Here is a 57,671-nt window from a genome sequence, read left to right as displayed (position 1 = left end):
TTCGGTCAAGTGCCCGGTGAAGTCGAGCTGGTCAATGCCAAGAGCCGCGATACCATCAAGAGCATGGCCGACATCAAGGGCAAGACCCTGGGTGTGACCGGCCTGGGTGCGTCGACCAACTTCCTCACGCAGTACCTCGCGGCCAAGCACGGCATCACGTCGTCGCAATTCTCGGTGCTGCCCGTCGGCGCCGACAACACGTTCATCGCCGCCATCAAGCAGAACCGGATCGACGCCGGCATGACGACCGAGCCGACCGCCTCGCGCCTGATCAACACGGGCGATGCGGCGGTGCTCGTCGACATGCGCACCCTCAAGGGCACGGTGGACGCGCTGGGCGGCGCTTACCCGGCGTCGAGCCTGTACGTGCAGCGCGCGTGGGCCGACACGCACAAGGAAGAGGCGACCAAGCTGGCGCGTGCGTTCGTGAAGACGCTCAAGTACATCAACACGCACACGGCCGCCGAGATCACCGAGAAGATGCCGAAGGACTACTACGCCAACAACAAGGCGCTGTACCTGCAGGCGCTGCAGAACTCGCTGCCGATGTACTCGCCGGACGGCCGCATGCCGAAGGATGGTCCGGAGACGGTGCTCAAGGTGCTCGCCGCGTTCAATCCGAACGTCAAGGGCAAGCACATCGACCTCTCGAAGACCTACACCAACGCGTTTGTCGACGCGGCGAACGTGCCTAAGTAAGCGTTCGATTCGCGTATCACCCTTTGACCCTTTTGACCCTGTAGTTCAGGCGCGCGCGTCGCTCGACGCGCCGCCACCCGAGCCGCCCGCACCCGACGACCGTCCGGTGTGTGGGCAGACTCACCCCTGAAAAACCGCAACGACACCGTTTGCCCTTCGACGTTACTGAGGAACCGGGCATGACCCAGACCATCACCCCCACTGCGCCGGCGCGCGCTGCGAGCCCTGTCTCGCGCGATACCCCGGCCATCGAATTCGACAACGTGTCGTGCCGCTTCATCTCGGCGGACGGCCACGCCACCATCGCGCTGCGCAACTTCAGCATGTCGGTCGCCCGCGGCGAGTTCGTCGCCATTGTCGGGCCGACCGGCTGCGGCAAGTCGACCACGCTGTCGATGATCACCGGCCTGCTGCGCCCGACCGCCGGCAGCGTGCGCGTGATGGGGCAGCCGGTCAGCGGCATCGACCCGCGCATTGGCTTCGTGTTCCAGAACGACGCGGTGTTCCCGTGGCGCAGCGTGCGAGAGAACGTGGCCGCCGGCCCGCTCTTTCGCGGTCAGTCCAAAGACGCCGCTTACGCACTGGCCGACCAATGGATCAAACGCGTGGGCCTGGACAAGTTCGGTGATCACTACCCGCACCAGCTCTCGGGCGGCATGCGCAAACGCGTGGCGCTGGCACAGACCTTCATCAACAACCCCGAAATCCTGTTGATGGACGAGCCGTTCTCTGCGCTGGACATGCAAACGCGCACGCTCATGCAGGACGAGTTGCTGCAACTGTGGTCGTCGACGTCCGGCTCGGTGGTGTTCGTCACCCACGATCTGGAAGAGGCCATCGCACTGGCCGATCGCGTGTTCGTGCTCACGGCGCGTCCGGCCACGTTGAAGAATGTGTACACGATCGACCTGCCGCGTCCGCGCGTGATGTCCGAAGTGCGCTACGAGCAGCGCTTCATCGACATTTCGCGCGAGATCTGGGCGGATCTGCGTGAAGAAGTGAAGATCGGTTGAAGGCGACGCCCCCCCGAGGGGCATCGACAATGATATTGCGGGCCGCGCATCGACGCGCGTGCCCACGCCGTCTGGAGGAGGGCATGAACATGAGTGAACAGGCCATGGTGGCAGGATTCAGTGACGCCGATCTCGCGCGCGAGGAAGCCAGCGCGCAGCGTCGCATCAAACAACGTCGCGCGCTGGTGATTTTCCTGCGCGTGGCCATTCTGGTGATCGGGTTGGGTGGCTGGGAAGTGGGCGCGCGCGTGGGGTGGATCGACCCGTTCTTCTTCTCGCAACCGACTCAGATCGTTGCGCAGATCTATGAATGGTGTGTGGAAGGCACCTCGCAGGGCCCGCTCTGGACGCAGGTGTTCGTCACGCTCGAAGAGACCGTGCTGGGCTTTCTGATCGGCGGCGTGGCGGGTGTGATCTGCGGCATCGTGCTCGGCCGCAACAAGCTGCTCTCGGATGTCTTCAGTCTCTACATCCAGATCGCCAACTCGATTCCGCGCGTGGTGCTCGGGTCGATCTTCGTGATCTCGCTGGGTCTGGGCATGGCCTCGAAGGTGGCGCTTGCCGTGGTGATGGTGTTCTTCGTCGTGTTCGCCAACGCCTTCCAGGGCGTGCGTGAGGCGGATCGCTACATGATCGCGAATGCGCAGATCCTGGGGGCGTCGCGCCGTCAGGTGACGATGTCGGTGGTGATTCCGTCGGCGTTGTCGTGGATTCTCGCCAGCCTGCACGTCAGCTTCGGCTTTGCCCTGGTGGGTGCGGTGGTCGGTGAGTTCCTCGGCTCGAAGCAGGGCATTGGCCTGCTGATCTCGACCGCGCAGGGCGCGTTCAATGCGAGTGGCGTGTTTGCCGCGATGATCGTGCTTGCCGTGGTGGCGCTGGCGGCGGACTATCTGCTGACGTCGCTCGAGAAACGTTTGCTGAAGTGGCGTCCGGCGGCGTTCAGCACCGAGTAATGCCGACGGTCATCGGCTGCGCATAAAACAACGGCGCCATCCACTGCGGATGGCGCCGTTGTCGTTTGGCGTGGGACGCGAGAGGTCGCCAGATTCCTGAACGCCTCGCCGTGTCCGGGCCTCGTCAGATGTTGAGCTTGCTGACCTTCGTGCCTTCGACGTTCAGGTTGGCCATGAGACCGGCGTTGGTCATCACGATCACTTCGACCGGCGAAGTCGCGGTGTTCAGATCGACCGCGCCGTTCGCGCCGATCTTGACCAGGGCCACGGAGGCGTCGGCCCCCGCCGTCCAGCCATCGGTGCGCTGGAATTTGTCCAGGGCGTCCTGCGTCATGAACAGGAAGATAATGGCCTTCGACTGCGCACCGATCTGCAGACCGAACGACGCCGTCACCGTGTTGTAGTAGCCCTTCGTGGCGCCGCCCACGCGCAGCGCGCCTTCGCCGTATTGGCCGCCCACAACGAAACCGGCTTGCAGCACCGACGGGAACACGAGCATGCCGCGCGACTTGTTCACCAGTTCGCGCGAGCCCGGTACGGACGCATACATCCTGTCGAGCGCGCCATTCACGGACGCATCGATCTCACGGCGCTTGTTCGCGTTGGCGCCGGGTGAGTTGTCGCTCTTGCTGGCCTGCGACGGGGTGGTCGTGGTGCAGCCCGACAGCGCGAATGCAGCGGCGGCAACGGCGACGGAAGTCTTCATCAGGAATTCGCGTTTTTGCATTTTCTCCCTCCAGGTAGCGTGTGCCGCGTGCTGAGCACGGCGGCATGGATCCGGATAAAACGTCGGGCCGATGACGCATTCCACGCGGCACGCGTCGTGTCGGCCATGAAGCGGATGATGAGAACGATAATTCGGCATCCGACGGATGTGTCTGCATGAAATCGTGGCAGACAACCCGTCGGCGTGACGACGATTATGCGGCCTCTGACGTTATTGTCAAGAAAATAGGGCAACAAGTTCCGTTAACTTGCAGACATCTCTCGTCAACGTGTAGGTGTCCACCTACGTGCACTTGCGCTTGTATTCCTCGATGAGGGCTTTGCGCGGGCGGGTGCGTGTAGGAATGTCGACGCGATCGCCGGCGGGTGACTCCACGCGTCGTCCGCGCTGGTAGACCGGCTTGTCCGGCGTGTTGGCGATCTTGTCGGCGAGCGCGCGACACTCGTCGCGCAGTGAGGGTGATCGCGCGCCGGAAGCGCTGGCCTGCGACGCGGCCTGATCGCGCGCGGCTTGCGAGCATTGCTCTGGCGGCAGGGCGCGGCCGACGCTATCGAAACACACGGGCGTCTGCGCCAACGCGCCGCCGCTCACACCGAGCAGCGCGACGACAGTGGAAGCTTGCAGAAAGCGTTTGATCGGCGAGTAAGACCGCGCAAGCCCGGCAATGCCGAGCATCGACGCTGCGACGCCGTTTGGCGTGAATGAAGCGGATGAGGCGGATGAGGCGGATGAGGCGGATGAGGCGAAGGCTGTGCGGGCAGTGGACATCGGGGACAGCGTAGCGGCGCGGCGTGGCATCGTCGATCTCCTCAAGGGAACCGCGCTGCGGCGCGGGTGCGCCTATTCTGGCATCGCCCCGGCGGGATTGTCGATACCCGCGACGCCATGCCGCGCCGCGCCCAAGCCGGGGCGGTCCGTGCGCAATTCGAGCCGATAGCCGACGCCATAAATCGAGCGCACGATTTCCTCGTCGGGCCGGATCGCCTGCAACTTGCGACGCAGGTTCTTGATATGGCTATCGACCGTGCGATCGGCCACCACGCGGTGATCGTCGTACATGCGATCGAGCAGGTGGGCACGAGGAAAGGTCTTGTCGGGATGGCTTGCGAGCGTCGCCAGCAACCGCAACTCCACCGGCGTGAGCGGCAGTTCGTGTCCGTCGAGCCGTGCGTGATGACGCATCGCGTCGATGACGAGCGCGCGCGGCGGTGCCGCATTCGCAAGACTGGCGGTTCCTTGGGGGCCGGAGGGGGTACCGGCGCCTCTCACCCGGCGCAGAATTGCCTTGACGCGCGCCACGACTTCGCGCGGACTGAAGGGCTTGCAGATGTAGTCGTCGGCGCCGAGTTCGAGGCCCAGCAGCCGGTCGGTTTCTGCCGCGCGCGCCGTCAGCATGACGACCGGCACCTCGGAGAATTCGCGCACGGCGCGGCAGACTTCGAGGCCGTCCATGCCCGGGAGCATGAGATCGAGCAGCACCAGGCGCGGTTGTGTCGCGCGTACGGCCGCAACCACGTCGCGGCCGTCCGAGAGAATGCGGCAAGGCATGCCCGCCACCCGCAGGTATTCCGCGAGCAAGGCGGCGAGCTTGGGCTCGTCTTCGACGATCAGAATCGGGGCAGTGTCGGAGAGGGGCATCGCGTCGGTCGGTGAACTTGGGGTGGGAAGCGGCGTCGGGGTCAATGCGTGCGACGCGCCCGGCGACGGGTTCGGCGAGGTCGAAGCCATGGGCGAAGGGTTCACCACGAGCTCGCAAGGGCGGGGTCGTCGAGCCGCGCGGTCCCGGGTCGGCTCGGCCCGCCGGGTGAGCTGCCACATCCGCCGCCGCACGCCCGGCCTGCGGCCGCCGGCGCAGGGCGATGACACGGCAGAGTGATCGTGAGTGCGAGACCGCCCAGCGGGGAGTGTCGCGCGGTGATCTGGCCGCCATGGGCTTCGACGATATGTTTGCACAGCGTCAGCCCCAGTCCGGCGCCACCGCTTCGCCGGCTGCGCGACGCTTCCACGCGGAACAGGCGCTCGAACAGACGCGGCAGCGCGTCGTCCGGCACGCCCGGCGCAGAATCTTCGATCTCCAGACGCAACTGCGTGGCCGTGGCCGACAGGTACACGCGCACGGCGCCGCCGCCGTCGGTGTACCGCAGCGAGTTTTCGAGCAGATTGCCCAGCAGTTGCGTCACGCGGTGGAGATCGCCGTCGATGATGAGCGTGTCATCGGGCAGGTGAACGTTCAGCGCGATGCCCTTGGCGTCGAACCAGTCGCCGAACGCGGCCACGGACGTGGCGACGCGCTCGGTCATGTCGACGGGGGCGAACGTGTAGGTCAGCGCGCCGACGTCCGAGAGCGAGAGTTCGTACAGATCGTCGATCAGTTTGGAGAGCTGCGAGATTTCAACGCGCAGCGAGGCGAGGGCGTCTTGCGTGAGCGGGCGTACGCCGTCTTCCATCGCTTCGATTTCCCCGCGCAGGATTGACAGCGGCGTGCGCAGCTCGTGGGAAATGTCCGCAAGCAGGTCGCGGCGCGAGCGGTCGTTGCGGGCGAGCGTGTCGGCCAGGCGATTCAGATCGACGGCGAGACGGGCGAGCTCGTCGGCACCGGCCGTCGGTGCGCGTACGCTGTAGTCGCCCATCGCCATGCGGTGGGTGGCCTCGAGCAGCGGGGTGACGGGCACGAGCAGACGCCGGGCGAGGTGCAGCGCCACGACACCGAGCAGCGCGACGCCGAGGACCGTCAGATACATCAGGTTGTCGCCGCACAGCCAGCGATGCCCGCCGAGCGCGGCGCGCACGGCGAGTGCCGTGGCCGTCATGGTGATCAGGCCCGTCGCGAAGAGTGCGAGGAAAAGCTTGCGGGTGATGCCGGAGTTCATGCGCTGCGTGGTTGGGCGAACGGTGATGGCGGGAAAGAGCGCCTGACGGGGCGAACCAAGGGGGCTCTGCCGGCGTTGGCGCGCCATTTTCTCAGCATCGGTGTGGCGCGCGGCGGGCCTCCACAAATTTTCCTCTATTTGTGCTTAGTACCTGCACCTGCACTCCTTACTATCCCTCTCGACGCTGGCCGCCGGGTCGGCTGCATCATCGATCAACCGTTAACACTATTCCAAGACGACCGGATCCGGCATCCGGGGTCGGCGCGGGGGCGCCTCACCATGTCGAAGCTGTCGATGCGACCGCGCGCTGCGGCGCGCGGTGTTCTCCGGACGCTTGCGCTGCTGGCCGCCACGGGCGCCATGTTGGGGGCCTGTTCCAGCTCGGCGCCGGCGCCCACGCCGATGGGCATGATGCCCATGCCGCGCGTGGCGAACGTGCAGACGGGCGGATCCATCTACCAGTCGACCACCGCCACGAACTGGTTCGAGACACCGGTCGCGCATCGCATCGGTGATCTGCTGACGATCGCGGTGTCCGAAAACTCGTCGGGTGGAAACAAGTCGCAGAGCGACATCTCGCGCAACGCGAGCGTGACGGCCAAGACCGCCAAGGCCAATGGGGCGGATTCTGTGCTGGAGCGCTGGTTCAACATCGGTCAATCGGCCAGTGCCTTCAAGGGCAACGGCAACAACAGTTCGAGCACCGCGCTGGCCGGCACGATTGCGGTGGCGATCGTGGACGTATTGCCGAACGGCGCTTATGTCGTGGGTGGGGAAAAGCAGGTCCTGCAAGGGCGCAATATGGAGACGTTCCGCTTCACCGGCGTGGTCAACAAGTTCGACATCTCGCCGGGCAATGTGGTCGCGTCGAGCAAGGTGGGGCAGGCGAAGGTGGCGCGGGTGGAGGAGGGGCAGGTTGCCGACGGGAGCAGCGGAGGCTGGCTGCAGGGCATTCTGCTCGGCGTGTCGCCGTTCTGATGAAACGACTGGCGAAAGTGCTGATGCTGGCGGCGGCCGCCAGTGCCACCCTGGGCGGGTGCCTCTTCACGACGCCGGTGCCGGTGCTCGCCGCGCAAGTGGCCTCCAGCATGGTGTCGACGGGCGTGATGTTGTCGGATCAACTGCCGTCCATCGTGCCGCCGACGACGCCCGCCGCGCCGGAGTTGCTCTCGCACAATGTGTGTATCGAGCTGGCGCCGGATGGCATTTCCGATCTGCTGCCGGCGATACAGGGTCGCCTGCGCGCCTATGGCATCGTGAGCACGATCTACAGCCCGGGCACTTGGCCGACGGGCTGCGTGGTGCTCAATTACTCGGTGCGCCGCGCCTGGCGCGATGCTCTGTGGGGCAACACGCCGAGCGAATACCTGGCCTATGCAACGCTGACGCTCAGTCGCAACGGGACAGTGATCAATACGGTGTACTTCGACGGTCGATCGCGCACGGTCGAATCGTGGTCGGCGTCAAACTCGCGCATCGCGCAACTGGTTGACCGGCTGGTGGTGTTTTGAGCGAACAAGGGGCGGCGACAAGCGCCACCCGCGAAAGGGCGTTCAGAACCGGTAACTCACCTTCAGACGCCCGGCCTGCGACGATGCGCGTGCCGTATTGACGAGCGCATCGTAAGCGAGCGAAATATCCAGGTGCTTGGCCAGTGTCACGCCGACGCTGGCGCCGAGCGTCAGGAAGCCGCGCGGCAAATCCGCACCCGGTGCGACGAAGGCCGTCCCGTCCTGCGAGGCCACGGTGATCACGCGGGCGACATCGAGCAGTTCGTGTGCGTACGCCACGCGGAACTGGACGTTCACGGGGCGCGTTGCGTCGCCGAACGCCTTGTCGAGCGTCACACCGACAAACGGTTGCAGGCTGCGCGTGTTATCCGTGCCAATGCGCAGATTCTGCCCGCCCGCACCGCTCTCTTCGAAGCCGTTCGCGTGGAAGTAGGCGTAACGCAGGCCGGCACGAGGCGTGACGACAATGCCCGCGATCGCCATCGGTGCACTCACCTGTGCCGCCGCCGTCAATTCCTGCCCGATATGATCGCCCTCGGCCGTGCCGATGCCCGCGAACGGGCGTTTCTGCGACAGGAAGTGAAGGCCGTAACCGAGAGTGGCGGCAACATCGACCGCGCCCATCTCACGGCTTGCATACGCGGCAAGGCGCAGCGTGTCCCGTGTGCCCGAGCTCGCCGTGCCCTGTTCCGAAAGATCGGCATGGGAATAGCCGCCCGCAAGCCCAAACATGACGCGTTCTTCGTGCCGTTCCGCGCCGGCAAGGAAGCCGTATTGATTCTCCTGGAAGCCAGACTGAGCGCCCGAGCCGTTCACACGGGCATGCAATCCGGTGGCCGTGGCCCAGACGGGCGAGGTGCGCGGCACTGCGTCGCCCGTGGCAAGCCCTGTATCCACGGCGCGTCGCGTGGCTTGATCGAGAAGCGCCGCGGCCGTTGACTGCGCATTCGCCAGCGCCGCCGTGCCCAGCGCGGTGTAGACGCTCGTGTTTTTCGGCGCAATCACGACTGCCCCCCCGTTCCCCGGATCACTGACGGACGGATCGGCCAGTGACAGGATGACATCGTTCGCGCCATAGGCGACCGACGATTGCAGGCTGCCAAGATTGGCGCCTGCCGCCTGTGCGCCGGTGACTGAAGAGAAGCGACCGCTTACGCCATTCGCCGCGGTAACCACCGTATAGCGTGTTGCCTGGTACGTGCCGGGATCGTACGTAATCGCCAGCACCCCGTTCAGCGTCGCGCTTCCCGATACCTTGAGCTGCGACGCCGCCGTCGGACTCACCTCGATCGCCAACGTTGCATTGGACGCCTGTGTGTAGTTTCCACTGATGCGCAACGTGCCGATGGAGCCTCCCGGCGCCACGATGCCGCCGTTGGTCACGCTGCCGATAATCGTGCCGTGCCCGCGCAAGGTCCCTTGTGCACCGACGGCCACGTCGCCGCCCAGTGAGGCGGTGTCGTGGTTCGCATCGCCGACTTCGAGCGTGCCCGCCGCAACGCTCGTCGTCCCCGTGAAGGCCGTGCTCGCGCCATTGAGAACGAGCATGCCGCTGCCGAGCTTGGTGAAGGTCCCGCTGCCGGCAAGGTCGCCGGCATACGTACTGTCGCCTGAGGCGTCGACGCTCAGCGAATTCGCCCCCATGAGCAGATGTGTGCCCGCCACGCCGCTTAACCCGGAGACCGCTTGCGCACCCGCGGCAGACATATCGAACGTCGCGCCGCTGCCCAGCATGGCAAGGCTCGTCACCGAAGACAATTGGCCGGCGCCCGTCAATGCCAGCGTGCCTCCATTGATCGTGGTCGCGCCGGTGTAGACGTTTGTGCCCGAGAGCGTCTGTGTGCCGCCATTCAATGTCAGCCCACCGGAGCCGCCGATGCTGCCGGAGAAGACGCCCGAGGCGCTCGTGAGCGTAAGGGTACGGGCCCCGAGCGCGACCGACCCACTGCCGGCGATGCCCGTCAGCGACGCGCCGTTTGTCGTTGCCGAAATGTCGAGCGCGCCGTTATTGGTCAAGCCACTCGATGCTGCGACACTGCCGCCGCCGCTGAGCTTGAGCGTCGCACCACTGTCGACCACGGTCGCGCCGGTGTAGGTGCTGGTGCCTGTCAGCGTCTGGGTGCCGCCGGCCAGGCGAACGCCGCCCGTGCCGTCGATGACGCCGTCGAACGTGCCGGCCGCGTTGGTGAGCGAAAGTGACTGTGCGCCAAGCCGCACCGTACCCGCGCCTGAAAGCGCCTTGATCGACGTCCCCGACGTGACGGCGGATATATCTAGCACCGAATTGAGCACGACGCCGGACGACGCCGCGATGCTGCCGCTTCCCGCCAGGGCGAGTGTGCCATTGCTGATCGTGGTCGCGCCCGCATAGGTGTTGGCGCCCGAAATCGTCAACGTGTTGCCGCCTACGGCACTGAGCGAGCCAGCCCCGGAAATCACGCCGGACATCGTCAAGCCGGTCGACGCGGTGGAGACGGTCACGCGCGACGCCGCGTCGCTCAGGATGACGTCGTTGTTCAGTGTCAGCCCCGTGTTGCTTGCGGTAATGGTGGCCGTCGCTCCCGCGTCGAAGAGCAGCGTTCCGAGGATCGAGGAGCCTGTCAGCAGATTCAGCGAATTGTCCGTGCCGCCAAACTCGATCGCCGCCGCTCGGGTCCCACCTGCGCCGGTCAGCGCACCCATGATGAGACCTGCGTTCGTGATCGAATCCGTGCCGCGCGTCACCACGCCGACCCCGCCCCCGATGCCCATACCGCCCGAGATCGTTCCGATATTGGTGAGGGAATTGTGGGTTTGGGCAAGATCGACGCCAGTGCCCCCGGCGCCGCCTGCAGCGGACCCCGAGGCGCCCGCGCCCGCGGCGGCGCCTGCGCCGCCCGTGATCGTGCCGGTATTTACGATGGACGCGCTGCCGCCGAGCGAGAGCAGGCCGTCGCCGCCAGCGCCGCCGCCGCCGCTGAACCCACCGGAACCCCCGATGCCGCCGACGCCCCCGGTAATCGTCCCGTTGTTGGTGATCGTTGCTGCGACCCCGGCCGAGGTGAGTCCGCTACCACCTCCGCCACCGCCCCCGCCGTTGCCGCTCACGCCGTTGGTGGCATTTCCCCCGTTGCCCCCGGCCCCGCCCGTGATCGCTGCCGCGCCTGTGACGGTGATGTTGCTGCCAAGGTAATACAGCCCGGTGTTGCCGCCGTTCCCACCGCTTCCGAAGTTGGTTCCGTCCGGTCCCGCGTTGCCGGCGTCGCCCGTCAAAGGTCCGTTGACAGTGATATTGCTGGAGGCGATCACTTGCGCGGGACCGTTGGCTGACGCGCCAGCGATATCTCCGATGGCGCCTGCGCCGCCGGTACCGAGGGCCCCCCAGCTTCCCGGGTCCTGTACGGTCACGGTGCTGGCGTCGATGTGGCTGGAGCCGCCGCCCTGGCCATTTCCGGCGCCGCCCGCGCCGCTTCGACCCGGGAAACCGTCGCCGCCCGGTGCACCGCAGCCGCTGGTGTCGCTGGGGGTGCAGGCCCCAGCCCAGACAGGGGCTGCAGCCCCGGCGAGGGCCAGCGCAATGGCTGTGCTCCCGACCGTTCGAATGAACCCCTTACCCGTCGGTCCTCGGGCTGGACCTCGCGCCGGCACAAAGCCGAAATCGGGAGCCGAAGACGTCACCGACGTCGTAGTGGCGAGCTGCGCCTGACGGGCTACGAGCCCGAGTTTGCCTTGGACCACGAATAATCTCTCGTATCGCGCCGTGCATGGCGACCGGTGACCGAGAAGATACGGTCTTTCCCCCGCACTACGGCAGTCATGGGACGCCAACGCTCAGGGAGACCGCGCATATTTCGATTGATGAGCATCGGTGCGTGCGCTATTTGAATGCGCATAGGACACCGAATGTAATACAAAGTAAGGTAACTCGCTATAAGGGTGACGTTTCCCTGCGACGGTGTTCCGCGGTGAAGTGGGCGGTGGGGCTTCAGGCGGCCAGATTGCGGTTCGCGCCTAGTCGGCCATTCTTGCCCTCTCAGCCGGCGCTTCCAAGGTGTTCAATTCCGGCGGCGCCGCAAATTCCGGATGCCCGCCGAATGCGGAGTGAGAGCGGATGTAAGTGCTTGATTTGTTTGGCGCGCCCGACTGGAATCGAACCAGTGACCCTCGGCTTCGGAGGCCGATACTCTATCCCCTGAGCTACGGGCGCTATGCTGACCACCGGAGAAGAAGGCGCGAACGCGCGACCGGTAGGCAAAGAGGTAGAAGCATAGCGGTTTTGCCGCGCGCCGTCCATGCCCCGTGCATCGTCTCGCCACACAATGCGGCAATTCGTTGCCAAGTGCCGCGTGAGCGCGGATTTACTGTGCATGCAGAGCCCCCACACTTCGCGCACGAAGCACGCGGAACACCGCTTTGGCTTTCGCGTAAGCTAGGGAAAACACGGGACTTTTGCGGCGTCTGCGCACCGCCTTCGCGTGTCATCGGTCAAGGGTTTGTTGCTACAATGGCTCGATATTTTGACCGGATGGCGCCAGCCACCTGGGGTGATGCACTCGGTTTCCACAAAAATACTATTGAGAGATCCCGCATGAGTGAAGCACATAACGAGCATGAGTCTCTGATCAAAACACCCAAGCAGCTCATCGCCGCCGTCGTTGCGGGTTTCCTGGTTCCGATCGTCATCATCGTCCTGCTGGTCAATTACGTCGGCAATAACGCCCTGACCGGCGCGGGCAGTTCCGCCATGACCGAACAGGCTATCGCCGAGCGCATCGCGCCCGTCGCCAAGGTCGATATCAAGGACGCCAACGCACCACGCGTCTATCAGACCGGCGAACAACTCTACAAGGCCGTCTGTGCCGCCTGCCACGCCTCGGGCGCCGCCGGCGCGCCGAAGGTCGGCACGGCCGACTGGGCGCCGCGCATCGCGCAGGGCTACGACGGCATGCTCAAGATCGCTCTCGCCGGCAAAGGCGCCATGCCCGCGCGTGGCGGCACCAGCCCCGACGACGTGACGGACTACGAAATCGGCCGGGCGATCGTCTACATGGCCAACGCCTCCGGCGGCAAGCTGCAGGAACCGGCTGCTCCGGCACAGCCCGCCTCGGGCGCCGCAGCACCCGCCCCGGGATCGGCGGCACCCGCTGCAGCCTCCGGCGCCGACGCCAGCACAGCCGCCGCTGCCGCTGCCGCGATGGCCTCGCTCAAGACCGCAGCCCCCGCCGCCGCCGGCAGTAATCTCGAAGCGGGCAAGAAGCTCTACAACACCGTTTGCATGGCCTGCCACGCGAGCGGCGTGATGAACGCCCCGAAGTTCGGCGACAAGGCCGCATGGGCCCCGCGCATCGCCACCGGCATCGATACGCTGCACAACGCCGCCCTCCATGGCCTGAACGCCATGCCGCCGAAGGGCGGTGCCGCCAACGCGTCCGACGACGACGTCAAGGCCGCCGTCGACTACATGGTGAGCGCGGCCAAGTAAGCCGCCAAGCGCTTAGCCCCGTCCGACGCGAGGCGCTCGCCACCCACAGGAATCCCCGCTTCGGCGGGGATTCCTGTTTCCGAGACCCAGCGTCCACCGGTGAACGACGCCGTATTACACGCGTACCGTCAACGTCGGATCGAACGCCGCGTTCTCGACGCGTCCCTCGAAGCAATAGCCACGCGGATTGCACAGCACGCGGGTCGGGCCGATGCGGTAATCAAACGAATCGTGCGTATGTCCGTGAATCCATAACACCGCCTCCGACGATTCGACGAATGAGGTCAAATCCGAAATAAAGGCCGGATTGACGAGCGACCCTGCGAAACGGGGATGGATGCTCTGCGGCGTTGGCGCATGATGCGTGACCACGATGGTCGGGCCGTCGTGGGGTGCGGCGAGCACGCGCGCAAGCCAGGCGACGTTTTCGCGGCACAGCGCCGCGCAGTCGTCCGGCGAGAAGCACGGCAGTTCCGCCCACGGCACCGCCGGATCGCCTACGCGAATGCGTGTGAAGTCGCGTACGAATTTGCGTGACTCCTCCACGACGTCGTCGTGCTTGCCGTCGGCATCGTACAGCGCGAAGTCCGTCCATAACGTTGTGCCGACAAAGCGCACGCCGCCAATCACCACCGATCGTCGCTCAAGCAGATGCACGTTCGTGCCCGCGCTCAGGTGCCGCAAGTCGGCCAGCGTGCCCGCCAGTGTCGCGCCGTAGAACTCGTGATTTCCGGGAACGTAGATGACGGGGCGCCCCAACGCTTTCGCCCACTCGATGGCTTGCGCCGGTCGGCCGATGTCGCCGGCGAGAATCGTGACGTCGGCGTCCACCTCGGGAATGGCCAACGGCGCCACGGACAAATGCAGGTCGGACAGGATATGCAGTCTCACGCACCAGCTCCACAAAGTCTCGGGATCGGTGCCGCACACGCGCCGCCGCCGTGTGCGCCGAGCGCATCACGTGAGCGCGGGCGGTGTGGGCATTGGGTCGAAATCAAGGCAATTCACGTTTTGTTTCGCCCGTTTTCTACCGACTATCGCCCGCGTCACGCCGATGGTCAAGATGTCTTTGTCATCGGCAGGATGCGCTTCTATAGTGAAACTTCACCTGACGAGTGGAGGCGAGCCTATGCGGAAACTGTTGGTTGCTGTTCTGCTTTGTTTGACCGGTCTGGTCGGGATGGTCGTGGCGTCGAGCCCGGCAGCCGCTTGCGATCAGACGTCTTCGGGTAGTGGCAAATAGCAGCAAGCATTGACTTATCGGTACGCCGTGCCGCCGCCGACAGCCCCGGTACGATGTCGCCGTTCCTCAAGCCAGCCCCCGCTCGCGGGGGCTATTCATAGGTAGGGCGTGGTCGGCGCGTGTCGAGTCAGGCACCCGAGGACGACGGCGTCTTGTTCGCCCCGCCCGCGAGCATGGCCTTGAGGCTGGCGAGCCGGTCCTTCGGCGACATGGGCGCGTCTTCGGGCGGCGGGGGCGGCGCTTCGTCGAGTTGCATCTCGGGCACGAAGCGCGAGACCTCGCACGAATAGGTTTCGCGTGCCCGCTTGCGCTTCTTGCACCACGACAGTTGCAGCGAGCGCTGCGCCCGCGTGATGCCGACATACATCAACCGGCGCTCTTCCTCGATCTTTTCGGCGGTGACTTCTTCGTCCTCGCGAAGGTGCGGCAGGATACCTTCTTCCACGCCGACGAGAAACACGTGGGGATACTCCAGCCCCTTCGAGGCGTGCAGCGTCGACAGGCGCACGGCGTCGGGATCGTCGCCGTCGCGGCCTTCGAGCATCGACATCAGGGCAATGGTCTGTGTGAGTTCCATCAGGCTCTTGCCATCGTCGTCGAGGCCATCGGCCTTGTCGAAGCCGGTGGGCTGCGCCTCGTCGCCACGCGTGCCCTTGCGCTTCATCCATTCGAGGAATTCGAGCACGGTGGTCCAGCGCGATTGCGCCTGGCGCTCGTCGAATGTGTCGTACAGATACGCCTCGTAGTGGATCCCTTCCATCAGATCGTCGATGACTTCATTGGCCGGGTCGCGCGCCGCGCGCGCTGCAATACGCTGGATGAAGTCGCAAAACGCACGCAGCGGTTCGAGCTGGCGCGGCGGCAGCCGCGCCTCGACCGCCCCCATGTAGACGGCCTCGAACAGCGACACCTTGGCCTGTCCCGCGAAGCTGCCGAGCACTTCGAGCGTGGTGCTGCCGACCCCCCGGCGCGGCGTGGTCACGGCGCGAATGAAGGCGGGATCGTCGTCGGGGTTTGCCAACAGCCGCAGGTACGCACACAGGTCCTTGATTTCCGCCTTGTCGAAAAACGACTGGCCGCCGGAGAGCACGTACGGAATGCGTTCGCGCCGCAGCACTTGCTCGAAGATGCGCGCCTGATGGTTGCCGCGATAGAGAATGGCGTAGTCGCGAAACTCGGCGCGCCGCTCGAACTTGTGTGCCGACAAGCGAAAAACGACCGACTCGGCTTCATGCTCTTCGTCGTTCATCGCCGTGACCGTGATCGGATCGCCCAGGCCGTGCTCACTCCACAGCTTCTTCTCGAAGAGTTTCGGATTCTTTGCGATGACGTTGTTCGCCGCCGTCAGAATGCGCGACGTCGAGCGGTAATTCTGTTCCAGCTTGACGACCTTGAGCGTCGGGAAGTCGACCTGCAACTGCTTGAGGTTCTCCAGCGTGGCGCCGCGCCAGCCGTAGATCGCCTGATCGTCGTCGCCCACGGCGGTGAACGCCGCGCGCGGACCCGCGAGCAGCTTGAGCAGCAGGTATTGGCAGGTGTTGGTGTCCTGGTACTCGTCGATGAGCAGATAGCGCAGCTTGTTCTGCCAACGCTCGCGCACTTCCTCGTCGCGTTCGAAGAGTTGGGCGGGTAGCCGGATCAGGTCGTCGAAGTCGACGGCCTGGTAAGCCTGCAACGTGGCCATGTAATTGCGATAGACGAGTGCGGCCTGATGTTCGTCGGCGGTTTCGGCGGCGGCCAGCGCTGTCTCGGGTGTGACCAGTCCGTTCTTCCAGAGCGAGATGGCGGTCTGCACGCCGCGAATCATCGCCTTGTCGGTCGTGCCCAACTGCTCCTGAATCAGCCCGAAGCAGTCGTCGGCGTCGAGAATCGAGAACTGCGGCTTCAACCCGACGTTCGCCGCCTCGCGCCGCAGGATTTGCACGCCCAGCGAGTGGAACGTACAAATGGTGAGCTGGTTGACAGGCACCTTTCGGCCTTCCTTGCCCGGCGTGGTCAGCAGCTTGCCTTCGAGCTGCTTGGCCACGCGCTCGCGCATTTCGGCGGCGGCCTTGTTCGTGAAGGTCACGGCGGCGATGTGCTTCGGCTCGAACCCCTTCGTCTCGATGAGCCACGCGATCTTTTGCGTGATGACGCGCGTCTTGCCGCTGCCCGCCCCGGCCAGCACGAGACATGGGCCGTCGAAATAGCGTGTGGCTTCGTTCTGAGCGGGATTGAGCGGGAAGGAGGACATGGTGTGACGCGAAGGAGATGAAGACGGCGGCCGGCAAGGGTGCGCGCACGGCGAGGGCTGTGACGGCGATGCGTGGCCGCCCGCCGGGGCGATGCATCGGCAAGCGCCGGGCGGTGGGCAAGTCTATCATGCGAGCGCCACGCGGCCGTGCGCGCCCGACAGGCGTTGTGCGAACGCCAACTGTGGGGCGGGCGCGACGCCGAAGGCTGGCGTTGACGCAGACCGGATGCCTATAATGAGCAACGTTGCCATCGTGGTGGGGTCGCCGTGCAATGTCCAACCTGTGGGACGAACAATGCGCCGCGTGCGCGGCACTGTGCGCAGTGTGGCGCAAGACTCGCGGATGCCGAATCTTCCGGCTGGGTCACCGGCGCGCTCGTGTTCGGCACGGCGGTTTTCGCCGCCGTCGCGCTGCTCGGCATCTGGTGGAATCTGCGCGCCCCCTACGTCGACCCGGTGCCCAAGGCATCCGACGCAATGACCGTCGCCCCTTTCAACTCCGGTAACGATGCGCCGCCAGCCGTCGCGTCGGCCGCGTTGGCGGCGGCGGTGGCCAACCCTGCGTCAGGCGAGGCATCTGCCGCGCTGGCCCGGGCGCAGGCGTTGGCGGCGGTCGATGCGGCCGCGTCCGGTGCGGCGGCCGACGTCGCTTCGGCCAGCCAGCCCGCGCCGCTCACCGCCTCGGCGGCCACCGCAGCGTTGACTGCCGCTGTCACGGCGCCCACATCGCCCCCGACCCGCAACAACGCGCCGGACGACATGATGCAACTGCTCAGCCGCCGCGCAGGGGCAGGGGCGGCCGGCAATACGGCGCGTGCGCCGGCCAATGTCGATCTTCCCGCGCATTTCGACAACAACGATATTGGCTCGATCGCCGCCGAAGCCCAGCCGGGCGCGGCACCGGCGGCATCGGTGGCATCACCGGCAGTGGCACCGTCGACGGCCAGTGCCGTGGCCGCAGCACTGGCGCAGTGCGACCGCTATCGCTGGTATGAGGTGATACCGAAGCAGCGCTGCGTGTGGGCCGTGTGTAACGGACGCTGGGGCAAGAATGGTTGTCCGGCGGGCACGAATCCCGGCGAGTCGCGCTGACCGGCGCACGCGCTCGGCGCGATCAAAAAATACGTCTAATTCCCCGTGCGCGACGAAGAACCGGGAAAGCCCGTCCGACGGTGTTAAACGCCGATTGGCGCTCAGATAATTCGCATCAAATTGACAGTCTTCGCCTTTCGCCGTAAAGTGCGCGAGCGTGGTCGGGAGAGCGCACCGGGAAGCACATGCCGGGGCCGCCGAAGGGGTAATACCCACAAACTCTCAGGCATCAAGGACCGTCCGCGCCGAAGGCATCGCCTTCGATCTCTGGAGAGCGGTTGCAGCGTGCGTGGCACGCGGGCGACCCACCGAAGGGGCCGGCACGAGCGGCATGGCGCACAGCGCGCCGCACGCACCGGGCAATCTCTCAGGTACCAAGGACAGAGGGGTCATCTCGCCAACTGGCATTGCGCCGGGCACGTGCACACGCACGCGCCGGACGCGGAAAGTGCCGGTCGTCGAGATGACCCCTTTTTGCATTGTCGGGCGCCGTATTCCGACATGCCTGACCCTTGATGCCTTGACGCCCCGATGACCGAACTCAAACGCACTCCGCTCAACGATACGCACCGCGCCGCGGGCGCCCGCATGGTCGATTTCGGCGGCTGGGACATGCCCGTGAACTATGGCTCCCAGATCGAAGAGCACAACGCCGTGCGCACCGACGCCGGCATGTTCGACGTCTCGCACATGTGCGTGGTCGATCTGCACGGCCCGAGCTGCCGCGAATTTCTGCGCTACGCCGTCGCCAACAACGTCGACAAGCTGCAAACCCCGGGCAAGGCGCTCTACACCTGCATGCTCAACCCGAGCGGCGGCGTGATCGACGACCTCATCATCTATTTCATCGCCGAAGACTGGTTCCGCGTGGTGGTCAATGCCGGCACGGCCGACAAGGACCTCGCCTGGATCGGCCAGCTCAATGCGCACGGCGATTACAGCCTGACGATCATTCCGCGCCGCGATCTGTCGATCGTCGCGGTCCAGGGGCCGAACGCCCGCGCCAAGGTGTGGCAGGCGGTGCCGGGCAGCCAGGCCGCGAGCGAAGCGCTCAAGCCGTTCAATGCCGCTTTCGCCAAGGACACGGCGTTCGGCGAGTTGATGATCGCGCGCACGGGTTACACCGGCGAAGATGGCTTCGAAGTGATCGTGAACGCCGATCACGTGGCCGCGCTGTGGAATGCACTGGTCGCGGCGGGCGTGCGTCCGGCCGGGCTGGGCGCGCGTGACACGTTGCGTCTGGAAGCCGGCATGAACCTGTACGGCCAAGACATGGACGACGACGTGTCGCCGCTGGACGCCGGCCTGGGCTGGACCGTCGAGAAAGAGAGCGACCGCACGTTCGTCGGCAAGGATTCGCTGCTCTCGCGCGGCCAGACGTGGCGCTTCGCGGGCCTTGTGCTCGACGGCAAGGGCGGCGTGTTGCGCGCGCACCAGGTCGTGGTGACCGAGGCGGGCGACGGCGAAATCACCAGCGGCACGTTCAGTCCGAGCCTGCAGCAATCGATCGCGTTCGCCCGTTTGCCGAAGGGCGTGCCGGACGGCGCGACCGTCCAGGTGCAAATTCGTGACAAGCAATTACCCGCACGTGTGGTCAAATTACCGTTCGTGCGTCACGGCAAGGCCGTGGTGGCCTGAGTAACATCGGCGCCACGGTGCGGCGACACGAATTACCGATAACCGAATACCCCAAACACTGAATCCCGGAGCGTCAACATGGCGAATATCCCCGATAACCTGAAGTACACCGAGTCCGACGAATGGGCCCGCCTCGAAGCCGACGGCACCGTGACCGTGGGCATTACCGATTTCGCGCAGGAATCCCTGGGCGACATCGTGTTCGTCGAACTGCCGGACACCGGCCGCACCGTGGCGGCGGACGAAGCCTCGGCCGTGATCGAATCGGTCAAGGCAGCGGCCGACGTGCACTCGCCGGTAAGCGGCGAGATCCTCGAGACCAACACGGAAGTGTCCGGCTCGCCCGACCTGGTCAACACCGACGCTTACGGCAACTGGCTGTTCCGTGTGAAGCCGTCGAACACGGCCGAGCTGGACAAGCTGCTGGGCGCTGAACAATACGCCAAGAAAATCGGCGGCTGATGCCCCGGACGGTGCCGCGAGACCTTCGGTTCGCGCGGTACCGTCCCGGCTGCCGCCCCCGCCGTCACTTGCCGTGATCGAACGAGAGATCTGACCCATGAATGCCTTGACTGACCTGCAAGCGCCGCGCCGCTCGCTCTCCGAGCTGGAGCAGCGCGACAACTTCTCCGCGCGCCACATCGGCCCGGATACCCCCGAACAACAGGCGATGCTCGCCGAGCTGGGCTACGCGTCGCGTGCCGCGTTGATCGACGCCGTGGTGCCCGCGTCGATCCGTCGCGACGGCGCGCGCTTCGCCCAGTCGCTCGGCCCGTTCGCCGCCGCGCAAACCGAATCGCAGGCGCTGGCGCAACTGCGCGCGCTGGCCAGCCAGAACCAGGTGTTCAAGTCGTTCATCGGTCAGGGCTACGCCAATACGTTCACGCCGGGCGTGATCCTGCGCAACGTGCTGGAAAATCCGGCCTGGTACACGGCCTATACGCCGTATCAACCGGAAATCTCGCAAGGCCGTCTCGAGGCGCTGCTCAACTATCAGCAGATGATCATCGACATGACGGGGCTGGCGATCGCCAACGCGTCGATGCTCGACGAGGCGACCGCTGCCGCCGAAGCGATGACGCTGGTCAAGCGTACCGGCAAGTCGAAGTCGAACACGTTCTTCGTGGCCGACGACGTGCTGCCGCAAACCATCGAAGTCGTGCAAACGCGCGCCAAGCCGCTGGGCTTCGAAGTGCAGGTCGGCCCGGTGGCCGCCGCGGCCGATGTCGATGCGTTCGGCGTGCTCGTGCAATACCCCGGCGTGGGCGGCGACGTGCGCGACTATCGCGCGCTGGCCGACGCGATCCACGCCAAGGGCGGCATGCTGATCGCCGCCGCCGATCTGCTCTCGCTCACGCTGCTCACGCCGCCGGGCGAGTGGGGTGCCGACGTCGCTGTTGGCAACAGCCAGCGCTTTGGCGTGCCGATGGGCTTTGGTGGCCCGCACGCCGCGTACCTGGCGACGCGCGACGAACTCAAGCGCTCGATGCCGGGCCGCCTGGTCGGCGTGTCGATCGATGCGCAAGGCAAGCCGGCGCTGCGTCTGGCGCTGCAAACGCGCGAACAGCACATCCGCCGCGAAAAGGCGACGTCGAACATCTGTACCGCGCAGGCGCTGCTCGCCATCATGGCCAGCATGTACGCCGCGTACCATGGCCCGCAGGGGCTGCGCACCATCGCTGAGCGCACGCATCGTCTGACGGCCGTGCTGGCCGCTGGTCTCACCGCACTGGGCGCCGCGCCGCGCAACGCCACGTTCTTCGACACGCTGACGGTGCCCGTGGCCGGTCGTGCCGATGCCGTGCATACGGTGGCCGCCGCGCGCCGTTTCAATTTGCGTCGCGAGGACGCCGACACCGTCGGCATCTCGCTCGACGAGACGAGCACGCGCGACGACGTGATCGCCCTGTGGGAAGTGGTGGCCGAGGGCCTCGGCAAGAGCGCCGTCTCGCTGGACTTCGACGCCATCGAGGCCACCGTCTCGAACGGCTACCCGGTGGCACTGGCACGCCAAAGCGCGTATCTCACGCACCCAGTGTTCAACCGCTACCACTCCGAACACGAAATGCTGCGCTATCTGCGCAGCCTGTCCGACAAGGATCTGGCGCTCGACCGAACGATGATCCCGCTCGGTTCGTGCACGATGAAGCTCAACGCCACCTCGGAAATGCTGCCGGTGACGTGGCCCGAGTTCGGTCAGATTCACCCGTTCGCACCGACGGAACAGACCGTTGGCTACCGTACGATGATCGACCAGCTCGAGCAGATGCTCGTGGCCGCGACCGGCTACGCCGCCGTCTCGCTGCAACCGAACGCCGGCTCGCAGGGCGAGTACGCGGGTCTGCTCATCATTCAGGCGTATCACGCGTCGCGCGGCGAAGCGCATCGCGACATCTGCCTGATTCCGGCGTCGGCGCACGGCACGAACCCGGCGTCGGCCCAGATGGCCGGCATGCAGGTCGTGGTGGTCGCCTGCGACGCCAACGGCAACGTCGATCTGGCCGATCTGCAGGCGAAGGCCGAGCAGCATCGCGATCGTCTGGCCGCGATCATGATGACGTACCCGTCCACACACGGCGTGTTCGAAGCCGGTGCGCGTCAGATCTGCGAGATCGTGCACGCGAACGGCGGTCAGGTGTATGTCGACGGCGCCAACATGAACGCCATGGTCGGCCTGTGCGCACCGGGCGAATTCGGCGGCGACGTCTCGCACTTGAATCTGCACAAGACGTTCTGTATTCCGCACGGCGGCGGCGGCCCGGGCGTAGGTCCGGTGGCGGTGGGCGCGCATCTGGCGCAGTTCCTGCCGAACCAGCGCTCGACGGGCTACTCACGCGATGCCAACGGCATCGGTGCCGTGTCGGCCGCGCCGTATGGTTCCGCCTCGATTCTGCCGATCTCGTGGATGTACGTCGCCATGATGGGCGCGCAGGGCCTGACGGCCGCCACCGAGACGGCTATCCTGAATGCGAACTACCTCGCGAAGAAGCTCGCGCCGCATTATCCGGTGCTGTATAGCGGCCCCGGCGGGTTGATCGCGCACGAGTGCATTCTGGATCTGCGCCCGCTCAAGGACACCAGCGGCATCACGGTTGACGACGTGGCGAAGCGCCTGATGGACTTCGGTTTCCACGCTCCGACGATGAGTTTCCCGGTGCCGGGTACGCTGATGGTCGAGCCGACGGAATCGGAATCGAAGCATGAACTCGACCGCTTCATCGAGGCGATGGTCGCGATTCGCGAGGAAATCCGTGCCGTGGAAGAGGGTCGCGCCGATCGCGAGGACAACCCGCTCAAGCACGCGCCGCACACGGCGGACGTGGTGACGGCGGACGAATGGCCGCACGCTTACGCGCGCAGCCAGGCGGCGTACCCGGTGAAGGCGCTGCGCGAGCGCAAGTATTGGCCCCCGGTGGGACGTGCCGATAACGTCTACGGCGACCGGAATCTGTTCTGCGCCTGCGTGCCGATGAGCGACTACGAATAAGCGTCGCAAAAGCTTGGCAGACAGGGGCTGGCAGACACATTGCCGGCCCCTTTTTGTCACTATGGATGTCGCGCGAATGCGCCGGGCCGGTGGCATTCGTCACGTCCCCCCAATGTTTCAGCACTTCAGGACAGCCCCATGGCCGTTTCAGTTTTCGATTTGTTCAAGGTGGGTATCGGACCGTCGAGTTCGCATACCGTGGGGCCGATGCGCGCGGCGCTGATGTTCGTGCAAGGTCTGGAGCGCGACGGCCTGCTGCCGCAGGTCGCAGCGCTGCGCGCCGAGCTGTACGGCTCGCTCGGCGCCACGGGCAAGGGACACGGCACCGACAAGGGGGTACTGCTCGGTTTCATGGGCGAGGCGCCCGACACGGTCGATCCGGCGACGATTGCGGGGCGTCTGGCCACGCTGCGTCAGACGAAGGTGCTGTCGATTCTCGGCAAGTACGAGGTGCCGTTCGTCGAGAAGGAACACATGGTGTTCTACCGCCGCGAGGCGATGGCCGAGCATCCGAACGGCATGAAATTCCACGCGTTCGATGCCGAGGGCAACAAGCTTCGCGAGGGGCGCTATCTGTCGGTCGGCGGCGGTTTCGTCGTGACGGCCGGCGCGTCGAACGCACAGGTGCTCGCCGCGCACGATCAATTGCCGTATCCATTCCGCACGGGCAAGGAACTACTCGAGATGTGCCGCGCGAGCGGCAAGACCATCGCGCAACTGATGTGGGAGAACGAGAAGGTCTGGCATCACGGCGACGCGGCCACGGCGGAAGCGGATATTCGTCGCGGGTTGCTCAACATCTGGAATGTGATGCAGTCGTGCGTGACGCGCGGTTGCGGCATCGGTAACGACGACGCCGACGGCGAACTGCCAGGGCCGCTGCATGTGCGACGCCGTGCGCCGGAGTTGTATCGTCAGCTAACGCAACGCGCCGAGCGCACACTGTCCGATCCGTTGTCGGTGATGGATTGGGTGAATCTTTACGCGATTGCCGTCAACGAAGAGAACGCCGCGGGCGGACGTGTGGTGACCGCGCCGACGAATGGCGCTGCCGGCATCATCCCGTCGGTGCTGCACTACTACGATCGCTTCGTACACGGTGCGAACGAGCAGGGGGTAATCGACTTCCTGCTCACGGCCGGGGCCATCGGCATTCTGTACAAGCTCAACGCGTCGATTTCCGGCGCGGAAGTGGGGTGCCAGGGTGAAGTCGGTGTGGCGTGCTCGATGGCCGCTGGGGCGCTCGCTGCGGTGCAGGGCGGCACGGTCGAGCAAGTCGAGAATGCGGCCGAGATCGGCATGGAGCACAACCTTGGGCTCACGTGCGATCCGGTCGGCGGTCTGGTGCAGATTCCGTGCATCGAGCGCAATGCGATGGCGTCGGTGAAGGCGGTGAACGCGGCGCGCATGGCGTTGCGTGGCGACGGTGCGCACTATGTGTCGCTCGACTCCGTTATCAAGACGATGCGTGAGACCGGTGCCGACATGAAGACGAAATACAAGGAGACGGCGCGCGGCGGCCTCGCGGTAAATATCGTGGAGTGCTGATTTTTCGGATGGCGATGCGTAAGCTGCGTGGCGAAAGTCACGCAGCTTTTTTCTTTTTGCGGCTTGGCTTCCGTATCTGCGACTGGCGACCTTGTTTATCGGCCAATTCCCACCCCCTAAAAAAGTGGCACCACTCAGAATGTCACCTTTTAACGCTGTTGCAACCGCCGATACACGACTCGACGCGTTTGCCAGCCGTTTCGAGGGGCATGTCAATGCGAAGAAAACAGTCCGGCATCTTTTTGATCTCAGCAGCCATCGCCGTGGCGGTGACCGGCATGCTGATTACATTCTGGGGCGTCAATTACACGCGGCAGTTGCGCGTTGAGCGCGCGGAGCGCATCGGTGAGTCGTTGAAGATCATGGGTGACGCGACGCAGAGTTTCGCGGTGACGTATCACGACCGGCTGAACAAGCTGTTCGAGAACGACGTGCCCTTCACCATCGACGGCGTTCAATTCACGAGGGAGGGAACCGCGCCGCGAGTGGTGAGCAATCTGACGGCGGAGAGCCTGATCAAGGTCATGAACGTTCGCGGTGTGGCAAGCAAACCGCCGAATGGCATGGGGGAATATGCGATTCGTGTGTATGAAGATTGCGTCGACAAAAAGTGCGATATCAAGACGCTGGTGTACCTGACTCAGCCCATCAAGCGCGCCTATTCGGACGCCCCCGATTACGATGCGGCGACCACCGCGATGCGAAAAATCGGTGCGTTGGGCGGCATGTCGCTCCAAGATGCGCCCGACCAATTCCGCTTTATCGAAAGCGATGGGTCAGCACGCACGGTGATGAATCCGACTGCGCAGCCGGGCCTGCTCGCCGTGCGCGGCGGGCACCAGACGAGCGCGATGGATACTTTGCTCAGTCTCGATGGACGCAAGTCGATGACGGGGAATCTTAATCTGGAGGATAAGAACGGCGCTGGGAAAGACGGGCCGACCCATCACAACATTGTCGGCGCGGGGAATATCGAGGGGAAAGGGAACTTGCGGATGACGAGCCTTGAAGTGTCGTCCGCGCGTATCGCCGGCACGTTGGATCTCAGCAAGGGCACGCCGAACAACGGCCAGAACAATGGCAACAATATCATCGGTGCGCGTGACATTACCGGAAGTGGAACGCTTAGCATGCGGGGCGTCGAGGCGGATAGCGTGAAAGTTGGATCAACGCTAAGCCTGAATGCGAACGACATAACGGGGGCGCGAACCGTAGGGGCAAAGACCGTCGATGCGACTAATGTGGATGCGACCAATGTGGACGCAACCCGCGTCAATGCCAAACGAGTGGAATCGGGCGCACTGAAGTCGACCGAAGGTGTGGTCGAGTTGGGCACCAGCATTTCGGGCGGCTCGTGCACGGGAATGGGGATCGGCGTTGATGCCCAGGGCCGGGTGATGTCGTGCCAGGCCGAGGATCCCGACCGAAAGGGCCGGGGAGGGCGCGTCTGGAAGCTGTCTAGCCCGACGATTACCCGGGAGAATGTCCCGGACGACGTGGTGAACCAGATCACATCCGAGGCGCAGCGTGACGCGTCGTGGTGGATGTCGAAGTTCGACCTGCGTTGGGGAAAGAGCAAACTGCTTAACCGCAGCGCCGCAAGTGTTCTCTATGAAGTGGGTTTTGCGAGTGCCTGTGTGCTGGACGCGGAGGCGAAGAATGCTGGCGGCATTCTCGAATACAACCACCGCCTGAGCCGGTTCGTCGTGCGCGGCATGGCGCGTCCCGGAGGCGCCTTGTATTGCTTCTCGTACGGCGGGAGATCAGGGGGCATGAGCACGACCTTCTGGGATTGGGGGAAGAACAACGTCGGGCACGGCATTATGGAAAGCCCGACCTGGTATCGTGGTGACACGCCGGAGTTTCGTAACCTTTTCAGCGCAACGATGACGCAGAACGTCGGCGCCCTCAACGAGGGCGGACCTTGGCACCACTGATGTGTGTCACGCAAGGATATCGATGAGGCGACCGTTCCACGTGACCGCGGCATACGCCCGGTCATCAACCTCTCGATGTCGCGTTGCCTTGCCTTGTCTTTGCGCCGTGCGGCATTTGCCAGGGAAGCTTTGTCGATAATCGAAATGTGAAGAAGCCGCGTGACGAAAGTCTCGCGGCTTTTCATTTCGGGTTTTCGCTTCGGAATTTGCCGTCACCGATCAGACGTTAACGGGCATTTCCCAAGCTTCTCGCGAGTGACGTCACTGACAATGCCCTATTTCAACGATCTGACGATCACCGGCGCCTGTTGTCGCGTGTTTGCCAGACGATTCAAGTGAGGGCGCGTCAATGCGAAGAAACCAGTCGGGGATCTTTCTCGTCTCAGCCGCCATTGCGATTGCGGTGGTCGGCATGTTGATTACATTTTGGGGCGTGAATCAGATGCGGCAGATGCGCATCGAGCGGGCAGAGCGCGTTGGGCATGGACTCAAGATCGTCGGTAACGCGGCCGATACGTTCGTCGCGAAGTATTACAAGCAGCTCTCGGAGCTGTTATCGGCACCGGGAAACACATTTCCGATCAAGGGGCACACGTTGACCAACGTGCCCGCTTCTTCGTCGTTCGGTTACGCGCACGTAGGCAACCTGAACGCCGCCGCGCTCATCAAGGTGCTCGATATTTCCGGCGTGGGCAGCAAGCCGCCGCATGGCCTGGGCGACTACGAGATCCGGATTTACCGGAAATGCGATCGGGAGAACCCGCCCAATTGCCAAATCAACTCGCTGACTTATCTCACCGAACCGGCGAAGCGGGCGTATTCCTCGGAGCCCGATTACGCGTTCGCTGCCATTGTCGCAAAGACGGTGGGTGCTTACGGTGGGACATCCACGATGGACAAGCCGCAGGAATTTCGATTCGTCGACGAGAACATGCAGCCGATTCCGGACGCCGTTCCCAATCCGCTGGGGAAACCGGGACTGGTTGCCATGCGCGGCGGATACCTGACGCACAGTCTCGACGTCAATGTTCGGCGCGACGGATCGCGCAACATCACGGGCGATCTGGACTTCGAGAACGGCAATACGCATCAGAGTATCAAAGGGATCAAGAACATTGTCGGCGTTGGAAAGCTCAGCATGGGCGAGCTTGAGATCGGGGGCAAGGCGACGGTGAAAGGCCCGCTTCATCTGAGCGACGACAAGGGTCGGAACCGGCAAGACATCATTGGGGCGGGGAACATCGAGGGCGACGGCATGCTGACAATGCGGGGCCTCGAGGTGCAAGGTGCGACGGTGGCGGGCAACGCAACCATTCACGGCGACCTGAGAGCACAACGCGGGGCAACCGTCGGTGGCGCCCTGAGAATGCAACGCAACGACATCGAGCACGCGGGGCAGGTAACAGCGGACAGACTTCAATCCGAATCAGGCGTTATCCGGCTGGATCGATCCAATCAGCAGGATGCGTCGTGCCAGCCCGGCGAGATCGGGCGCGACGGTAACGGCAAAATGCTCTCGTGCCAGAACTCCGGTGGCGGCTGGACATGGCAACTCGCTCGCACCACCGAGTACATCACAAAGGTCGAGTACAAAGAGGTCGAGCGAATCGTCGAAAAGGACAAGCCACTCGTCATGGCGAAGTGGACCCAAACATGGGGTGGTTGCAACGGCTACAAAAAAATCGGAGGAGGTAGTTGGCGGTGGAGCGGATGGTTCGGGACAATTCCCGGCGCGCAGTCCTGCACCATTGTCTCGAGAGGGTGGTGTAACTCAGTGGGTTATTCCGACAAGGCGCGCGTTTACAACGTCAACGAAAGGGGCCAAATGATCACCGTTGGCGGTACACCCTACGCCGAATTCGGGAACACGTACGGTGAGTTGATCTGTGCCTTCAGATCAAAGGAGGATGCGCGCGCGCGAGGCTTTACACTTTGCGACCCCCACACACAGAATTGCTCGCTGAATTTCTAATTACGGCCGTTGAGCCGGCCTCGCACGTCACACCCGTCGCGCTTTCTTGCGCCGGGCTGCTCGCCGTGCACTGAGCCGACATATCGCTTCGTGTTTCGCGGCATCCTGTGGCCAAAGAAGTCGCCTGCTCTTGCTTTCAGGCAAGCGCATGACCGTCACATGATCGTCACATTGACTGGCTAACCTACGTCCCGATGTCTCCTTGCCTTGTCTTTGAGCCGCGCGGCGTTTGCCGGGCGGCTTTTTTTCTTGTTGCGCACTTGCGTATGGGAATCGACGTAAAGTCCTGGCGGCTGCTATCGCACCGGGGCAATTCTTGAGATTCTTCGTCGCTTGCCCCCTGGCTTTTCGGGGTCGATAGGTGGTTGCGACAGGAGAGATGTGACATGGAGCGTTGGCTCAAGCCGTTGGTCGATACCGTCGGCGGGGTGCTGTCGGGATACCCCCTTGTGATCGCCTTGCTGGGCGCGGGACTTTACTTCACCATCCGCTTCGGCGGGATTCAGATTCGGGCGCTTTGGCACAGCATCTGTCTGCTGCGCACCTCGGGGAGCACCTCGGGCATTTCACCGTTCCAGGCGTTCGCCACGGGATTGGCGAGTCGCGTGGGTACCGGCAATATCGCCGGGGTGGCCGTCGCACTGACCATCGGCGGGCCGGGCGCCATCTTCTGGATGTGGGTCACCGCGCTGCTGGGTATGGCGTCGGCGTTCGTCGAATCGACGCTGGCGCAGATATTCAAGGTGCCACGTCATGACAACACGTTTCGCGGCGGTCCCGCCTACTACATCCAGATCGGCCTGGGCTCGCGCAAATTTGGCATTGTCTTTGCGCTGGCACTCCTCTTCACCTTCGGGTTCGCACTCAACTCGGTGCAGTCGCACTCGATTGCCGAGGCACTGGAAGCGTCGTTCGGCTGGGAGCGGATCTGGATCGGCGTTGCGCTGGTGCTGATGACCGCGCCCATCATCTACGGCGGCGTGCGGCGTGTCGCCCGCTTCGCGCAATGGATCGTGCCGGTCATGGCGCTCGCCTATGTCGGGCTCGCCGTGTATGTGTGCATTGTGAATCTCGACCAGATCCCCGCCATGATTTCGATGATCATGCGTCACGCGCTCGGGCTTGAACCGGCCGCCGGCGGCATCGCAGGGTATGCCGTGAGTCAAGCGGTGTTGATGGGCGTGAAGCGTGGCCTTTTCTCCAACGAAGCGGGCATGGGCAGCGCGCCGAATGCCGCCGCCGTGGCCACGACCCAGCATCCGGTGCAGCAAGGCTTGATGCAGATGCTCGGCGTGTTCTTCGACACCGTCGTCGTGTGTTCGGCCACGGCGTTCATGATCCTGCTCTCAGGCGAGTTCATGCCGGGTGCCGCGCCTGAAGGTGCCGTGCTCACCCAGCGTGCCCTGGCCGCTCACGTAGGCAACTGGGCCGTCGTCTTCACGGGCATCACCGTGTTCTTCCTCGCTTATTCGAGCGTGCTTGGCAACTATGCCTATGCGGAAGTCAACATGGACTACCTGACGCAACGTCCATGGCTGCTCCATGTCTTCCGTGCGCTGGTGTTGCTGGCCGTGATGCTCGGATCGGTCGCCAGCCTGCCGCTGGTGTGGAGCTTCGCGGATGTCGGCACTGCGCTGATGGCGTTCATCAATCTGGTCGCCATCGGCTTGTTGATGAAGTATGCGTTGGTCGCGTGGCGCGACTATCAGGCCCAGCGCCGTGCGGGCATCGCCGAGCCGGTCTTCACGCGCGATGCGCTGCCGCCGGAGATGCGTGAGCGTTTGCCAAAGGATGTCTGGTGACGGGGTCGTGCCATCGAACGTGCCGCACTGACGTTGCGCTTTAGCGCCTTGACGCCATAACGCCATAACGCCATAACGTCGTAACGTCCTAGGGCCGGAGCGGCGCAATGCCCCGACGGCACGCACCAAGCACAAGGGCCGGTGAGTCATCCTCACCGGCCCTTGTCGTTGAGCGCTATCGGCCCATCGTCAGGCGCTTACTTGCCGCCGACGGTTTCCAGCACGGTCCACTTACCATCGACCACCTTGTACAGCGTGATCGAGCCGTACTTCAGATCGCCTGCCTTGTCGTACGCCAGCTCACGCGTGGTCACGCCGGGCATGCTGGTCTTCGCGAGCGTCGGCAGGTACTTTGCCGGATCGGTCGAGTTGGCCTTCTTCATGGCCGACATCATGGCCATGGCACCGTCGTAGGCGTACGGCGAGTACGTTTCCGGGCCGCTGCCGAACTTGGCCTTGTAGCGCGACTCGTACGCGGCACCGCCGGGCATCTTGTCGAGCGGCAGGCCGGCGAGCGACACCACCGAGCCGTTGGCGGCGTCGCCGGCGATCTTCAGGAACGCATCGGACTTGACCATTTCACCGGCCATCAGCGTGCTCTTCATGCCCAGTTCGCGCATTTGTTTGGCGAGCGGGCCGGCTTGCGCGTCGGCGCCACCGTAGAACACCATGTCCGGATTGGCGCGCTTGAGGTTGGTCAGAATGGCGCGGAAGTCCACGGCCTTGTCGTTGGCGAATTCGCGGCGAACAATCTTGCCACCCGCGGCCTTCGCCGCCTTCTCGAACTCGTCGGCCAGACCTTGGCCATAGGCCGTGCGGTCGTCAACGATGGCGATGTTCTTGAAACCCAGCTTCTTGACGGCGAACGTACCGACGACCGACCCTTGCTGAATGTCCGAGGTCATCATGCGGAACGTCGTCTTGAAGCCTTGCTTCGTGTATTCCGGGGCCGTCGCCATGGCGATTTCCGGAATCCCGGCTTGCGCGTAGATGCGCGAAGCGGGAATCGTCGTGCCGGAGTTGAAGTGGCCGAGCATGCCCTTGATGCCCGAGTCGACCAGCTTCTGTGCGACCAGCGAACCCTGACGCGGGTCGGCCTGATCGTCTTCCGACTGCAACACGAACTTCACCGGCTTGCCCTCGATGGTCGGCTTCGTGGCGTTGTACTCGTCGACGGCGAGCTGAATGCCGTTCTGCATGTCTTTGCCGTAGTGCGCCTGGGCGCCCGTGAGCGGTGCGGCAAAACCCAGCTTCACTTCCTGCGCCTGTTGCGCGTTGGCCGTACCGAACGCGAGCAGTCCCGCGACGGCGACCGCGCTGAGCGTAAGCTTCGATTGCATCAACCCTCTCCTTGCATGTGTATGTCGTTGAGTGGCATGCCTGCGGGATCGCCGTGGCATGCCTTTCTTGGATCGCCGTCTGCACAAGGCCGGTCGGCCCAGGACGGCTTCAATCGCAATCAAACGCAATATGCGTCCGACGCGGCAGTATTGGTTGGCTGCGCGCGCCGGTCAAGAGGGAGAAGTTCCGATGGAAGGTGCTACCGGATTATGGGGAGGGTTGCGCCGTCGGGGCACCGGTGCTACCGGATTCGCCCGTCGCGCCTTGCTGGATTGCGCGCAGCGTCGCTTGGGCGCTCGCGTAGCGGGCGAGCACGTCGGCGCTCGGGGCCTTGTCGAAGCGACTCACCACGATGAGCGCCAAACCGCCCAGCACAAAGCCCGGCAGGATTTCGTACAGGTCGAACCAGCCAAATTGCTTCCAGATCAGGACGGTGGCCGCCCCAACGACAATGCCCGCGAGCGCCCCGTTACGGGTGACGCGCGGCCACAGCAGCGTGGCCAGCACCAGCGGACCGAAGGCCGCCCCGAAACCCGCCCAGGCGTAACTCACCATGCCGAGCACGCGGCTCTGCGGATCGAGGGCCAGCACCACGGCGATCACCGCCACGCTCAACACCATCGCCCGGCCGATCCAAACGAGGCGGGCTTGGCTGACCGGCCCGCGCGCAAACGTCTTGTAGAGGTCTTCCGTCAGTGCACTGGCGCACACGAGCAACTGGCACGACAAGGTGCTCATCACGGCCGCGAGAATCGCCGCCAGCAGCACACCCGTGAGCCACGGGGTGAAGAGCTGGGTCGTGAGCGCCATGAAGATGGTCTCCGGATTTGCCGCCACACCGGCGCCAAGATCGGGCCGCGCGCTGTAGAACGCCAGGCCGAAGAAGCCCACGGCGACCGCACCGGTCAGGCATAGCACCATCCAGGTCATGCAGATACGACGCGCCTGCGGAATCGCTGCCGCCGAACGCGCGGCCATGAATCGCACGAGGATGTGCGGCTGGCCGAAATAGCCCAGACCCCAGGCGAGCATCGAAATGACGCCGATGGGCGCGAGATCGCCGAACCAATCGGTGTGGGCGGGATGCACAGCGGTGACCGCGTCGACGGCCGCCGCGGGGCTGCCGTCGAGCGCAATCACGGCAATCGGGGTGACGACCAGCGCGGCGAACATCAGCGAGGCCTGCACCGTATCGGTCCAGCTCACCGCAAGAAATCCGCCGATGAAGACGTAGGCAATGGTCGCCACGGCGCCGATCCACAGCGCCGTTCGGTATTCCAGGCCGAACATCGTTTCGAACAGCCGGGCACCGGCGACGACTCCCGACGCGCAATAAATCGTGAAGAAGATGAGGATCACGAGCGCCGTGACGATGCGCAGCACGTGGCTGCGGTCACCGAAGCGCTGTGTGAGGTACTCGGGCAGGGTCAGCGCGTTGCCGCACACCTCCGTATGCACACGCAAGCGCGCGGCCACGAGATGCCAGTTGGCCCACGCGCCGATCGCCAGGCCGATGGCGATCCAGACGCCCGACAGGCCGCCCATGTAGATCGCCCCAGGCAGGCCGAGCAAGAGCCAGCCGCTCATGTCCGAGGCCCCGGCGGAAAGCGCGGTGACGAAGCTGCCGAGACGACGTCCCCCGAGAATGTAGTCGGAAAGATCGTGGGTGGCGCGATAGCCGAGCCATCCGATGACCAGCATCAATAGCAAATACACGGTGAATGACACCGCAGTGGGATTCCAAAGGGACATGTAGCCTCCTCGAGCGTCGGTGTCACGTGCGTTGCGCGCCTCTGCCGGCATGACGAAAGAGGCGACGACGCGGGACGACGACCGCTATGGCCAGCGATACGTGTCGCTGGCACGGGTTGACCGCGCAATGGCGGTGAGACGCGTGATATGTCGGGGGCGGGCGCGAAGATACCGCGAATGCGCGCGGCGTGCGTGGCTACGGGATGTGCGGTGGGGCGCTAATTGCGGCTTGGCGGGCTGGGAGGGGGGCGGGAAGATGGCTGGCGGTTAACGCATCGCGGCCGCCAGCGTCCCGAAATGCAGGGCGTTGGCGACCGCTGGGGACCACGCGATCGGGGCGACGGTGCGACCGGGCGTCGAATCTGGCCGCCAGCTTTCGGACGAATCCGACGGGATTCGTCGCGAAACCTGACGGTCCGCCGCGATCAGCCGATGGTCATGAGGTTGGCGTTGCCGCCTGCGGCAGCCGTGTTGACCGATACCGAGCGTTCGCACAACAGACGCTCCAGTGCGTAGTCGTCACCGGCGGCCAGCGCCTCGGGCGCGAGGCCCTGCATCGACAGGATCGGACCGTTGCGGGTAGCAATGCGGCGGTTCAGGGCGCGCAACTCGTCGCTGTCGCCTTCGAACAGTACCGCGGCGAGCGACGGCTCTGCGGCGGCGTCCGCCCCTGCCGCCAACACCGACGCACGGCCCTTGAGCGCGGCCGGCAAGGCGCTCACCAGTTCGCGGGCGGCAACGCTCTCCGTGAAGACGGCGTTGTTGCCCGTCGCCAGCGCGGCAGCCAGTTGCGTGCGCGCACCGAGCGGGGTGGCGGCCACGCACAGGACCGGGCCGCGCGGCTCCAGACCGTAAGTGTTGCGCTCACCGGTCGGTCCCGGCAGCACGGCGGTGGCGTCGAGTGCCGACGTGGCCAGATATCGATCGACGCGATGGACCGCGGCGGCGCTATCGGCCGAGTGGCCCTGAGCATGCAGCCAGTCGCGGTAGCTCACCAACGGCGAGAGCGCGGCTTCGTTGCGGTTCAGCTCGGCGGGCAGCGAAGCCGGACGCGTCGCCAGCAGACGCGGCAGATACATCGGACCGCCGGCTTTCGGACCCGTCCCAGACAGACCTTCGCCGCCGAAAGGTTGCACGCCGACCACGGCGCCAATCACGTTCCGGTTCACGTAGACGTTGCCGACATGGGCGCGCTCAGTCACATAGGCAATGGTTTCGTCGATACGCGTATGCACGCCGAACGTCAGGCCGTAGCCGGTGCCGTTGATCTGGTCGAGCAGCTTGTCGAGTTGCGCGCGCTTGAAGCGGATCACGTGCAGTACCGGGCCGAAGACTTCGCGTTGCAGCGCCTTCAGATCGGTCAGCTCGATGAGCGTCGGCGGCACGAACGTGCCGTGACGGGCGGCGTCGGGCAGCGGCAGTTGTTCGACCGGGAAGCCCTTGTCGCGCATCTGCTCGATGTGGCGGTTGATGCCGCTTTGCGCTTCGGCGTCGATCACCGGGCCGACGTCGATGGACAGCCGATCCGGATTGCCGATGGCCAGTTCCCGCATCGCGCCCTTGAGCATATGCAGCGTCTTGTCGGCGATGTCGTCCTGCAGGCACAGCACGCGCAGCGCCGAGCAGCGCTGACCGGCCGAATCGAAGGCCGACGCGAGCACGTCGTACACGACCTGTTCGGGCAGCGCCGACGAATCGACGATCATGGCGTTCTGACCGCCGGTCTCGGCGATCAGCGGGATCGGACGGCCATTGGCGTCGAGGCGCTCGGCCAGCGTGCGCGCGATGATGCGCGCCACTTCGGTCGAGCCGGTGAACATGACGGCCTTGGTGCGGGCGTCGGCCACGAGCGCGGCCCCGACCGTTTCCCCTGTACCCGGCAGCAATTGCAGCGCGCCGGCCGGCACGCCGGCGGCGTGTATCAGGCGGACCGCTTCGGCGGCGATGAGCGGCGTCTGCTCGGCAGGTTTGGCGATGACCGGGTTACCGGCGGCCAGCGCAGCGGCGACCTGACCGACGAAGATCGCGAGCGGGAAATTCCACGGACTGATACACAGCACCGGGCCCAACGGGCGGTGCGTGTCATTGGAGAAGCCCTGACGGATCTGCGCGGCGTAGTAGCGCAGGAAGTCGACCGCCTCACGCACTTCGGCCACGGCGTTGGGCAGCGATTTGCCGGCTTCGCGTACGCACAGGCCCATGAGCGTGGGCATGTGGGCTTCAAGCAGATCGGCCGAGCGCATCAGGCTGTCGGCGCGTTCCTCGACCGGCGTGGCTTGCCAGATCGGGGCGGCGGCCACGGCGTGCGCAAGCGCTGCGTCCACGTCGGCGGAGGTGGCCTCGATGACCTGACCCACGGTATCTCGCAAATCGGCCGGGTTGCGCACGGCACGCGGCGTGCCCGTGGTGCGCTCACCGTCGGCCAGCATGGGGGCGGCGCGCCACGGCGTGCCCGCGCTGGCAAGCAGGGCCGACGACAGCGACGCGAGGCGGTGTTCGTTCGACAGGTCGAAGCCCGACGAGTTGGCGCGCGCCACACCATACAGTTCGCGCGGCAGCGGAATCTTGGCATGTGGTGCGCCGAGCGGTTGCACCTTTTCGGATTCCGAGATCGGGTCGGCGATCAATTCGTCGACGCTGACGGTCTCATCCGCAATCCGGTTCACGAACGAGGTGTTCGCGCCATTTTCGAGCAGACGGCGCACGAGGTAGGCCAGCAGCGTTTCGTGCGTGCCGACCGGGGCGTATACGCGGCAGGGGCGCGCGAGCTTGCCTGCCGCGATGGGGCCGACGACTTCTTCGTAGAGCGGCTCGCCCATGCCGTGCAGGCATTGGAATTCGTACTGGCCCGGGTAGTAGTTGTTGCCCGCGAGGTGATAGATCGCCGAGAGCGTGTAGGCGTTGTGCGTGGCGAACTGCGGGTAGATGGCGTCCGGCACGGCGAGCAGCTTCTTCGCGCAGGCGAGGTAAGACACGTCCGTGTAGATCTTGCGGGTATAGACCGGATAGCCTTCGAGCCCGTCGACCTGCGCGCGCTTGATTTCCGTGTCCCAGTACGCACCCTTGACCAGACGCACCATGATGCGGTGACGGCTGCGACGCGCCAGATCGATGATGAAGTCGATCACGAACGGGCAACGCTTCTGATAGGCCTGCACCACGAAACCGATACCATTCCAGCCGGCCAGTTCGGGGTCGAAGCACAGCGCTTCGAGCAGGTCGAGCGAGATTTCGAGGCGATCGGCTTCTTCGGCATCGATATTCAGGCCGATGTCATAAGCGCGCGCCAGCTTGGCGAGCGCCTGCACGCGCGGCAGCAGTTCCGCGACCGTACGCTCGTGCTGGCTGCGTGAGTAGCGCGGATGCAGGGCCGAGAGCTTGATCGAGATGCCCGGGCCTTCATAGATGCCGCGGCCGGCCGAGGCCTTGCCGATGGCCTGAATGGCTTGCTCGTAGCTCGCGTAGTAGCGCTGAGCGTCTTCTTCGGTCGTCGCGGCTTCGCCGAGCATGTCGTACGAATAGCGGAAGCCCTGGGCTTCGTATTTGCGGCTGTTGGCAAGGGCTTCGGAGATGGTTTCCCCGGTTACGAACTGCTCGCCCATCAGGCGCATGGCCATGTCCACGCCCTTGCGGATGAGCGGCTCGCCGCCGCGGCCGATCAAGCGCGTGAGGGCCTTGGTGAGACCGGCTTCGCTGGTGGTGGTCACGAGCTTGCCGGTGATCATCAGGCCCCAGGTGGCGGCGTTGACGAACATCGACGGCGAATTGCCCATGTGGGCGTGCCAGTCACCCTTGCTGATCTTGTCGCGGATGAGCGCGTCGCGCGTGGCCTTGTCGGGAATGCGCAGCAGGGCTTCGGCCAGGCACATCAGCGCCACGCCTTCCTGGCTGGACAACGAGAATTCGTGGATCAGGCCTTCCACGCCACCGCCGGTGCTCTTGCCGCGCAGGGCGACGACGAGCTTGCGGGCGAGGTCGGAGGCCGACGTTGCGGTCGCCGGGGCCAGCTTGGCCTGACCGACGAGCACGGGTACGCATTCCGGCTCGGGACGGCGGTAGGCCGCCGTGATCGCCGCCCGCAGCACCGATTGCGGTTGCACGTTCTGGGCAAATTCGAGGAACGGGTGCGGCACGGTGTCGTCGCCCGCGTGGCCGTCGATCACCTCGGTGCCCGACTGGGTCGCGCCGCTCAATTCGGGCGGCAGCGCGCCACTCTCAATGCGCTCCAGGTAAGCGAAGATGGCCTGTTTGATGAGCCAGTGCGGGGTGCGCTCGATTTGCTGGGCGGCGCTTTTGAGCCGGGTACGCAGTACGTCGTCGACCTTGACGCCGAGGGTGGTGTTAGCCATGGAAGGGTTACCTGATGACGCGAAAACGTGACACCCATAGCGGGTGAATTTCGGCATCGTAACCGGGTTTCAAAAGAGGTGCAACCTGGGTCGATATTAGGGTTGCACCTAGGTGTGAGGTCGACACGCGAAACATCGTGTGGCGCCCCGGCCCGCGGGCCGGGGGAGAGGCGTTACTTCTGGTCGGTGCCGTACGTTTTTCCCAAATACTCCGAAATCAGCTTGACCTGATCTTCCGGGATGGGCGCGCCATACACTTTCACCATCTTCGTGACTTCCGCGCTCCAGAAGGCGGCCGACATAGGCGGCTGGGTGTTGACATAGTCGAGCGAGTGGCACATGACGCACCACGAGTTGGCCGATTGATAACCGGCGAGCGTCGAGGCTTTCAACTGCGAGGTTTCCTGCGGCAGCTTGATCTCAAGTGCATGGACGGGGGCGGCGAAGCTGCCGAACAGACCCAACAGGCCCGACAGCAAGGCCGCGCGGCGCGCAATCTTCGAAAGGTTCATGATCGTTCCCCGTCTCAAGCCGCGATCACACGCACGGTTTCCACCCCGTTGCGCAGATAGCCGGCCGGATTCCACAGCGATTGCAGCGGTTGCGACACCCCTGCACGATTCGTCGCCCGCACTTGGAGCGCGTACTCGCCGGGCTTGGGGGGCGTGAACGACGCCGTCCATTCGCGGAACGAATACTTCGACAGTTCGTGGCCGAGCTGGGCCGCCTGCCAGGTCTGGCCGCCGTCGGCCGAGAACTGCACGTCGCGAATGCCTTCGCCGCCGTCGAACGCAATGCCGCGCACGCGCACCGCCTTGCCCGCCGCCACGTGCTCGCCGTCGGCAAGACTCGTGACGAACGAGCGCACGGTGAAGCGTTCGATCGGCTTTGTCTTCTCGGGCGCCTTGCCGGGCGTGACGCAATTGCAGTCGTTATCCGGAATGCGATACGCCGTGGCCATCCAGAAGCCGTCGAACACCTTGTCGATAACGTTGATGTCCGCCAGATGCTTCACCCAATACGTGCCGTAGTAGCCCGGCACGACCAGCCGCACCGGAAAGCCGTTGAGCATCGGCAGATCCTTGCCGTTCATGGCGAACGCGATCATCACTTCGCCATCCATCGCGTGATCGAGGTCGAGTGCCTTCACGAACTCGGGTGTCGTGGGGACGATCGGCCGGTCAAGACCTTCGAACGTCACTTGCTTTGCGCTGGCCGACACGCCCGCCCGTTCAAGAATCCGCTTGAGCGGAATGCCACGCCAGCGCGCGTTGCCCATCGCACCATTGGCAATCTGTCCGCCGGCGACGCGGGGCTCGAAAAAGCCACGGCTATTGCCCGAGCATTGGTGGACGGCGACGATCTCGACCGGGGCGCCATAGTCCTTCTTGAGCGACGCGAGCGAGATATCGAGCGGTTTGGCGACGCTGCCGCGCACATGAATCCGATGCTTCGCCGGATCGATGTCGGTCGGAATGCCCGCGAGGTGATAGCGCACGAAGAACGCATCGTTCGGTGTGATGAGCCCGTCGTTGAAGATCGCGAACGGCGTTTCCAGTTGCGGGGGGCGCGCCGTCAAGCGGATCAGCGGGCGCTTCTGCGGATACGCGACGAGTTCGCGTTCCCCATTGGCAAAGGGCAGCGTCACCATCTGCGGTGCGGTGGTGGCGGCGAGGACGTCAAGTGCGCGCCCCGCAAGGCTGGCGCCAACGCCCAGTGCACCCGCGCGTCGCAAGAAGCGGCGCCGGGAGGCCTCGGCCAAAGGCGATTCGGTGGGCGGGAGGGGCGGTGTGGCGATGTGTGGCGCCGTAGGGGCGGCGCGCCGGTCGTGCGATTTCATCGGGATGTCTCCTGTAGGACTTCTTATCGTGCAGATGACGTGAACCGTTCGACGTGCGGTGATCGACTGCTATCCGCATCGTCGGAGATTCGGGCGATGTTGTCAAATTTCCGGAACGCTATATACCGATTTATATTTCGAGGGGGTCGACTTCGAGGTGCCAACGCACGGGCGCCTTGAGTGCGCGCAGCTCGCTCATCCAGTGCGTGAGGAAGCGTTGGAGCGCGCCGCGATGCGGACTCTCGACCACGAGCTGGGCGCGTTCGGTGCCCGCGATCCGGACCATCGTCATCGGCACCGGATCCCACAGGGAGATGCGCGCGTCGTGCAGCGCGGGCGTGGCGGCGATCTCGCGGGCCTGTTTGAGGAACGTCATGGCGTCGTCCAGGCGCCGGGCTTCGGCGCGCAGGAGCGCCTGATGCGTGAACGGCGGCAGCAGGGCGACACGCCGCTCCTCCAGTTGTTGCGCCGCGAAGCCCGCGTAGTCGTGACGCATGAGCGACGCGAACAACGGGTGCGAGGCGTAGCGCGTCTGAATCAGCACGTCGCCGGGGCCGTCGGCACGGGCAGCGCGCCCGGCGCGCCCGGCCACCTGCATCAGTTGTGCAAACAGGCGTTCGGCCGCCCGGAAGTCGTGAGAGAAGAGGGCGCTGTCGGCGTTGACCACTCCCACGAGCGTGACATTACGGAAGTCGTGGCCCTTGGCGACCATCTGCGTGCCGATCAGGATGTCGACTTCGCCCGCATGGACCTGCGCGAACAGCGCTTGCGCGCTGCCTTTGCGGCGCGTGCTGTCGGCGTCGATGCGCGCGAGCCGGGCCTCCGGGAACTGTTCGGCCAGCGCCTCCTCGATGCGCTGCGTGCCGCGCCCCAGCGGCGCGAGATCGAGATTGCCGCAATCGGGGCACGCATGAGGAATGCGCGACTCGGCGCCGCAGTGATGGCAGCGCAGCCGCCGCTCGGGCTTGTGCAACACCATGTGGGCGCTGCACCGGCGGCAGTCGCTGATCCAGCCACAGGCATCGCAGTTGAGCACCGGGGCGTAACCGCGGCGGTTCAGGAACAGCAGGCTTTGCTCGCCCGCTTCGAGCCGGGCGCGAATGGCGGCGAGCAGCGATTGCGACAAGCCCTCGTGCACCGTGCGCTGACGTTTGCGCTCGATGTCCATGTCGATGAGCGAGACGCGCGGCAGCACGGCATCGGGTGAGGCGCGCTCGGGCATCGCGAGGCGCACGTAGCGGCCTTGTTCGGCGCGCCGCCAGCTATCGAGCGACGGGGTGGCCGAGCCGAGGACGACGGGGATGCGCAACCGGTTCGCGCGCCAGATGGCGAGGTCGCGCGCCGAGTAGCGCAACCCTTCCTGTTGCTTGTAGGACGGGTCGTGCTCTTCGTCGACGACGATGAGGCGCAGGTGCGGTAGCGACGCCATCACCGCGAGTCGGGTGCCGAGCACGATGCGCGCTTCGCCGCGATGAGCGGCCAGCCAGTGCCGGGCTCGCTCGCCTTCGGCCAGTCCGCTATGCAGCGTGACAAGCGTCTCGCCGGGGAATCGCGCACGGAAGACGCCTTCGAGTTGGGGCGTCAGGTTGATTTCCGGCACAAGCACGAGGACCTGGGCGTCGCGCTCGCGAAGCGCCTCGGCCACGGCGCGCAAATAGACTTCCGTCTTGCCGCTGCCGGTCACGCCATAGAGCAGGAAGGGGGGGCAGGGGGGGGGATCGCCCGCGTCCCCCGCGCCGCCGGCGTCGAGCTTGCCCGACGGCGCTGCGGCGTCGAGGCATTGGGCGCCGGCGGCTTCGAGCGCGTCGTGAATGGCCGCGACGGCGTCGGCTTGCCCGACAGTCAACGTTCTGGCGGCGCGCGGCGTGCCCTGTGTGCCGAGGTCGATATTGGCCGAGGGATCGGCGAGTGCGGAATGGGTGGGATCGTTGGCGTCAGCGGCGCACGATTCGCCATCCTCATCGTCAGCCTCGTCGGCCTCGTCGGCCTCGTCGGCATGGCGTGCGGCTTCATGGCGCGGCACGGTGTCGACGACGACCCAACCGGCGGCCGCCCACTGCTTGAGCACGTCGGCGGCCTTCGCGCACAAGGCGCGCGCCTCGTCCGCATCGAGCGTGCCGGCTTGCGCCAGGCCCTCGGCCAGGCGGCGCTGGGCGCGCAGCCTGGCGGGCACGTTCTCCAGGAGCGCGGCGAGGGCGCCGTCGGCCAGCCGGTAGCGTTGCACGCCCCGCTGGGCGAGCAGCCGCGGCCAGCGCATCGGTGTGCGCAGATGCGCCGGGACGCCCGGCAGGGCCACCTCACCGACACCGCGCTGGTAATACCGCGAGGCGAACTGCATCAGCTCGCGCCAATCCTCGCCGAGCGGCGGTAATTCATGCCAGACGGCGGTGACGTCACGCAGCTTGCCCGGGGCGACTTCGCTGCGGTGCGTCAATTCCCAGACGACGCCCACGACCTGTCGGCGTCCGAACGGCACCTGCACCAGTTGCCCAGGGCTCGCGGCCTGATCGAGCCGATAGTCGAACAGCGTGAGCAGCGGCGTATCGAGCGCCACGCGGGCGATAGCAGGCGCACCGAGGCGCGGCTGGGCGACCGGGGGCAGGGCATCCGCAGTCGATGCAAGAGACGGGGCGGGCAGGTCGTCGGCGCAGGTCAAACTTAAAGTGAATCCTGAGAAGTGTCGGTAAACCCCGGATTTAAGTCGGGTTTCCGGTGGACTTGAAGTGCTTGTGGATAACTATGTTGAGAACTGTGGGGATTATCTCTCGTCAGCCTCACCGGGCGGCCCTCACGTGGTGTCGTGCCTCGACTTTGCCCGAATCAAAAATGCTTTTTGATCAATGGCTTATGAGCGGCGTCGACGCGTACTCCCCGTTGCCCCTCTCTTGCGGCGGCGCAGCGAGAATTTGTGCATAAGTCTTCGGGACAACTCCGTAAATTGGAGGGGTTACTCGACAGGTTTACGCTTGACATTCGGTGCTTGAAACGGCGGTTGGGTCTGCAAGGCAAATGGCCCCGCGAGCCGCACCGCCGCTGGTGTGTGTCGCCAATTACGCCGTTTGGCGCAGCTTTCGGCTGTAGCGGTGGACTTCGTCAACGAGTGCCGCAACGTGATCGGGTTGCGTGAACTGCGAAATACCGTGCCCCAGGTTGAACACGTGGCCTGGTGCGTTGCCATAAGCGTCGAGCAGGCGTCGAACCTCGGCGCGAATGGCCTCGGGCGCCGCAAAGAGGGCGGTGGGATCGAAGTTGCCTTGCAGCGCACAACGATCGCCGACGCGACGGCGCGCGGCCGCGAGATCCACGGTCCAATCGAGTCCGATGGCGTCGGGCCCCGTGTCGGCGATGGCCTCGAGCCACTGACCGCCGCCCTTGGTGAAGACGATGTGGGGAATGCGTGCGCCATCCCATTCGCGATGCACGCCCGCGAGTGCCTGTTGCATGTAGGCGAGCGAGAACCGTTGGTAGAGGCCGTCGGCCAGCGCCCCGCCCCACGTGTCGAACACCATGACCGCCTGCGCGCCCGCTTCGATCTGGGCGTTCAGGTAGGCCGAAACGGCGCGGGCATTGGTCTCCAGAATATGCGTCATCAAGTCGGGACGCTCGTACATCATCGTCTTGACGGTGCGGAAGTCGGCCGACCCGGCCCCTTCGACCATGTAGCACGCGAGCGTCCACGGGCTGCCGGAGAAGCCGATGAGCGGTACACGTCCGTTCAGGGCGCGACGGATCTCGGCGACGGCGTCGAAGACGTAGCGCAGACTGTCGAGGTCCGGCGCCCGCAGGCGGCGCACATCGTCCTCGGTGCGCAACGGGTGGGCGAAACGTGGCCCTTCACCCGCCTCGAACGACAGGCCGAGGCCCATGGCGTCGGGAATGGTGAGGATGTCCGAGAACAGGATGGCGGCATCGAGCGGGAAGCGCTCGAGCGGCTGCAGCGTGACCTCGGTGGCGTAGGCGGGGTTCTTGGCGAGCGCCAGGAAGCTACCGGCTTTGGCGCGTGTGGCGTTGTATTCGGGCAGGTACCGGCCCGCCTGGCGCATCAGCCAGATCGGCGTGTACTCGGTCGGCTGGCGCAGCAGTGCGCGCAGGAAAGTATCGTTTTGCAGAGCTTGGGACACGTCGCGGCGGTGGGTAGGAGGGTTGGGGCAAGCGGCCATTTTACTCGCGTATCCTCGGCCCGGACGCATGGCGGGCTGTTATGCCGCACATCAGCCATCGGCGGCCCGTCGGCGTGGCGCGCGCGGAACAGTGGCGTCATTCCGATTGGCGCGGGCCGGGAGTGTCTTTAGTATTGAGCCCCACGCGCTGCGTCAGACAGTTCGGGAGCGCAGTGCGCCAACACGTCAAACCTCAGGAGACAAGCATGAAAGTCATGTTGACGGCCGCCAGCGCGGCCTTCGTGGCCGGGGCGGTGCTCGCCGGCGCTGCGGCCCACGCGCAATCGGCCGCTGTCGTGAGCCCTTCCGCGACCCCCGCCATCCACTCCCGGCTGGACGACATCGTCAAATCGGGCACGCTGCGCGCCTGCGCGACGGGTGACTACAAGCCTTACTCGTATCGACGCCCGGATGGCCAGGTCGAGGGCATCGACGTGGACCTGGTCGCCTCGCTGGCGAAGTCGCTCGGCGTGAAGCCGGTGATCGTTCCGACGACCTGGAAGGGGCTGATGGACGACTTCACCGCCGGCAAATGCGACATCGCCGTCGGCGGCGTGTCGGTCACGCTGGATCGCGCGGCGCGCGCATATTACAGCAACGTGGTCATGGTCGACGGCAAATCGCCGATCGTGCGCTGCGCCGACGTGGCGAAGTACCAGACGCTCGCCGATCTGAACAAACCGAGCACGCGCGTCATCGCCAACCCGGGCGGCACGAACGAACGTTTCGCCCGCCAGTACCTGCCGAACGCTACGCTCACGATCTATCCGGACAATGTCACGATCTTCAAGCAGATCGTCGACGGCAAAGCCGACGTGATGGTGACCGACGCCTCGGAAACGCTGTTGCAGCACAAGCTGAATCCGTCACTGTGCCCGGTCAACCCCGACAAGCCGTTGCAGTTCGGTGAGAAGGCCTACCTGCTGCCGCGCGGCGACGACATCTTCAAGCAATACGTCGACCAGTGGCTGAATCTTGCGCAGAAGACCGGGGAATATCAGAAGGTCGTCGACAAGTGGCTGAAGTGACGGCGCGGGTCCCGCGCGGTTCATCCCAGCCAGTCACGCAGACGCTGCGCCGCGTCGTGCATGACCAGCCGCGCCTGCGGCACGAACGGTTGTAACCTCGCGAAACTATGCGTCAGGCCGGGCGCCTCGATGACCTCCGCCCGGCCGCCCGAACTCGCCACGAACTGGGCGTACGATACCGCTTCGTCGTGCAACGGATCGTATTCCGCCGCAATCACCAAGGCATGCGGCAAGGCGTGCTGCGGCGCTTGTGCGGTCAGATTGACCCTCACGTCGTCCGCCGACGGCGTCACGTTGCCCAGAAATTCCTTCCAGTACCAGCGCATTTCGTCGCGTGTCAGGCCCACGCCGTTCGCCAGACGCTCGTAGCTCGGCGTATCGAACCGGCACTGCACCACGGGATAGATCAGCAACTGCGCCCCCACAATCCCTGGATGTCGGTCGTTGAACCACGCCGCCGCCTGCGCCGCCAAGTGGCCGCCGGCGCTGTCGCCCGCCACGGCCAGACGGTCGACGCGCACGCCGAGCCGCGCGCGCTGCTCGGCCGCCCAGGCCAAGGCATCGCGCGCGTCGTCGATCGGCGCCGGGAACGGATGCTCAGGCGCCAACCGGTAATCGACGCTCAACACCGCCACGTCGCCGTCCTGCGCCAGGAAGGCGGCCAACGTCCCATGGGTGTCGACATCTCCCACGACCCAGCCGCCGCCGTGGAAGAACACCACCAGCGGCACTTCGCGTTCGACCGGGCGATAGAGCCTTGCGCGCAGGGTGCGGCCCGGCAGCGCAATGTCGAAGGTCTCGCTGCGCAGTCCCGCCGGCAACGGGCGCAAGGCCTCGTTGGCAACGGCGGCGAACCGGGCGCGCACGTCTTGCGCGCTTGGCGCGCCGTTGTCGGCATTGGCGGGGTACTTGCGCGCCATTTGGTCGTAATAGGCAAGTAGATCGGCGTCGATGGTCATATCAGCGGGTCATTGGCGGCGTTGGAGGTCGGCGGTTCAGCGTTTCGGAAGCGGCTGTCTCGGCGGGCGGGCGTCCGCGCTGGTGCGGGGGTGGCCCGCTTGCATCTGCCAGCGCTGGTGTTCGATCTTGACGCATCGGTCCATCACGACGTCCAGCCCTGCCGCCAGCGCGACGGCTGCGGCGTCGTCGTTTTCGATGCCCAACTGCATCCATAGGCTGGTCGCGCCGATGGCGACGGCTTCATCCGCGATGGGCGGAATGTCGCCGCTGCGACGGAAGCAGTCGACCATCTGGATCCGCAGGCCCTCGGCGCGCAAGGCGTTGGCCGCCTCGGTCAGGCTCGCATAAACGGGCTCGCCCAGAATCGTCGCGCCGGCCGCTTGCGGGTTGATGGGGACGATCCGGTATCCGTGCTGTTGCATGTAGCGCGATGTGGTGTAGCTCGGCCGGTCCGGCCGCGGCGACAGGCCCACCACCCCGATCACGCGGTCGCGCGCCAGTATCTGCCCCAAACGTTCCATGGTTTGCATGCGAGTGCGACCCGATGGGGCCGGTGCGGTCGTTGACGGAATTACTGCTCTCGGTGCGCTGCCGATCCGCGGCGTTGACATGTCTTCGGATGTCAGATGCCCACTTTGTTGCCACGCACAAGGAATGAACTTAGCACATTGACGACGCGCGCGTGAAACGGGGGGGGGGCGTCGCCGATGCCGCCCTCGATGTGATGGGCCGGCTCGCGCGGGCATCGTCCGTGTCGATGCTTCGCCGGACGAGTTACTCAGGATGGCGAACTAAATGACGCATCGGTCAATGCGCCAGAAACCCATGCCAGACAAGGCTAAGCGGTAACGTGGAGGGTCGCGCAAAGGTCTCAGGTGTTACAACCTGAAACACTTTGTTACCCCTCCCCTTTTACGTTTCCACCAAAATGCTTCTCAACGCTGCTGTGCTTATCCCCCGGTAACACAGCAGCGCGACTGTATCGGCGCAACGCGTCCCCCGGCGCGATCTGCAAGGTGGTTCGATGCAGTGCTCTGAATCTGGTCTCCTCGCGCTAACCCCGTAGCGTGTGGTTTTGGCGGGCCTAAGTGTCCCGCCATTTTTTTTGCCTGCGCAGACCTACATCTTTCCTACACCTTTCGTCATCATCCCAAAAGATTATTTCGCCCTCCGATTTAGTTTTCGGAAATCGATTTATCCCTGCGTAAATGGATAAGCGACATGCCGACCGGTGGTCGGCATTGTCGGCGCGGCGATTCGACAGCTTATCGGGTGGCCCTGAGCCACGGCTTGAGCCAGCCCAGTCCGGCGCGCGTTGTGCCCTGCGGGCGATATTCACACCCGACCCATCCCGTGTACCCGAGTTCGTCGAGCAGACTAAAGAGAAACGGATAGTTGACTTCGCCGGTGTCGGGCTCGTGACGCGCAGGCACGCCTGCCACCTGCACGTGGCCGATATTGTCGATGTGCTGGCGTAGCTTGACCGCCAGGTCACCCTCGACGATCTGGCAGTGATACACGTCGAACTGCACCTTGAGATGGCTCGCGCCGACCTCCTGGCGAATGGCCTGCGCCTGATCCTGTCGTGTCAGGAAATAGCGCGGAAAGTCGCGCGGATTGATCGGTTCGATGAGAATCGCGACGCCATGCGCGGCAGCCTGTCCGGCCGCGTAGGCGAGATTGTCGAGATAAACGTCGCGGCAGCGCTCAAGCGACGCGGCGGGGTCGGGGCATCCGGCCATCACGTGCAGTTGGCGGCAGCCCAGCGTATCGGCGTAGTCGAGCGCGCGTTCGAGGCCGTCCCGAAACTGCGCTTCGCGCCCTGGCAGCGCTGCCAGCCCGCGCTCGCCGTTGGCCCAGTCGCCGGCGGGGGTGTTGAACAGCACCTGCGTGAGCCCCGCGTCGTCCAGACGCGCCCGCACCTCTTGTGCGGGATGATCGTAAGGGAACAGGCATTCCACGCCCCGGAAGCCGTCGCTTGCGGCCTCGCGGAAACGCTCCAGAAACGGCACTTCCTGATAGAGCAGGGTCAGGTTCGCGGCAAATCGCGGCATGAGCATCTCCGTCGCCCGGCGCGGGCCGGGCAGGGTGGATCGATGCCTGTCACGATATCACTGCCCGTCGATCTGGGGCGCTGCCACGCTGCGCAACTGGAAGCGCCCGTCATCGTTGAAGAGCCAGGTTTCGACGGCGCGTACGCGTCCGCTGCTGTCGACCAGCGCACGGCTCGGCATCGGCAGCGGGCTGGCCCGTCGCAGGCTTGCCACCGCGATGCGCTCCGCTTCCTGGTCGCCATTGCTGCGATACAGCGCCACGCCCGTGATGTTCCCGTTGCGGTCCACCCAGTACTCGAGCGACACCACCGAGCGCAGCATCGGCTGGGGATTGCCCGGCGTGATCTGGCGGGCGTTGACCGCCGTCACGCGTTGCGCCGCGGCGATCTTGTACTGATCGAGCGCCGTGTACGGGACCCGGGCGGGCGTCAGGTTGAGGATGAGCGGCTGTTTGGGCTCGAAATCCGGATTGGCGCAGCCCGACACCGCCAGAACGCAGGCGATGACGGTAAAGCCTCCGGCGGCATGCAGTGCCCGCCGGCATTGAGAAGGTTGCGCATACATACATCGTCTCCCGCAACATTCGCGACACTTGTCTTCTTGCACATCTAACGGGCGGGCGCGGTTTCGCGGATCGAGAATTCGTTCGCGCGAAACGTCTTTCAACACAACGCGAAGCCCTCATTGCCTATCTTAGATGGCCCACGCGCGCAGCGCAGCGCGGTTAACACGTAGCCGTCGGTGCTGGCCCGGATGTCTGCAAGTGGCGGTATCCGGCGATACGATGCATACTCGCCAGCGCCCATTTCAGGCGCGCATGACAACGTCGCGCGCGACGCCTTTCGATCGCATTGGAGGAACCATGATTACCGTGTATCACAACCCGCGCTGCTCGAAGTCGCGCGAAGCGCTGGCCCTGGTGGAAGGTTCGCCGGCGGTGGGCGGGCGCGATCTGCAGATCATCGAATATCTGAAGACCCCGCCGACGCTCGCCGATCTCAAGCGTTTGCACAATCTACTGGGCGTGCCGGTGCGCGAGATGATCCGAAGCAACGAAGCCGAGTACACCGAGCTGGGATTGGCCGACATGGCAATGACCGACGGCGCCTTGCTCGCCGCCGTGGCGGCGCACCCGAAATTGTTGCAGCGGCCCATCGTGGTCAACGGCGACAAGGCAGTGATTGCGCGTCCGCCCGAGTTGGCGAGCCAGGTGCTGTAATCGGCCGACGGCGGACGCGGTCCCCGCGCGATGCGTGTCGAGCCCCTCGCGCATGGCACCGCGAGGTTCTGGCTCAGCCGTGCGCCGCGCTGTCCTTGCCGGGGCCGGTGTCTGGCGATTCGGCGTGCGCCACCGCGTCGGCCGCCGCTTGAGCTTCGGGCGACCTGAACACCGGCGCGTCGGCATTCGCCGTGAGTCCGGCGCCGCGCCAACCGGGGAGTTCGGTCAACGTTTTCTGCTGCTCGCGCAGCTCGGCGAGCATGTTGCAAAAGAGCGCGCCTTGTTCGAGCGCGTCGTCGAGTGCCACGTGCGTGTGCGGCAGCGGGTCGAGCCAGACTGACGGCAGCCGCGGCTTGATGCACTTGCGGTAGGGCATGCCGGTCATGGCGAAAGCGAGCGTCTTGATGTCGAGCGCCGACCATGAAAACGGACAACGGCCGACGAAACGCATCATGTACCAGAACATGAACGTGAAATCGAACCCTGCCGGATAGGCGACGAACACCGGCTTGCCCGGCAGCTTCTCCACCCACTTCACATACGCCTTGAGCGCCTTGGTCGGGTCTTCCTGATCGACGCGGCAGGCCGCCCACGCGTCTGGCTCGGTCTTCCACCATTTCATCGTCAGCGGATGCCCCTTCGCGTCCGGCAGGCACTCGAGATTGGCGCTGAACGTGCCGATCAACTCCTTGTCGGCCGTGTAGGCCGCCGACGCGAAACTCAGCATCGAATGCGGGCCGGGGATCGGGCCGTCGGCCTCGACGTCGGTGCTGACGAAAATTTCCTCGTCGGCAGGGATGATGCGCGAGGGGGTACGCGACACGGCCTCGCTCATGCGGCGCTCCCGGCGAGCAAGGCATCGGCCACGTACGGATTGGTCTGACGCTCCTGACCGAACGTGGAGACAGGACCGTGTCCGGGAATGAAGGTCACGTCGTTGCCGAGCGGCCAGAGTTTGTTACGGATCGACGCGATCAGGTCGGCGTGGTTGCCGCGCGGAAAATCGGTGCGGCCAATGGAGCCGGCGAAGAGAGCGTCGCCCACGCTGGCCAGACGCTCGTCCGCCGAGAAGAACACTACATGACCCGGCGTATGCCCCGGGCAATGCAGCACGTCGAGGGTGACCTCGCCGAACGTGACCGTGTCGCCGTCACCCAGCCAGCGGTCAGGCGTGAACGGCTGTGGTTCGGGAAAGCCGAAGCGGGCGCTTTGCGTCTGAAGCTGGTCGATCCAGAACGCGTCGTCGGGATGCGGGCCTTCGATGGGGACGTCGTATTTCTCGGCAAGTGCGCCCGCGCCGCCGCAATGGTCAAGGTGGCCGTGCGTCAGGAAGATTTTCTCGAGCGTCAAACCCTGGCGTTCGATCTCGCCGACGATCCGGTCGATGTCGCCACCGGGGTCGACCACCGCGGCGCGCTTCGTCGCATCGCAGACGAGCAGGGTGCAGTTTTGCTGGAAAGGCGTGACAGGAATCAGAGTGACGTTCATGGGATATCGGGGACGCAGTTTTCCCCTATTGTAATTCGGGTGCGAAGGGACCCGCCGGGCGCGTCGCAATCGACGACACGCCTGAGCGCTGCTCGCCAAGCGGGTCGGAGCGCTTGAGCGAGCCGTGTTCGATGAGACTGACCACCCCTGTATGATGCTGATTCAGCGAGTCTCGGCGCGTAAGTGAACGCTCGCTGATAGGTTGCATTTTGCGTCGTGTTAAACTTGCGCGCTATGCGAACACGCGAGATCCTCACACGGTTCGCGGTCGGCTGCGCCCTCGCCCTGACGTTGACAGCCTGCACAACGCCGCTCGAACCCCTCAGCCCCACGGCTGCCGCCGCTTCGGCGGCAGGCGCGCGCGCCCGTGCGCGCGAAGCCAACGCGCCCGTCGGGTCGAACTTCGATCTGCAGTGGCCCGGCAAGTCGTATCGTACCGAAGGTCTCAGTCCGGGCGATCCCGAAGCGCCGGATCGCGACGGCGAAGCGCATCTGCGCGCCGACGCCGGCACGTTTTACCAGACTGGCATGGCCTCCTGGTATGGCAAGAAGTTTCATGGACGTCGCACGGCCACCGGCGAAACGTTCGACATGAACGAGCCGACCGCCGCGCATCCGACCTTGCCGCTGGGCAGCTTCGCGCTCGTGCGCAATATCGCCAACAACAAGACTGTCGTCGTCAAGATCAACGATCGCGGCCCCTACGCGCGCAATCGCATCATCGACCTTTCCTACGGGGCGGCCAAGCAGCTCGGCTTTATTCGCGCCGGCCACGCCAAGGTCGAAATCCGCCGGCTTTCCCGCACCGAAGTCGCTGCCCTCGGCCTGGACGACAGCAAGAACGCGCCCTGACGCCACCCGGCGTACGTGCGTCGTCGCGGCGCCTCGTTGCCCTACGGCCAATTCTGAAATCGCATTGATGGCTTCCCGAGCAATGGGATGCTCGCCGCCCATTTGTTGTGCAAAATCCATCTATTCTGTGTAAAAAATCGTGCATTATTCCGATTCTCGCTGAATCTGATAGGGCGAATGCCGCGCATGAATGTGCGCACATCGGAAGCTTGACGACCAAATCGACTAATTTTTTTCCGATTGCCGCATCAATCTGCCAGTGATTCGGCGCAACCTGATATTCCACGGGCCTTCTGGGCGGTTGCGTTGGCAACCGTTGTTCGCTCAGGGGGATGTGGGTAGACTGTGCCCCACGCGCCGGTGCACGTTTTGTGTGCATCCGAATGAGACCCGACGAGACACGGGCTCAGCGCACCTATCAAAGAGCATTCCTGGAGGAGTTTTGATGTCGACGATGGGCAAATTCGCCAAGCGCACCCTGCTGTGCGCCGTGGCCGCAACGTTGTTGGGCACGACCGGCGCGGCCTTCGCGCAGGGGACAAAATCGGTGGCCGTGTTGGCGATCGTGGAGCACCCGGCGCTGGACGCCATCCGCGATGGCGCACGCGATGAACTCAAGGCGGAAGGGTATGAGGTCGGCAAGAACCTCAAGTGGGAATATCAGAGCGCGCAGGGCAACGTCGGGACGGCCGCGCAGATCGCCCGCAAATTCGTGGGCGACCAGCCGGACGTGATCATCGGCATTGCCACGCCCACGGCGCAGGCCGTGGCGGCCGCGACCAAGTCCGTGCCGCTGGTCTACTCGGCCGTGACCGATCCGGTCGCGGCGCAACTGGTCAAGAATTGGGCGCCGTCGGGCACCAATGTGACCGGTGTGTCCGACAAGCTGCCGCTGGACAAGCAGGTCGCGCTGATCAAGCGTGTCGTGCCGAACGCCAAGCGTGTCGGCATGGTGTACAACCCGGGTGAAGCGAACTCGGTCGTGGTCGTCAACGAGTTGAAGAAGTTGCTGCCCGCTGCCGGACTGACGCTGGTCGAAGCGGCTGCGCCGCGCACCGTCGACATCAGCTCGGCGGCCAACAGCCTGGTCGGCAAGGTCGATGTGATCTACACGAACACGGACAACAACGTCGTGTCGGCGTATGAATCGCTGGTGAAGGTGGCCAACGACCGCAAGATCCCGTTGGTCGCGTCGGATACCGATAGCGTAAAGCGCGGCGCCATTGCGGCACTGGGCGTGAACTACTACGACCTGGGTCGTCAGACCGGGAAGGTGGTCGGGCGCATCCTGAAGGGAGAGAAGCCGGGGGCGATTGCCTCGCAGACCAGCTCGAATCTGGAACTGTTCGTCAACACGGCGGCGGCGGCCAAGCAAGGCGTGACGCTGTCGGACGATCTGGTGAAGGAAGCCAAGACGGTCATCAAGCAGTAAAGCGTGCGTGAGCGCGGTAAGGCGGGGTGACCTCCCTGCCTCACCGCAGCGCGACAGGGCGGCGCCCGGACACCCTCTGTCCCCGCCGCTCTTTTCCTATCGAATGGGTGGGACGGCTCCCCCCGACAGCGGTCGCACAACGACCGGCGATGCCCCGAACTGGCCGACGTCGGCCGTGTGAGCGCTGATGCCGAGACCCGGCATGGGCCGTCTTGCGCAGTGGAATTACGACAATGTCTCTTTTTTCTATGATGGGCGCCCTGGAGATCGGTCTGATCTTCAGTCTCGTGGCGCTCGGGGTGCTGATTTCCTTCCGCATCCTCAATTTCCCTGATTTGACCGTCGACGGCAGCTTCGCCCTGGGCGGCGCGGTCGCGGCTACGCTGATCGCCGGCGGCACCAATCCGTTCGCCGCGACTGTGGCGGCGATGGCGGCGGGCGCGCTGGCGGGCTTCATCACCGGCTGGCTCAATGTGCGCCTGAAGATCATGGATCTGCTTGCCAGTATCCTGATGATGATTGCGCTCTATTCCGTGAACCTGCGGGTGATGGGGGCGCCGAACGTGCCGCTGATCACGTCGCCGACCGTCTTCACGATGCTCCTGCCGGACAATGTGTCCTGGTTGCCTGACTATGTGACGCGTCCGTTGCTGCTGTTGGCGGTGGTCGTCGTGGTGAAGCTTGGGCTGGATTACTTCTTCCTGTCGCAACAGGGTCTGGCGATGCGCTCGACAGGCGCGAATTCGCGCATGGCGCGGGCGCAAGGTGTGAATACCGGTCACGAGATTCTGGCGGGCATGGCGCTCTCGAATGCGCTGGTGGCGCTTGCGGGTGCGTTGTTCGCGCAATCGCAGGGCGGCGCGGACATCTCGATGGGCATCGGTACCATCGTGATCGGCTTGGCGGCGGTCATCATTGGCGAGACGATTCTGCCGGCCCGACGCCTCATTCTCACAACGTTGGCGGTGGTCGTCGGTGCGGTGCTTTACCGCTTCTTCATCGCGCTCGCGCTCAACAGCGATTTCATCGGTCTGAAGGCGCAGGATCTGAATTTGGTGACGGCATTGCTCGTGGCGGTGGCGTTGGTGCTGCCGGCAACGCGCCGCAAGCTGTTCCCCCGCAAGAACGGAGGTGCCTGATCATGTTGAGCGCAAAAGACCTCAAGATCACTTTCAATCCGGGCACGCCCATCGAGAACCGTGCGCTGCGCGGCATGTCGCTGGACATCCCGACGGGTCAGTTCGTCACCGTGATCGGTTCGAACGGTGCGGGCAAGTCCACGTTCCTGAATGCCATCAGCGGCGACTTGCGAGTCGATTCGGGCACGATTTCCATCGACGGTAACGACGTCACGAAGAAGACGGCGTGGCAGCGGGCGAGTCAGGTGGCGCGCGTGTTCCAGGATCCGATGGCCGGCACCTGCGAGGCGCTGACCATCGAGGAAAACATGGCGTTGGCGGTCAAGCGGGGCGAACGCCGGAGTTTCGGGTTCGCGCTGAATCGGGAGCTGCGTGAGCGGTTCCGCGAGAAGCTGAGCCTACTCAACCTTGGGCTGGAAAACCGGCTCTCGGACCGTATCGGGCTGCTCTCCGGCGGTCAGCGTCAGGCGGTGAGCCTGTTGATGGCGTCGTTGCAGCCGTCGCGGATCTTGCTGCTCGACGAACATACGGCCGCGCTGGACCCGAAGACGGCGGCGTTTGTGCTGGAGTTGACGGCGCGCATCGTGCAGGAGGGCAAGCTGACGGCGATGATGGTCACGCATAGCATGCGTCAGGCACTGGACTACGGCGACCGCACGGTAATGCTGCACCAGGGCAAGGTCGTGCTGGACGTGTCGGGCGACGAACGCAAGGGCCTCGACGTTCCCGATTTGCTGCAGATGTTCGAACGCACCCGCGGCGAGCAGCTCGACGACGACGCACTGCTGTTGAGCTGAGTCGTCGCCAGGCAAGGACTTCGGGCCTGCTTCAAGCCCGTCTCAAGCCCGTCTCAAGCCCGTCTCAAGCCCGCTTCGGCGGGCTTGTTGCATTTCATCGGCCGCGTCACTGGACCCGCCTCCGGGCCGTGCGACAGGTGGCGCGGTTCTCTCGTTTGCCGACAGCGACCACCAACACGATGACGGCAGTCTCGTCGACCCGGTAGACGAGCCGGTATCCCAAGGGCGCGAGTTTGATCTTGTAGCAGTCCGGCATCGCCCTCAGCCGACTGCCGGACACCTGCGGTCTTTGCAGCCGTTGGCGCAATTTCGCTTTGAATTGGCGCTGGACCGTGGGATCAAGCGCCCGCCACTCTTTGAGGGCGGAGGGAAGGAATCGCAGGTCATAGGTCGTCAAGCTGGGTACTCACCGGCGTTTCGCTGGCGCGTGAACGGATGAGGTCGGCGAGTTCGGCGTCATCCAGGCGTTCGCAGATCGCCTCCCAATCCGCTGCCGGAACGAGATAGGCGACCGGCGTGTTCCGGTTCAGGATGGCGACGGGGCCGTCGGCCCGGTGGATGGCGGCACTGGGGTTCGATTTCAATTCGCTGATCGCGATCGATGCGCGGGCAAGGATGATTTTCACGTCACATCTCAGGCCCGGGGGGGAGGCGACCGATTCGTTGACGCGTATCGGCCGAGACCCTGAGATCGAGCCAATCATAGGGGGAATATCGATGGGAGAGTTTGGGGAGTCGCTGAGAATTTCTCCAGAAACGTCCGATTCCTTGCCCCCCAAAGCACCGCATCCCGCGCGGGGCACTCACGCGTTCTTAAGCGCCAGTGCCCGCTCGTAGAGCGCATTTTTGGGTGCCCCGGTGATCGCGGCGGCGAGCTTCGCGGCGCTTTTCGTCGGCAGTTCAGCCACCAGCAACGCAAGGATGCGTTGCGCTTCGGCATCGACACCGTCGGTGCTTGCGCTCGCTGCGGCGCCCGATACCGCCAGCACGAATTCGCCGCGCTGACGGTTCGCGTCCGCTTTCAGCCAGGCCACGCCTTCGCTCAGCGCACATTCGTGAATGTCCTCGAAGCGCTTGGTCAACTCGCGTCCGATCAACAGTCGGCGCGTGCCGCCCAATCCTTCGGCCAGTGCCGCGACCGTCTCCACGATCCGATGTGGCGCTTCGTAGAAGACCTGCGCCGAGGTCGCCCCTGCTAGCGCGGCAATCGCCTGGGCACGTTGCTGCGCCTTCGACGGCAGGAAACCCACGAACGTAAATGTCTCCACCCACGCGCCCGCCGCCGAGAGCAGCGTAATCACGGCGCTCGCGCCCGGTACCGGCATCACGCCGAGCCCCGCGGCACGCACCGCATCGACCAGTCGCGCGCCGGGATCCGAGATGCCCGGGGTACCAGCGTCTGAAATGTAAGCGATGCACTCGCCACCCCGCAGACGCTCGACCAACCGCGTCGCCCCTTCGTTTTCGTTGTGTTGGTGGACCGCAATCAACGGCTTGTCGATGCCATACCGCTGCAGCAACTGCGCGCTGTTGCGCGTATCTTCACAGGCGATAGCGTCAACCATCCCAAGGATGTACAGCGCTCGCACCGTGATGTCGGCGGTATTGCCCAACGGCGTGGCGACGACATACAGCGTGCCCACCGGGTAATGCTGGCCCTCGGCCAGGGACATCAGGCGCTCATCCATGGCGTCGCACTCCCGCAAACGGCGTCGTTGCCGCGCGGGGCACGCAGGCGTGGGTCACACCGGCAGCGCCGGCAACGGTAAACATCGGAACAACCATGTCGAATCAGTTAGGAGAATCGTTCGAGGGCCACGCTCAGACGCTGCTGGAGCGACGCGGCTGGCGGCTCGTCGCGCGCAATTATCGGTGTCGCGGCGGCGAAATCGACCTCATTATGCGGGATTGCGCGGGTGTACTGGTATTCGTCGAGGTGCGCGCCCGCGCGCGCAGCGACTTCGGCGGGGCCGCCGAGAGCATTACGCGCGCCAAACGCCGCCGCCTGGCCTTGGCCGCGCGTCACTATCTGCTGCGGCGTCCCGCGGGGCGTTGTCGTTTCGACGTGGTGACGTTCGACGGGCGTCCGCCCGTGGTGCGCTGGCTGCCCGACGCTTTCCGAGCCGACGACCTCTGACGAAACCCGCGTCCGCCGGCCTGTTACACTTGCGAACGCGCCGTTTTCAAGATTTTCAAGACTGATACGGCCTTTGAACGCCGGCCGATGCAGGTGAGTGCCCCGGGGCACCCATGCAAGGCCGGCCGCTTTTGCGACACCCTGGCAAACGACCATGTTGATCGAACGAATTCAGCAACACTTCTCGGATAGCGTCGAGACCAAGCTGGCGGCAGCCGACGCGCTGCCCGAATATATCGCCGCCGCAGCGGACGTCATGTTCGAAGCGCTGTCCAACGGCAACAAGATTCTCGCTTGCGGCAACGGCGGCTCGGCCGCCGACTGCCAGCACTTCGCGGCCGAACTCGTCGGCCGCTTCGAGCGCGAGCGCCCCGAATTGCCGGCCATCGCGCTGACCACGGACTCGTCGATCCTGACGGCCATCGGCAACGACTACAACTTCGACGCCATCTTCTCGAAGCAGGTGCGCGCGCTCGGGCACGAGGGCGATGTCCTGCTCGCCATCACCACGTCGGGTAATTCCGGCAACGTGCTCGCCGCCATTGAAGCGGCGCACGAACGCGGCATGCACGTGATCGCGCTGACCGGCAAGGGCGGGGGCAAGGTCAATGGGGCGCTGGGTGAGCTGGACGTGCACATCTGCGTGCCGGCCGATCGTACCGCGCGCATTCAGGAAGTTCACCTGCTCACGATCCACTGCCTGTGCGACCTGGTCGACGCGATGCTGTTCGGCGAAGCGTGAACCTATTGCCGTCATTCGGCGTCAAGAGCATGACAGGTACTGCGCCGCGGGGGCGGGCGGTGCCGGCTGGGCGCGGCGGGGGCCGTCCCGTTCGATCATCCAACAAGGAGAATGCCCGATGAATTTCCAACGCGTGGTCAAGCCGCTCGCCGCGGCGGCGTTGATTGCTGCAACCCTGGCCGGTTGTGCCCCCAT

At 64.9% G+C, this 57,671-nt stretch carries 46 protein-coding genes, 1 tRNA gene and 2 riboswitches (2 of these 49 cut by a window edge); of the genes, 23 read left to right on the top strand and 24 right to left on the bottom strand.

The annotated features are described in order from the left end of the window. The 3 genes from PCE31107_RS19500 to PCE31107_RS19490 form a co-directional block, all read left to right on the top strand. A protein-coding gene (locus PCE31107_RS19500) for an ABC transporter substrate-binding protein (protein ID WP_150610351.1) crosses the window boundary here: on the top strand, positions 1–699 show its 3' portion. 351 nt of this gene lie to the left of the window's left edge; only the last 699 of its 1,050 coding nucleotides appear in the window; the start codon falls outside the window, past its left edge; the stop codon is at positions 697–699. A gap of 179 nt (positions 700–878) precedes the next feature. Beyond that, complete coding sequence (locus tag PCE31107_RS19495) at positions 879–1,712, top strand: ABC transporter ATP-binding protein (RefSeq protein ID WP_130027549.1); 834 nt, start codon at positions 879–881, stop codon at positions 1,710–1,712. Positions 1,713–1,795: 83 nt separating this feature from the next. After that, positions 1,796–2,665: an ABC transporter permease gene (locus tag PCE31107_RS19490; protein ID WP_017231589.1), complete on the top strand. Its 870-nt coding sequence runs from the start codon at positions 1,796–1,798 to the stop codon at positions 2,663–2,665. Positions 2,666–2,789: 124 nt separating this feature from the next. Here PCE31107_RS19490 and PCE31107_RS19485 read toward each other — a convergent pair whose 3' ends face one another. The 4 genes from PCE31107_RS19485 to PCE31107_RS19470 form a co-directional block, all read right to left on the bottom strand. After that, complete coding sequence (locus PCE31107_RS19485; RefSeq protein ID WP_150610350.1) at positions 2,790–3,392, bottom strand: BPSL1445 family SYLF domain-containing lipoprotein; 603 nt, start codon at positions 3,390–3,392, stop codon at positions 2,790–2,792. 282 nt (positions 3,393–3,674) lie between these two features. Beyond that, entirely contained in the window at positions 3,675–4,067 is a 393-nt protein-coding gene (locus tag PCE31107_RS19480; RefSeq protein ID WP_130027547.1) for a hypothetical protein, read from the bottom strand. Positions 4,068–4,232: 165 nt separating this feature from the next. Beyond that, a complete protein-coding gene (locus tag PCE31107_RS19475) occupies positions 4,233–5,030 on the bottom strand; it encodes a response regulator (RefSeq protein WP_240756343.1) in 798 nt (265 codons plus the stop codon). A gap of 101 nt (positions 5,031–5,131) precedes the next feature. Further along, positions 5,132–6,262 carry an ATP-binding protein gene (locus PCE31107_RS19470; RefSeq protein WP_246181890.1) on the bottom strand — a complete coding sequence of 377 codons (1,131 nt, stop codon included), beginning with the start codon at positions 6,260–6,262 and terminating at the stop codon, positions 5,132–5,134. A 279-nt stretch (positions 6,263–6,541) separates the two neighbouring features. On the opposite strand from PCE31107_RS19470, the gene PCE31107_RS19465 reads away from it, so the two are divergent. Both PCE31107_RS19465 and PCE31107_RS19460 read left to right on the top strand, forming a co-directional pair. After that, positions 6,542–7,240, top strand: coding sequence for a flagellar basal body L-ring protein FlgH (locus PCE31107_RS19465; protein WP_150610347.1), 699 nt, complete (start codon positions 6,542–6,544; stop codon positions 7,238–7,240). Beyond that, positions 7,240–7,773 (top strand): hypothetical protein, encoded by a 534-nt coding sequence (locus PCE31107_RS19460; protein ID WP_150610346.1) that lies wholly within the window; start codon positions 7,240–7,242, stop codon positions 7,771–7,773. The genes PCE31107_RS19465 and PCE31107_RS19460 overlap by 1 nt, the downstream gene beginning before the upstream one ends. 42 nt (positions 7,774–7,815) lie before the next feature. On the opposite strand, the gene PCE31107_RS19455 is transcribed toward PCE31107_RS19460, so the two are convergent. After that, entirely contained in the window at positions 7,816–11,490 is a 3,675-nt protein-coding gene (locus PCE31107_RS19455; RefSeq protein WP_246181889.1) for an autotransporter outer membrane beta-barrel domain-containing protein, read from the bottom strand. 393 nt (positions 11,491–11,883) lie between these two features. Next, positions 11,884–11,959: transfer RNA gene (locus tag PCE31107_RS19450), tRNA-Arg, on the bottom strand. 381 nt (positions 11,960–12,340) lie between these two features. Between PCE31107_RS19450 and PCE31107_RS19445 the strand changes: the two genes are divergently transcribed. Then, a complete protein-coding gene (locus PCE31107_RS19445) occupies positions 12,341–13,234 on the top strand; it encodes a c-type cytochrome (protein ID WP_130027540.1) in 894 nt (297 codons plus the stop codon). Positions 13,235–13,348: 114 nt separating this feature from the next. On the opposite strand, the gene PCE31107_RS19440 is transcribed toward PCE31107_RS19445, so the two are convergent. Further along, the gene (locus tag PCE31107_RS19440) at positions 13,349–14,125 is read right to left on the bottom strand and encodes a metallophosphoesterase (protein ID WP_130027539.1); all 777 of its coding nucleotides are present in this window, start codon (positions 14,123–14,125) and stop codon (positions 13,349–13,351) included. A gap of 479 nt (positions 14,126–14,604) precedes the next feature. After that, positions 14,605–16,710, bottom strand: a complete 2,106-nt coding sequence (locus PCE31107_RS19435; RefSeq protein WP_017231709.1) for a UvrD-helicase domain-containing protein — start codon at positions 16,708–16,710, stop codon at positions 14,605–14,607. 378 nt (positions 16,711–17,088) lie between these two features. On the opposite strand from PCE31107_RS19435, the gene PCE31107_RS23445 reads away from it, so the two are divergent. From PCE31107_RS23445 to PCE31107_RS19390, 8 genes are all read left to right on the top strand, one after another. Next, the gene (locus PCE31107_RS23445; protein ID WP_174966732.1) at positions 17,089–17,802 is read left to right on the top strand and encodes a hypothetical protein; all 714 of its coding nucleotides are present in this window, start codon (positions 17,089–17,091) and stop codon (positions 17,800–17,802) included. Between the two features lie 152 nt (positions 17,803–17,954). After that, positions 17,955–18,051: riboswitch (glycine riboswitch) on the top strand. 8 nt (positions 18,052–18,059) lie between these two features. Then, positions 18,060–18,196: riboswitch (glycine riboswitch) on the top strand. A 137-nt stretch (positions 18,197–18,333) separates the two neighbouring features. Continuing rightward, positions 18,334–19,440: a glycine cleavage system aminomethyltransferase GcvT gene (gcvT, locus tag PCE31107_RS19420; protein WP_017233614.1), complete on the top strand. Its 1,107-nt coding sequence runs from the start codon at positions 18,334–18,336 to the stop codon at positions 19,438–19,440. Positions 19,441–19,518: 78 nt separating this feature from the next. Next, on the top strand, positions 19,519–19,902 hold the full coding sequence (gcvH, locus tag PCE31107_RS19415) for a glycine cleavage system protein GcvH (RefSeq protein WP_130027536.1): 384 nt from the start codon (positions 19,519–19,521) through the stop codon (positions 19,900–19,902). Between the two features lie 97 nt (positions 19,903–19,999). Further along, positions 20,000–22,927: an aminomethyl-transferring glycine dehydrogenase gene (gene gcvP / locus PCE31107_RS19410; RefSeq protein WP_150610342.1), complete on the top strand. Its 2,928-nt coding sequence runs from the start codon at positions 20,000–20,002 to the stop codon at positions 22,925–22,927. A 138-nt stretch (positions 22,928–23,065) separates the two neighbouring features. After that, positions 23,066–24,475 carry an L-serine ammonia-lyase gene (locus tag PCE31107_RS19405; protein WP_130027535.1) on the top strand — a complete coding sequence of 470 codons (1,410 nt, stop codon included), beginning with the start codon at positions 23,066–23,068 and terminating at the stop codon, positions 24,473–24,475. Between the two features lie 215 nt (positions 24,476–24,690). Beyond that, complete coding sequence (locus PCE31107_RS19400; RefSeq protein WP_150610341.1) at positions 24,691–26,412, top strand: hypothetical protein; 1,722 nt, start codon at positions 24,691–24,693, stop codon at positions 26,410–26,412. 349 nt (positions 26,413–26,761) lie between these two features. Then, on the top strand, positions 26,762–28,384 hold the full coding sequence (locus PCE31107_RS19395; RefSeq protein ID WP_150610340.1) for a hypothetical protein: 1,623 nt from the start codon (positions 26,762–26,764) through the stop codon (positions 28,382–28,384). A 386-nt stretch (positions 28,385–28,770) separates the two neighbouring features. Beyond that, positions 28,771–30,186 (top strand): alanine/glycine:cation symporter family protein, encoded by a 1,416-nt coding sequence (locus tag PCE31107_RS19390; protein ID WP_150610339.1) that lies wholly within the window; start codon positions 28,771–28,773, stop codon positions 30,184–30,186. Between the two features lie 197 nt (positions 30,187–30,383). Here PCE31107_RS19390 and PCE31107_RS19385 read toward each other — a convergent pair whose 3' ends face one another. The 7 genes from PCE31107_RS19385 to hemE form a co-directional block, all read right to left on the bottom strand. Then, positions 30,384–31,526: a branched-chain amino acid ABC transporter substrate-binding protein gene (locus tag PCE31107_RS19385; protein ID WP_130027531.1), complete on the bottom strand. Its 1,143-nt coding sequence runs from the start codon at positions 31,524–31,526 to the stop codon at positions 30,384–30,386. A 208-nt stretch (positions 31,527–31,734) separates the two neighbouring features. Next, positions 31,735–33,279, bottom strand: a complete 1,545-nt coding sequence (gene putP, locus PCE31107_RS19380; protein ID WP_150610338.1) for a sodium/proline symporter PutP — start codon at positions 33,277–33,279, stop codon at positions 31,735–31,737. Positions 33,280–33,704: 425 nt separating this feature from the next. After that, positions 33,705–37,628, bottom strand: coding sequence for a trifunctional transcriptional regulator/proline dehydrogenase/L-glutamate gamma-semialdehyde dehydrogenase (gene putA / locus PCE31107_RS19375; protein ID WP_150610337.1), 3,924 nt, complete (start codon positions 37,626–37,628; stop codon positions 33,705–33,707). Positions 37,629–37,801: 173 nt separating this feature from the next. After that, the gene (gene sorB, locus PCE31107_RS19370; protein WP_246181888.1) at positions 37,802–38,140 is read right to left on the bottom strand and encodes a SorB family sulfite dehydrogenase c-type cytochrome subunit; all 339 of its coding nucleotides are present in this window, start codon (positions 38,138–38,140) and stop codon (positions 37,802–37,804) included. Between the two features lie 14 nt (positions 38,141–38,154). Beyond that, positions 38,155–39,468 carry a SorA family sulfite dehydrogenase catalytic subunit gene (sorA, locus tag PCE31107_RS19365; RefSeq protein WP_017233605.1) on the bottom strand — a complete coding sequence of 438 codons (1,314 nt, stop codon included), beginning with the start codon at positions 39,466–39,468 and terminating at the stop codon, positions 38,155–38,157. Between the two features lie 130 nt (positions 39,469–39,598). Next, on the bottom strand, positions 39,599–42,124 hold the full coding sequence (locus tag PCE31107_RS19360) for a primosomal protein N' (protein ID WP_150610336.1): 2,526 nt from the start codon (positions 42,122–42,124) through the stop codon (positions 39,599–39,601). Between the two features lie 394 nt (positions 42,125–42,518). After that, positions 42,519–43,589, bottom strand: coding sequence for a uroporphyrinogen decarboxylase (hemE, locus tag PCE31107_RS19355; RefSeq protein ID WP_281352585.1), 1,071 nt, complete (start codon positions 43,587–43,589; stop codon positions 42,519–42,521). Positions 43,590–43,834: 245 nt separating this feature from the next. Here hemE and PCE31107_RS19350 point away from each other — a divergent pair, with 245 nt between their 5' ends. Continuing rightward, positions 43,835–44,656 (top strand): transporter substrate-binding domain-containing protein, encoded by an 822-nt coding sequence (locus PCE31107_RS19350; protein ID WP_017233602.1) that lies wholly within the window; start codon positions 43,835–43,837, stop codon positions 44,654–44,656. A gap of 20 nt (positions 44,657–44,676) precedes the next feature. Here PCE31107_RS19350 and PCE31107_RS19345 read toward each other — a convergent pair whose 3' ends face one another. The 4 genes from PCE31107_RS19345 to PCE31107_RS19330 form a co-directional block, all read right to left on the bottom strand. After that, complete coding sequence (locus PCE31107_RS19345) at positions 44,677–45,615, bottom strand: alpha/beta hydrolase (RefSeq protein ID WP_150610334.1); 939 nt, start codon at positions 45,613–45,615, stop codon at positions 44,677–44,679. A gap of 36 nt (positions 45,616–45,651) precedes the next feature. Beyond that, positions 45,652–46,146: a CoA-binding protein gene (locus tag PCE31107_RS19340; RefSeq protein WP_240756108.1), complete on the bottom strand. Its 495-nt coding sequence runs from the start codon at positions 46,144–46,146 to the stop codon at positions 45,652–45,654. Between the two features lie 735 nt (positions 46,147–46,881). Beyond that, on the bottom strand, positions 46,882–47,670 hold the full coding sequence (gene otnI / locus PCE31107_RS19335) for a 2-oxo-tetronate isomerase (protein ID WP_150610333.1): 789 nt from the start codon (positions 47,668–47,670) through the stop codon (positions 46,882–46,884). A gap of 57 nt (positions 47,671–47,727) precedes the next feature. Beyond that, positions 47,728–48,234, bottom strand: coding sequence for an energy transducer TonB family protein (locus PCE31107_RS19330; protein WP_150610332.1), 507 nt, complete (start codon positions 48,232–48,234; stop codon positions 47,728–47,730). A 298-nt stretch (positions 48,235–48,532) separates the two neighbouring features. On the opposite strand from PCE31107_RS19330, the gene arsC reads away from it, so the two are divergent. Further along, positions 48,533–48,889 (top strand): arsenate reductase (glutaredoxin), encoded by a 357-nt coding sequence (gene arsC / locus PCE31107_RS19325; protein WP_150610331.1) that lies wholly within the window; start codon positions 48,533–48,535, stop codon positions 48,887–48,889. Positions 48,890–48,962: 73 nt separating this feature from the next. Here the strand turns inward: arsC and PCE31107_RS19320 are convergent, their stop codons facing one another. Beyond that, entirely contained in the window at positions 48,963–49,724 is a 762-nt protein-coding gene (locus PCE31107_RS19320; protein ID WP_150610330.1) for a 3'-5' exonuclease family protein, read from the bottom strand. Continuing rightward, positions 49,721–50,377, bottom strand: a complete 657-nt coding sequence (locus PCE31107_RS19315) for an MBL fold metallo-hydrolase (RefSeq protein WP_150610329.1) — start codon at positions 50,375–50,377, stop codon at positions 49,721–49,723. Before PCE31107_RS19315 ends, PCE31107_RS19320 begins: the two co-directional genes overlap by 4 nt. A gap of 234 nt (positions 50,378–50,611) precedes the next feature. Here PCE31107_RS19315 and PCE31107_RS19310 point away from each other — a divergent pair, with 234 nt between their 5' ends. The 4 genes from PCE31107_RS19310 to PCE31107_RS19295 all read left to right on the top strand — a co-directional run bounded on the left by PCE31107_RS19310 (position 50,612) and on the right by PCE31107_RS19295 (position 54,597). Further along, complete coding sequence (locus PCE31107_RS19310) at positions 50,612–51,229, top strand: septal ring lytic transglycosylase RlpA family protein (protein WP_150610328.1); 618 nt, start codon at positions 50,612–50,614, stop codon at positions 51,227–51,229. Positions 51,230–51,674: 445 nt separating this feature from the next. Continuing rightward, on the top strand, positions 51,675–52,661 hold the full coding sequence (locus PCE31107_RS19305) for an ABC transporter substrate-binding protein (RefSeq protein WP_130027523.1): 987 nt from the start codon (positions 51,675–51,677) through the stop codon (positions 52,659–52,661). Positions 52,662–52,894: 233 nt separating this feature from the next. After that, positions 52,895–53,800 (top strand): ABC transporter permease, encoded by a 906-nt coding sequence (locus tag PCE31107_RS19300; RefSeq protein ID WP_130027522.1) that lies wholly within the window; start codon positions 52,895–52,897, stop codon positions 53,798–53,800. A 2-nt stretch (positions 53,801–53,802) separates the two neighbouring features. Then, positions 53,803–54,597: an ABC transporter ATP-binding protein gene (locus PCE31107_RS19295; protein ID WP_130027521.1), complete on the top strand. Its 795-nt coding sequence runs from the start codon at positions 53,803–53,805 to the stop codon at positions 54,595–54,597. Positions 54,598–54,703: 106 nt separating this feature from the next. On the opposite strand, the gene PCE31107_RS19290 is transcribed toward PCE31107_RS19295, so the two are convergent. The 3 genes from PCE31107_RS19290 to rsmI form a co-directional block, all read right to left on the bottom strand. Next, positions 54,704–54,994 carry a type II toxin-antitoxin system RelE family toxin gene (locus tag PCE31107_RS19290; protein WP_130027520.1) on the bottom strand — a complete coding sequence of 97 codons (291 nt, stop codon included), beginning with the start codon at positions 54,992–54,994 and terminating at the stop codon, positions 54,704–54,706. Beyond that, entirely contained in the window at positions 54,981–55,223 is a 243-nt protein-coding gene (locus PCE31107_RS19285; RefSeq protein WP_150610327.1) for a type II toxin-antitoxin system Phd/YefM family antitoxin, read from the bottom strand. Before PCE31107_RS19285 ends, PCE31107_RS19290 begins: the two co-directional genes overlap by 14 nt. Before the next feature lie 177 nt (positions 55,224–55,400). After that, positions 55,401–56,285, bottom strand: a complete 885-nt coding sequence (rsmI, locus tag PCE31107_RS19280) for a 16S rRNA (cytidine(1402)-2'-O)-methyltransferase (protein ID WP_150610326.1) — start codon at positions 56,283–56,285, stop codon at positions 55,401–55,403. Positions 56,286–56,380: 95 nt separating this feature from the next. Here rsmI and PCE31107_RS19275 point away from each other — a divergent pair, with 95 nt between their 5' ends. The 3 genes from PCE31107_RS19275 to PCE31107_RS19265 all read left to right on the top strand — a co-directional run. Then, entirely contained in the window at positions 56,381–56,734 is a 354-nt protein-coding gene (locus PCE31107_RS19275) for a YraN family protein (protein ID WP_130027519.1), read from the top strand. Between the two features lie 154 nt (positions 56,735–56,888). Continuing rightward, the gene (locus tag PCE31107_RS19270) at positions 56,889–57,476 is read left to right on the top strand and encodes a phosphoheptose isomerase (protein ID WP_150610325.1); all 588 of its coding nucleotides are present in this window, start codon (positions 56,889–56,891) and stop codon (positions 57,474–57,476) included. Positions 57,477–57,594: 118 nt separating this feature from the next. Then, positions 57,595–57,671 carry the 5' portion of a BON domain-containing protein gene (locus PCE31107_RS19265; RefSeq protein ID WP_130027518.1) on the top strand. It continues 691 nt past the right edge of the window, so 77 of the gene's 768 nt are visible here — the first part of the coding sequence; its start codon is at positions 57,595–57,597; its stop codon lies off the right edge, out of view.

This window comes from Pandoraea cepalis, from assembly GCF_902459625.1.
Taxonomy (GTDB): Bacteria; Pseudomonadota; Gammaproteobacteria; order Burkholderiales; family Burkholderiaceae; genus Pandoraea; species Pandoraea cepalis.
This window is presented reverse-complemented; position numbering and strand designations above follow the sequence as displayed.

What these genes read in the sequence shown, in the direction of transcription:
- PCE31107_RS19495 (WP_130027549.1), top strand. Translation starts at nt 879, where the DNA reads ATGACCCAGACCATCACCCCCACTGCGCCGGCGCGCGCTGCGAGCCCT.
- PCE31107_RS19490 (WP_017231589.1), top strand. Translation starts at nt 1,796, where the DNA reads ATGAACATGAGTGAACAGGCCATGGTGGCAGGATTCAGTGACGCCGAT.
- PCE31107_RS19485 (WP_150610350.1), bottom strand. Translation starts at nt 3,392, where the DNA reads ATGCAAAAACGCGAATTCCTGATGAAGACTTCCGTCGCCGTTGCCGCC.
- PCE31107_RS19480 (WP_130027547.1), bottom strand. Translation starts at nt 4,067, where the DNA reads ATGCTCGGCATTGCCGGGCTTGCGCGGTCTTACTCGCCGATCAAACGC.
- PCE31107_RS19475 (WP_240756343.1), bottom strand. Translation starts at nt 5,030, where the DNA reads ATGCCCCTCTCCGACACTGCCCCGATTCTGATCGTCGAAGACGAGCCC.
- PCE31107_RS19470 (WP_246181890.1), bottom strand. Translation starts at nt 6,262, where the DNA reads ATGAACTCCGGCATCACCCGCAAGCTTTTCCTCGCACTCTTCGCGACG.
- PCE31107_RS19465 (WP_150610347.1), top strand. Translation starts at nt 6,542, where the DNA reads ATGTCGAAGCTGTCGATGCGACCGCGCGCTGCGGCGCGCGGTGTTCTC.
- PCE31107_RS19460 (WP_150610346.1), top strand. Translation starts at nt 7,240, where the DNA reads ATGAAACGACTGGCGAAAGTGCTGATGCTGGCGGCGGCCGCCAGTGCC.
- PCE31107_RS19445 (WP_130027540.1), top strand. Translation starts at nt 12,341, where the DNA reads ATGAGTGAAGCACATAACGAGCATGAGTCTCTGATCAAAACACCCAAG.
- PCE31107_RS19435 (WP_017231709.1), bottom strand. Translation starts at nt 16,710, where the DNA reads ATGTCCTCCTTCCCGCTCAATCCCGCTCAGAACGAAGCCACACGCTAT.
- gcvT (WP_017233614.1), top strand. Translation starts at nt 18,334, where the DNA reads ATGACCGAACTCAAACGCACTCCGCTCAACGATACGCACCGCGCCGCG.
- gcvH (WP_130027536.1), top strand. Translation starts at nt 19,519, where the DNA reads ATGGCGAATATCCCCGATAACCTGAAGTACACCGAGTCCGACGAATGG.
- gcvP (WP_150610342.1), top strand. Translation starts at nt 20,000, where the DNA reads ATGAATGCCTTGACTGACCTGCAAGCGCCGCGCCGCTCGCTCTCCGAG.
- PCE31107_RS19405 (WP_130027535.1), top strand. Translation starts at nt 23,066, where the DNA reads ATGGCCGTTTCAGTTTTCGATTTGTTCAAGGTGGGTATCGGACCGTCG.
- PCE31107_RS19400 (WP_150610341.1), top strand. Translation starts at nt 24,691, where the DNA reads ATGCGAAGAAAACAGTCCGGCATCTTTTTGATCTCAGCAGCCATCGCC.
- PCE31107_RS19395 (WP_150610340.1), top strand. Translation starts at nt 26,762, where the DNA reads ATGCGAAGAAACCAGTCGGGGATCTTTCTCGTCTCAGCCGCCATTGCG.
- PCE31107_RS19390 (WP_150610339.1), top strand. Translation starts at nt 28,771, where the DNA reads ATGGAGCGTTGGCTCAAGCCGTTGGTCGATACCGTCGGCGGGGTGCTG.
- PCE31107_RS19385 (WP_130027531.1), bottom strand. Translation starts at nt 31,526, where the DNA reads ATGCAATCGAAGCTTACGCTCAGCGCGGTCGCCGTCGCGGGACTGCTC.
- putP (WP_150610338.1), bottom strand. Translation starts at nt 33,279, where the DNA reads ATGTCCCTTTGGAATCCCACTGCGGTGTCATTCACCGTGTATTTGCTA.
- putA (WP_150610337.1), bottom strand. Translation starts at nt 37,628, where the DNA reads ATGGCTAACACCACCCTCGGCGTCAAGGTCGACGACGTACTGCGTACC.
- sorB (WP_246181888.1), bottom strand. Translation starts at nt 38,140, where the DNA reads ATGAACCTTTCGAAGATTGCGCGCCGCGCGGCCTTGCTGTCGGGCCTG.
- sorA (WP_017233605.1), bottom strand. Translation starts at nt 39,468, where the DNA reads ATGAAATCGCACGACCGGCGCGCCGCCCCTACGGCGCCACACATCGCC.
- PCE31107_RS19350 (WP_017233602.1), top strand. Translation starts at nt 43,835, where the DNA reads ATGAAAGTCATGTTGACGGCCGCCAGCGCGGCCTTCGTGGCCGGGGCG.
- PCE31107_RS19345 (WP_150610334.1), bottom strand. Translation starts at nt 45,615, where the DNA reads ATGACCATCGACGCCGATCTACTTGCCTATTACGACCAAATGGCGCGC.
- PCE31107_RS19340 (WP_240756108.1), bottom strand. Translation starts at nt 46,146, where the DNA reads ATGCAAACCATGGAACGTTTGGGGCAGATACTGGCGCGCGACCGCGTG.
- otnI (WP_150610333.1), bottom strand. Translation starts at nt 47,670, where the DNA reads ATGCCGCGATTTGCCGCGAACCTGACCCTGCTCTATCAGGAAGTGCCG.
- PCE31107_RS19330 (WP_150610332.1), bottom strand. Translation starts at nt 48,234, where the DNA reads ATGTATGCGCAACCTTCTCAATGCCGGCGGGCACTGCATGCCGCCGGA.
- arsC (WP_150610331.1), top strand. Translation starts at nt 48,533, where the DNA reads ATGATTACCGTGTATCACAACCCGCGCTGCTCGAAGTCGCGCGAAGCG.
- PCE31107_RS19320 (WP_150610330.1), bottom strand. Translation starts at nt 49,724, where the DNA reads ATGAGCGAGGCCGTGTCGCGTACCCCCTCGCGCATCATCCCTGCCGAC.
- PCE31107_RS19315 (WP_150610329.1), bottom strand. Translation starts at nt 50,377, where the DNA reads ATGAACGTCACTCTGATTCCTGTCACGCCTTTCCAGCAAAACTGCACC.
- PCE31107_RS19310 (WP_150610328.1), top strand. Translation starts at nt 50,612, where the DNA reads ATGCGAACACGCGAGATCCTCACACGGTTCGCGGTCGGCTGCGCCCTC.
- PCE31107_RS19305 (WP_130027523.1), top strand. Translation starts at nt 51,675, where the DNA reads ATGTCGACGATGGGCAAATTCGCCAAGCGCACCCTGCTGTGCGCCGTG.
- PCE31107_RS19300 (WP_130027522.1), top strand. Translation starts at nt 52,895, where the DNA reads ATGTCTCTTTTTTCTATGATGGGCGCCCTGGAGATCGGTCTGATCTTC.
- PCE31107_RS19295 (WP_130027521.1), top strand. Translation starts at nt 53,803, where the DNA reads ATGTTGAGCGCAAAAGACCTCAAGATCACTTTCAATCCGGGCACGCCC.
- rsmI (WP_150610326.1), bottom strand. Translation starts at nt 56,285, where the DNA reads ATGGATGAGCGCCTGATGTCCCTGGCCGAGGGCCAGCATTACCCGGTG.
- PCE31107_RS19275 (WP_130027519.1), top strand. Translation starts at nt 56,381, where the DNA reads ATGTCGAATCAGTTAGGAGAATCGTTCGAGGGCCACGCTCAGACGCTG.
- PCE31107_RS19270 (WP_150610325.1), top strand. Translation starts at nt 56,889, where the DNA reads ATGTTGATCGAACGAATTCAGCAACACTTCTCGGATAGCGTCGAGACC.